The organism is Mycobacterium palustre (assembly GCF_002101785.1).
GTDB lineage: Bacteria > Actinomycetota > Actinomycetes > Mycobacteriales > Mycobacteriaceae > Mycobacterium > Mycobacterium palustre.
In genome coordinates, this window is the sequence record NZ_LQPJ01000153.1 from 1 (window position 1) to 54,687 (window position 54,687).

At 67.0% G+C, this 54,687-nt stretch carries 52 protein-coding genes, 1 tRNA gene, 3 rRNA genes and 3 pseudogenes; 18 read left to right on the forward strand and 41 right to left on the reverse strand.

Features of this window, described 5'->3' with window-relative positions; genetic code table 11:
• Window positions 1-166 precede the first annotated feature (166 nt).
• Together AWC19_RS27380 and AWC19_RS27385 are read right to left on the reverse strand one after the other, a co-directional pair.
• Window positions 167-1,072: a tetratricopeptide repeat protein gene (locus tag AWC19_RS27380; RefSeq protein ID WP_085081213.1), complete on the reverse strand. Its 906-nt coding sequence runs from the start codon at window positions 1,070-1,072 to the stop codon at window positions 167-169.
• Between the two features lie 133 nt (window positions 1,073-1,205).
• Entirely contained in the window at window positions 1,206-2,387 is a 1,182-nt protein-coding gene (locus tag AWC19_RS27385; protein ID WP_085081214.1) for an acetyl-CoA C-acetyltransferase, read from the reverse strand.
• 81 nt (window positions 2,388-2,468) lie between these two features.
• Here AWC19_RS27385 and mce point away from each other — a divergent pair, with 81 nt between their 5' ends.
• Window positions 2,469-2,948, forward strand: a complete 480-nt coding sequence (mce, locus tag AWC19_RS27390) for a methylmalonyl-CoA epimerase (RefSeq protein WP_085081215.1) — start codon at window positions 2,469-2,471, stop codon at window positions 2,946-2,948.
• A 73-nt stretch (window positions 2,949-3,021) separates the two neighbouring features.
• On the opposite strand, the gene AWC19_RS27395 is transcribed toward mce, so the two are convergent.
• Both AWC19_RS27395 and nucS read right to left on the reverse strand, forming a co-directional pair.
• Complete coding sequence (locus tag AWC19_RS27395; RefSeq protein ID WP_085081216.1) at window positions 3,022-3,318, reverse strand: hypothetical protein; 297 nt, start codon at window positions 3,316-3,318, stop codon at window positions 3,022-3,024.
• A 22-nt stretch (window positions 3,319-3,340) separates the two neighbouring features.
• A complete protein-coding gene (nucS, locus tag AWC19_RS27400) occupies window positions 3,341-4,012 on the reverse strand; it encodes an endonuclease NucS (RefSeq protein ID WP_085081217.1) in 672 nt (223 codons plus the stop codon).
• 45 nt (window positions 4,013-4,057) lie between these two features.
• Between nucS and AWC19_RS27405 the strand changes: the two genes are divergently transcribed.
• The 3 genes from AWC19_RS27405 (at window position 4,058) to AWC19_RS31340 (ending at window position 7,364) form a co-directional block, all read left to right on the forward strand.
• Window positions 4,058-5,683: an adenylate/guanylate cyclase domain-containing protein gene (locus AWC19_RS27405; RefSeq protein ID WP_085081218.1), complete on the forward strand. Its 1,626-nt coding sequence runs from the start codon at window positions 4,058-4,060 to the stop codon at window positions 5,681-5,683.
• Between the two features lie 170 nt (window positions 5,684-5,853).
• Window positions 5,854-7,233 (forward strand): L-lactate MFS transporter, encoded by a 1,380-nt coding sequence (locus tag AWC19_RS27410; protein WP_483869938.1) that lies wholly within the window; start codon window positions 5,854-5,856, stop codon window positions 7,231-7,233.
• Window positions 7,230-7,364 carry an MFS transporter small subunit gene (locus AWC19_RS31340; protein WP_264072746.1) on the forward strand — a complete coding sequence of 45 codons (135 nt, stop codon included), beginning with the start codon at window positions 7,230-7,232 and terminating at the stop codon, window positions 7,362-7,364. Before AWC19_RS27410 ends, AWC19_RS31340 begins: the two co-directional genes overlap by 4 nt.
• 22 nt (window positions 7,365-7,386) lie before the next feature.
• Here AWC19_RS31340 and AWC19_RS31705 read toward each other — a convergent pair whose 3' ends face one another.
• On the reverse strand, window positions 7,387-7,740 hold the full coding sequence (locus AWC19_RS31705) for an acyl-CoA-like ligand-binding transcription factor (RefSeq protein ID WP_372508674.1): 354 nt from the start codon (window positions 7,738-7,740) through the stop codon (window positions 7,387-7,389).
• The gene (locus AWC19_RS31710; protein WP_372508675.1) at window positions 7,709-8,044 is read right to left on the reverse strand and encodes a TetR/AcrR family transcriptional regulator; all 336 of its coding nucleotides are present in this window, start codon (window positions 8,042-8,044) and stop codon (window positions 7,709-7,711) included. The genes AWC19_RS31705 and AWC19_RS31710 overlap by 32 nt, the downstream gene beginning before the upstream one ends.
• A gap of 116 nt (window positions 8,045-8,160) precedes the next feature.
• On the opposite strand from AWC19_RS31710, the gene AWC19_RS27420 reads away from it, so the two are divergent.
• Window positions 8,161-9,648, forward strand: a complete 1,488-nt coding sequence (locus tag AWC19_RS27420; protein ID WP_085081219.1) for a DNA-3-methyladenine glycosylase 2 family protein — start codon at window positions 8,161-8,163, stop codon at window positions 9,646-9,648.
• Entirely contained in the window at window positions 9,645-10,142 is a 498-nt protein-coding gene (locus AWC19_RS27425) for a methylated-DNA--[protein]-cysteine S-methyltransferase (protein WP_085081220.1), read from the forward strand. Before AWC19_RS27420 ends, AWC19_RS27425 begins: the two co-directional genes overlap by 4 nt.
• 51 nt (window positions 10,143-10,193) lie before the next feature.
• Here AWC19_RS27425 and rrf read toward each other — a convergent pair.
• The 4 genes from rrf to murA form a co-directional block, all read right to left on the reverse strand.
• Window positions 10,194-10,306 (reverse strand): 5S ribosomal RNA (rrf, locus tag AWC19_RS27430).
• 90 nt (window positions 10,307-10,396) lie between these two features.
• A 23S ribosomal RNA gene (locus AWC19_RS27435) occupies window positions 10,397-13,484 on the reverse strand.
• A gap of 274 nt (window positions 13,485-13,758) precedes the next feature.
• Window positions 13,759-15,278 (reverse strand): 16S ribosomal RNA (locus AWC19_RS27440).
• Together the 16S, 23S and 5S rRNA genes form the textbook arrangement of a ribosomal RNA operon.
• Before the next feature lie 368 nt (window positions 15,279-15,646).
• Window positions 15,647-16,900, reverse strand: a complete 1,254-nt coding sequence (gene murA / locus AWC19_RS27445; RefSeq protein WP_085081221.1) for a UDP-N-acetylglucosamine 1-carboxyvinyltransferase — start codon at window positions 16,898-16,900, stop codon at window positions 15,647-15,649.
• Window positions 16,901-16,995: 95 nt separating this feature from the next.
• Between murA and AWC19_RS27450 the strand changes: the two genes are divergently transcribed.
• The gene (locus tag AWC19_RS27450) at window positions 16,996-17,592 is read left to right on the forward strand and encodes a cob(I)yrinic acid a,c-diamide adenosyltransferase (protein ID WP_085081222.1); all 597 of its coding nucleotides are present in this window, start codon (window positions 16,996-16,998) and stop codon (window positions 17,590-17,592) included.
• A 36-nt stretch (window positions 17,593-17,628) separates the two neighbouring features.
• Here AWC19_RS27450 and AWC19_RS27455 read toward each other — a convergent pair whose 3' ends face one another.
• The 21 genes from AWC19_RS27455 to argS form a co-directional block, all read right to left on the reverse strand.
• On the reverse strand, window positions 17,629-18,072 hold the full coding sequence (locus tag AWC19_RS27455; protein ID WP_085081223.1) for a DUF2550 domain-containing protein: 444 nt from the start codon (window positions 18,070-18,072) through the stop codon (window positions 17,629-17,631).
• A gap of 6 nt (window positions 18,073-18,078) precedes the next feature.
• Window positions 18,079-18,444, reverse strand: coding sequence for a F0F1 ATP synthase subunit epsilon (locus AWC19_RS27460; RefSeq protein ID WP_085081224.1), 366 nt, complete (start codon window positions 18,442-18,444; stop codon window positions 18,079-18,081).
• A gap of 45 nt (window positions 18,445-18,489) precedes the next feature.
• Window positions 18,490-19,965 (reverse strand): F0F1 ATP synthase subunit beta, encoded by a 1,476-nt coding sequence (gene atpD, locus AWC19_RS27465; protein WP_085081225.1) that lies wholly within the window; start codon window positions 19,963-19,965, stop codon window positions 18,490-18,492.
• 21 nt (window positions 19,966-19,986) lie between these two features.
• Entirely contained in the window at window positions 19,987-20,904 is a 918-nt protein-coding gene (locus tag AWC19_RS27470; protein WP_085081226.1) for a F0F1 ATP synthase subunit gamma, read from the reverse strand.
• A 6-nt stretch (window positions 20,905-20,910) separates the two neighbouring features.
• Window positions 20,911-22,614 (reverse strand): F0F1 ATP synthase subunit alpha, encoded by a 1,704-nt coding sequence (atpA, locus tag AWC19_RS27475; protein WP_085081227.1) that lies wholly within the window; start codon window positions 22,612-22,614, stop codon window positions 20,911-20,913.
• Between the two features lie 62 nt (window positions 22,615-22,676).
• Window positions 22,677-24,017 carry a F0F1 ATP synthase subunit B/delta gene (locus AWC19_RS27480; RefSeq protein WP_085081228.1) on the reverse strand — a complete coding sequence of 447 codons (1,341 nt, stop codon included), beginning with the start codon at window positions 24,015-24,017 and terminating at the stop codon, window positions 22,677-22,679.
• A 6-nt stretch (window positions 24,018-24,023) separates the two neighbouring features.
• A complete protein-coding gene (locus tag AWC19_RS27485) occupies window positions 24,024-24,569 on the reverse strand; it encodes a F0F1 ATP synthase subunit B (RefSeq protein ID WP_085081229.1) in 546 nt (181 codons plus the stop codon).
• Window positions 24,570-24,578: 9 nt separating this feature from the next.
• Complete coding sequence (locus AWC19_RS27490) at window positions 24,579-24,824, reverse strand: F0F1 ATP synthase subunit C (RefSeq protein ID WP_067113102.1); 246 nt, start codon at window positions 24,822-24,824, stop codon at window positions 24,579-24,581.
• 58 nt (window positions 24,825-24,882) lie between these two features.
• Window positions 24,883-25,638: a F0F1 ATP synthase subunit A gene (gene atpB / locus AWC19_RS27495; protein ID WP_085081230.1), complete on the reverse strand. Its 756-nt coding sequence runs from the start codon at window positions 25,636-25,638 to the stop codon at window positions 24,883-24,885.
• Window positions 25,631-26,107 carry an ATP synthase subunit I gene (locus tag AWC19_RS27500; RefSeq protein WP_085081231.1) on the reverse strand — a complete coding sequence of 159 codons (477 nt, stop codon included), beginning with the start codon at window positions 26,105-26,107 and terminating at the stop codon, window positions 25,631-25,633. The genes atpB and AWC19_RS27500 overlap by 8 nt, the downstream gene beginning before the upstream one ends.
• Window positions 26,108-26,354: 247 nt before the next feature.
• Window positions 26,355-27,563 carry a UDP-N-acetylglucosamine--decaprenyl-phosphate N-acetylglucosaminephosphotransferase gene (gene rfe / locus AWC19_RS27505; protein ID WP_085081257.1) on the reverse strand — a complete coding sequence of 403 codons (1,209 nt, stop codon included), beginning with the start codon at window positions 27,561-27,563 and terminating at the stop codon, window positions 26,355-26,357.
• Between the two features lie 31 nt (window positions 27,564-27,594).
• Entirely contained in the window at window positions 27,595-28,248 is a 654-nt protein-coding gene (locus AWC19_RS27510) for an L-threonylcarbamoyladenylate synthase (protein ID WP_085081232.1), read from the reverse strand.
• Window positions 28,241-29,086: a peptide chain release factor N(5)-glutamine methyltransferase gene (gene prmC, locus AWC19_RS27515; protein WP_372508677.1), complete on the reverse strand. Its 846-nt coding sequence runs from the start codon at window positions 29,084-29,086 to the stop codon at window positions 28,241-28,243. Before prmC ends, AWC19_RS27510 begins: the two co-directional genes overlap by 8 nt.
• Window positions 29,087-29,136: 50 nt before the next feature.
• Window positions 29,137-30,210 (reverse strand): peptide chain release factor 1, encoded by a 1,074-nt coding sequence (prfA, locus tag AWC19_RS27520; RefSeq protein WP_085081234.1) that lies wholly within the window; start codon window positions 30,208-30,210, stop codon window positions 29,137-29,139.
• A 77-nt stretch (window positions 30,211-30,287) separates the two neighbouring features.
• Entirely contained in the window at window positions 30,288-30,530 is a 243-nt protein-coding gene (gene rpmE, locus AWC19_RS27525; RefSeq protein WP_085081235.1) for a 50S ribosomal protein L31, read from the reverse strand.
• 117 nt (window positions 30,531-30,647) lie between these two features.
• The gene (rho, locus tag AWC19_RS27530) at window positions 30,648-32,498 is read right to left on the reverse strand and encodes a transcription termination factor Rho (RefSeq protein ID WP_085081236.1); all 1,851 of its coding nucleotides are present in this window, start codon (window positions 32,496-32,498) and stop codon (window positions 30,648-30,650) included.
• A 266-nt stretch (window positions 32,499-32,764) separates the two neighbouring features.
• Window positions 32,765-33,700, reverse strand: coding sequence for a homoserine kinase (thrB, locus tag AWC19_RS27540; protein ID WP_085081237.1), 936 nt, complete (start codon window positions 33,698-33,700; stop codon window positions 32,765-32,767).
• A gap of 5 nt (window positions 33,701-33,705) precedes the next feature.
• The gene (gene thrC, locus AWC19_RS27545; protein WP_085081258.1) at window positions 33,706-34,782 is read right to left on the reverse strand and encodes a threonine synthase; all 1,077 of its coding nucleotides are present in this window, start codon (window positions 34,780-34,782) and stop codon (window positions 33,706-33,708) included.
• Window positions 34,783-34,793: 11 nt separating this feature from the next.
• Window positions 34,794-36,119: a homoserine dehydrogenase gene (locus AWC19_RS27550; protein WP_085081238.1), complete on the reverse strand. Its 1,326-nt coding sequence runs from the start codon at window positions 36,117-36,119 to the stop codon at window positions 34,794-34,796.
• A 3-nt stretch (window positions 36,120-36,122) separates the two neighbouring features.
• Entirely contained in the window at window positions 36,123-37,481 is a 1,359-nt protein-coding gene (lysA, locus tag AWC19_RS27555; RefSeq protein WP_245849373.1) for a diaminopimelate decarboxylase, read from the reverse strand.
• Window positions 37,482-37,537: 56 nt separating this feature from the next.
• A complete protein-coding gene (gene argS, locus AWC19_RS27560; protein ID WP_085081240.1) occupies window positions 37,538-39,190 on the reverse strand; it encodes an arginine--tRNA ligase in 1,653 nt (550 codons plus the stop codon).
• Between the two features lie 114 nt (window positions 39,191-39,304).
• On the opposite strand from argS, the gene AWC19_RS27565 reads away from it, so the two are divergent.
• From AWC19_RS27565 to AWC19_RS27580, 4 genes are all read left to right on the forward strand, one after another.
• Window positions 39,305-39,380 (forward strand) — tRNA-Arg (locus AWC19_RS27565).
• Between the two features lie 439 nt (window positions 39,381-39,819).
• Entirely contained in the window at window positions 39,820-40,383 is a 564-nt protein-coding gene (locus tag AWC19_RS27570) for a type IV toxin-antitoxin system AbiEi family antitoxin domain-containing protein (protein ID WP_158090944.1), read from the forward strand.
• 73 nt (window positions 40,384-40,456) lie between these two features.
• Window positions 40,457-41,386, forward strand: a complete 930-nt coding sequence (locus AWC19_RS27575; RefSeq protein ID WP_142281451.1) for a nucleotidyl transferase AbiEii/AbiGii toxin family protein — start codon at window positions 40,457-40,459, stop codon at window positions 41,384-41,386.
• Window positions 41,387-41,470: 84 nt separating this feature from the next.
• Window positions 41,471-41,677, forward strand: a complete 207-nt coding sequence (locus AWC19_RS27580) for a hypothetical protein (protein ID WP_211285016.1) — start codon at window positions 41,471-41,473, stop codon at window positions 41,675-41,677.
• A 163-nt stretch (window positions 41,678-41,840) separates the two neighbouring features.
• On the opposite strand, the pseudogene AWC19_RS31020 reads toward AWC19_RS27580, so the two are convergent.
• Window positions 41,841-41,966, reverse strand: a pseudogene (locus AWC19_RS31020) (NUDIX hydrolase); the annotation flags it as partial.
• 133 nt (window positions 41,967-42,099) lie between these two features.
• Here AWC19_RS31020 and AWC19_RS27585 point away from each other — a divergent pair.
• A pseudogene (locus AWC19_RS27585) lies at window positions 42,100-42,605 on the forward strand (cutinase family protein); the annotation flags it as partial.
• Between the two features lie 83 nt (window positions 42,606-42,688).
• On the opposite strand, the gene AWC19_RS27590 reads toward AWC19_RS27585, so the two are convergent.
• Window positions 42,689-43,042, reverse strand: a complete 354-nt coding sequence (locus AWC19_RS27590) for a DUF732 domain-containing protein (protein WP_276043314.1) — start codon at window positions 43,040-43,042, stop codon at window positions 42,689-42,691.
• Between the two features lie 183 nt (window positions 43,043-43,225).
• On the opposite strand from AWC19_RS27590, the gene AWC19_RS27595 reads away from it, so the two are divergent.
• Window positions 43,226-43,726: a hypothetical protein gene (locus AWC19_RS27595; protein WP_085081244.1), complete on the forward strand. Its 501-nt coding sequence runs from the start codon at window positions 43,226-43,228 to the stop codon at window positions 43,724-43,726.
• On the opposite strand, the gene AWC19_RS27600 is transcribed toward AWC19_RS27595, so the two are convergent.
• A complete protein-coding gene (locus tag AWC19_RS27600; RefSeq protein ID WP_085081245.1) occupies window positions 43,723-44,226 on the reverse strand; it encodes a nitroreductase family deazaflavin-dependent oxidoreductase in 504 nt (167 codons plus the stop codon). The genes AWC19_RS27595 and AWC19_RS27600 overlap by 4 nt on opposite strands.
• A 242-nt stretch (window positions 44,227-44,468) precedes the next feature.
• Window positions 44,469-45,005 carry an NUDIX domain-containing protein gene (locus AWC19_RS27605; protein ID WP_085081246.1) on the reverse strand — a complete coding sequence of 179 codons (537 nt, stop codon included), beginning with the start codon at window positions 45,003-45,005 and terminating at the stop codon, window positions 44,469-44,471.
• Window positions 45,006-45,050: 45 nt separating this feature from the next.
• Here AWC19_RS27605 and AWC19_RS27610 point away from each other — a divergent pair, with 45 nt between their 5' ends.
• On the forward strand, window positions 45,051-45,422 hold the full coding sequence (locus tag AWC19_RS27610) for a nuclear transport factor 2 family protein (RefSeq protein WP_085081247.1): 372 nt from the start codon (window positions 45,051-45,053) through the stop codon (window positions 45,420-45,422).
• A 61-nt stretch (window positions 45,423-45,483) separates the two neighbouring features.
• Window positions 45,484-47,205, forward strand: a complete 1,722-nt coding sequence (locus AWC19_RS27615) for an NAD-binding protein (RefSeq protein ID WP_085081259.1) — start codon at window positions 45,484-45,486, stop codon at window positions 47,203-47,205.
• Here the strand turns inward: AWC19_RS27615 and AWC19_RS27620 are convergent.
• Window positions 47,202-48,080 (reverse strand): LLM class flavin-dependent oxidoreductase, encoded by an 879-nt coding sequence (locus tag AWC19_RS27620; RefSeq protein WP_085081248.1) that lies wholly within the window; start codon window positions 48,078-48,080, stop codon window positions 47,202-47,204. The two genes, AWC19_RS27615 and AWC19_RS27620, sit on opposite strands and share 4 nt — an antisense overlap.
• Window positions 48,081-48,150: 70 nt before the next feature.
• Between AWC19_RS27620 and AWC19_RS27625 the strand changes: the two genes are divergently transcribed.
• A complete protein-coding gene (locus AWC19_RS27625; RefSeq protein WP_085081260.1) occupies window positions 48,151-48,564 on the forward strand; it encodes a VOC family protein in 414 nt (137 codons plus the stop codon).
• Between the two features lie 49 nt (window positions 48,565-48,613).
• Window positions 48,614-49,003, forward strand: coding sequence for a VOC family protein (locus AWC19_RS27630; RefSeq protein ID WP_085081249.1), 390 nt, complete (start codon window positions 48,614-48,616; stop codon window positions 49,001-49,003).
• A 10-nt stretch (window positions 49,004-49,013) separates the two neighbouring features.
• Here AWC19_RS27630 and AWC19_RS27635 read toward each other — a convergent pair whose 3' ends face one another.
• From AWC19_RS27635 to cysD, 4 genes and pseudogenes are all read right to left on the reverse strand, one after another.
• Window positions 49,014-49,673: a GntR family transcriptional regulator gene (locus AWC19_RS27635; RefSeq protein ID WP_085081250.1), complete on the reverse strand. Its 660-nt coding sequence runs from the start codon at window positions 49,671-49,673 to the stop codon at window positions 49,014-49,016.
• Window positions 49,674-50,181: 508 nt separating this feature from the next.
• Window positions 50,182-50,667: an Rrf2 family transcriptional regulator gene (locus AWC19_RS27645; RefSeq protein WP_085081251.1), complete on the reverse strand. Its 486-nt coding sequence runs from the start codon at window positions 50,665-50,667 to the stop codon at window positions 50,182-50,184.
• Window positions 50,668-50,710: 43 nt separating this feature from the next.
• A complete protein-coding gene (gene cysC / locus AWC19_RS27650) occupies window positions 50,711-52,564 on the reverse strand; it encodes an adenylyl-sulfate kinase (RefSeq protein WP_085081252.1) in 1,854 nt (617 codons plus the stop codon).
• Window positions 52,564-53,561, reverse strand: a pseudogene (cysD, locus tag AWC19_RS27655) (sulfate adenylyltransferase subunit CysD). Before cysD ends, cysC begins: the two are co-directional and overlap by 1 nt.
• A 118-nt stretch (window positions 53,562-53,679) precedes the next feature.
• On the opposite strand from cysD, the gene AWC19_RS27660 reads away from it, so the two are divergent.
• Window positions 53,680-54,099, forward strand: a complete 420-nt coding sequence (locus tag AWC19_RS27660; RefSeq protein WP_085081254.1) for a PaaI family thioesterase — start codon at window positions 53,680-53,682, stop codon at window positions 54,097-54,099.
• 15 nt (window positions 54,100-54,114) lie between these two features.
• Here the strand turns inward: AWC19_RS27660 and AWC19_RS27665 are convergent, their stop codons facing one another.
• Complete coding sequence (locus AWC19_RS27665; protein ID WP_085081255.1) at window positions 54,115-54,606, reverse strand: beta-class carbonic anhydrase; 492 nt, start codon at window positions 54,604-54,606, stop codon at window positions 54,115-54,117.
• Between the last annotated feature and the right edge of the window lie 81 nt (window positions 54,607-54,687).

Sequence of the window (54,687 nt, forward strand, 5' to 3'; positions counted from 1 at the left end):
GGCGGCAACGGCGGCAACGCCGTCCTGCTGGGCAACGGCGGCAACGGCGGCAACGGCGGTGTGTTCGGGCTGCCCGGCGCGGGCGGTGCCGGCGGCAATGCCGGGCTTTTCGGCCTGCCGGGGAGCGACGGGATACCGAGCACCTAGCGGACGGCCGCGCCCGCTGTCAGTACAGCGCGTTGGCCAGGTTGCGCCGGCCGGCGACGACCTCGGGGTCGGCGGGATCGAAGAGCTCGAACAGCTCGATCAGTCGGGTGCGCACCCGGGTGCGGTCGTCACCAGACGTCTTGCGCACCAAGGCGATCAGGCGCTCGAACGCCGCACCGACGTCTTGGTTGAGGATCTGCACGTCGGCTGCGGCGAGGGCGGCGTCGATGTCGGCGGGCGCGGCGTCGGAGGCGGCGACCGCGTCGGGGCGTTGCGCGGTGGCGCGCGAGAGGAAGTCGATCTGGCGTATCGCGCCCTTGGCCTCGGCGCTGGCCGGGTTGGCATCCAGTATCGCCTGATACGACTGCTTGGCGGCGGCCAAGTCGCCGGCCTCGAGCTGTTGGCGCGCCTGGGCCAGCTTCGGGTCGACCTCGGCGGCTTGCCCGGGATCGCTTGGGCCCCTTAGCTTTCCGGCGGTCGCCGAAACCAGCGAATCCACCCAGCGGCGCAGCTGATCGGGCGGCTGCAGCCCCTGGAAGCTGGTCAGCGGCTGCCCGGCGGCCAAGGCCACGACCGTCGGGACCGCGTCCACCCCGAAGATCTGAGCCACCCGGGGCGTCGCGTCGACGTTGACCGACGCCAGCGACCACTTGCCGTTGTCCTCGGCGGCCAGGGCCGACAGCGTCTCCAACAGCTGCACGCAGGCGTCGCTGCGGGGCGACCACAACACGACGACGACGGGTACTTCGTCGGACCGGGCCAGCACTTCCTGTTCGAAATTGGCCTCGGTGACCTCCGTCGTGCCCGGGGTCCCCTGCGCCGCGGGGCCGGCGGTCGAAGCGTTCTGCTGGGCGCGCTGCTTAAGGCCGGACAGATCCACCGCACCGGCCAGCGCGGGCCCGATAGAGGATCGCGGACGCGTCACGCCGTCAAGTTTGTCATGCGCGGCGGCGGCCGCTCCACCCGGTCACGCGGGGCCTCAGCGGCGTCTATGACGAATGTCACAACGGGCGCGGCCAGCTAACCACGAGCGACGCCGGCGGACCGCCCGAACCGGGCTAGCCGGCGCGCAGTATCAAGGCGTCGCCCTGGCCGCCGGCACCACACAGCGCCGCGACGGCGTAGCCGGAGCCGCGGCGGGCCAATTCCAGGGCCGCGTGCAGCGTGATCCTGGCTCCCGACATGCCGATCGGGTGGCCGACCGCGATCGCGCCGCCGTTGACGTTGACGATCGCGGGATCGACGCCGAGCTCACGGGTCGAGGCCAGCGCCACCGCGGCGAACGCCTCGTTGATCTCCACCACGTCGAGCTGGTCCACGGAGATGCCCTCGCGGGTGAGCGCCTTCTTGATCGCGTTCGCCGGCTGCGACTGCAACGTCGAATCCGGGCCCGCCACAACGCCGTGCGCGCCGATCTCCACCAGCCACGAAAGACCCAGTTCCTGCGCCTTGGCCTTGTTCATCACCACCACGGCGGCGGCGCCGTCGGAAATTTGCGACGCCGAACCGGCGGTGATGGTGCCGTCGCGGCGAAACGCCGGTTTCAGGCCGGCCAGCGACTCCACCGTGGTGTTGGCCCGGATGCCCTCGTCCTCGGTGAACTGCAGCGGATCACCCTTGCGCTGAGGGATGTTGACGGGCACGACCTCGTCGGTGAAGACGCCGTCCTTCCACGCCGCGGCCGCCTTCTGGTGCGACCGCGCAGCAAACTCGTCCTGCTCGAGGCGGGTGAACTGGTCCACGTCGTTGCGCTGCTCGGTCAACGCGCCCATCGGCTGGTCGGTGAACACGTCGTGCAGGCCGTCGTAGGCCATGTGGTCCAACACCTTGACGTCGCCGTATTTGTAGCCCGCACGACTGTCCATCAGCAGGTGCGGCGCCTTCGTCATCGACTCCTGGCCGCCGGCCACCACCACGTCGAACTCCCCGGCGCGAATCAGCTGATCAGCCAGCGCTATTGCGTCGATCCCGGACAGACACATCTTGTTGATGGTCAGCGCCGGGACGTCCCAGCCGATGCCAGCCGCCACCGCCGCCTGCCGCGCGGGCATTTGGCCGGCCCCGGCCGTCAGCACCTGCCCCATGATCACGTACTCAACCGCGGAGGCAGGGACGTTCGCCTTTTCGAGCGCGCCGGCGATCGCGATGGCACCCAGGTCGCTGCCCGAAAAATCCTTCAGCGAACCCATCAGCTTGCCGATGGGCGTCCGCGCTCCAGCAACTATCACCGACGTCGTCATGAGTTCCTCCTAGGTGTGCGCAACCGGCCGATTCCGCCACCTGGAGAAGCGGAATCTTTGCTGCCACGTTACCGTGGTGAGATGACGACCGATCAAGTTGACGCCCGTCAGCTGCTGGCCACCGCGTTGGTGACGGCGATCGATCACGTCGGCATCGCAGTCGCCGACCTCGACGCTGCTATCACCTGGTACCACGACCACCTCGGCATGATCCTTGTGCACGAGGAAGTCAACGAGGACCAGGGAATCCGCGAGGCCATGCTGGCGGTGCGCGGCGCTCCGAAGGGCACCGCACAGATCCAGCTGATGGCCCCGATCGACGAGTCCTCGACGATCGCGAAGTTCCTCGACAAGCGCGGGCCAGGGATCCAACAGATGGCCGTCCGCGTCAGCGACCTGGACAGTCTCTCCGAGCAGCTCCGCTCCCAGGATGTCCGGTTGGTCTACGAGGCGCCCCGGCGCGGTACAGCTAACTCGCGGATCAACTTCATCCATCCCAAGGACGCCGGCGGGGTGTTGATCGAGTTGGTCGAGCCGGCCTCGGACACCGCGCGCAACTAGCGGCGATCGCTTTCGCGGCGTAGCCGACGCCGAGCGTGCGGCCAGCCTCACATTCGTGACGGCCGCGACCTCCTCACGACCACTTCCGGGTCGGGCCGCGGTTGGCCCGGTTGGCCCAGCACGGGCTGTGCCAATGCCGCCGCTCTTCTGCGCCCGACAGCAGCGAGTCCGCCGGCCAGACCACGACATGGGCTGTGCCGGGACGGATTTCGTGGTCGCACCCGGGGCAGCGATAAGTTTTGACCGCGCGAGCGGCGGCGACCGGGTGCACTTCGTAGTCGTGGCCATCGGGCCCGGTCTCCACCCTGCGCAGCGCCGGCGCCAGCGACATCGGCCGCTGGCGGCGTGGCGGGGGACGGCGCCGAGCCATGCCGCCAGTGTAGTGAGGCGGGTCAGAACAGCCGGTATTCGTCGCTGTCCATGCCCCGCATCTTGTCGTAATCCAGTGTCACACAACGGATCCCGCGGTCGGTGGCCAACGTGCGCGCCTGCGGTTTGATCTGCTGGGCGGCGAAGATCCCGCGCACCGGCGCGAGCGCGCTGTCGCGGTTGAGCAACTCGAGATAGCGGGTGAGCTGCTCGACGCCGTCGATCTCGCCGCGCCGCTTGATCTCCACGGCGACCGACCCACCCCGTTCGTCGCGGCAGAGCAGGTCGACGGGCCCGATCGCGGTCATGTACTCGCGGCGGACCAACGTGTAGCCCTCGCCCAGCAGTTGGACGTGTTCGGCGAGCAGCGCCTGCAGGTGCGCCTCGACCCCGTCCTTGACCAGGCCCGGGTCGACACCCAGGTCGTGGCTCGAGTCGTGCTCGATCTTTTCGACGGTGATCCGCAACTGCTCGCCGGCCTTGTTCTCGACCACCCATACCGGCACGTCGCCGCCGGCGTCCTCGGTCAGCCAGCACGGCGGGCTCATCCAGTTCAGTGGCTTGTAGGCGCGGTCGTCGGCATGCACGCTGACCGACCCGTCGGCCTTGAACAACAGCAGCCGCCGCGCCGACGGCAGGTGTGCGGTGAGCCGGCCGACGTAGTCGACGGTGCACTGGGCTATCACTAGGCGCACCCGACTCACCTTAGAGCGTGGCCGACAAACTAGGCTGACGCCACCATGTTGGCCAACCAGAGCGTGGCCCAGCGCCTGGGTAGGGTGCTCGAAAAGGTGACCCGCCAAAGCGGCCACCTGCCGGAAACCCCTGCCTACGGCTCCCTGCTGCTGGGCCGGGTGACGGAAAGCCAACGGCGCCGGCGCATCCGCATCCAGATCATCATGACCGTGCTGGTGCTGGGCGCCAACCTGATCGGAATCGCCGTCGCGCTGCTCTTGGTGATCGTCGCCATTCCCGAGCCGAGCGTCTTCCACGACGCGCCGGCGTGGCTCACCTTCGGAGTCTCACCGGCCTACATCGCGCTGGCCCTGGCGGTCGGCACCTACGGGATCACGCGCCGGACCGTGCTGGCGTTGCGCTGGGCCATCGAGGAGCGCTCGCCGACCGCGGAAGACGAGCGCAACACCTTCGTGGCGCCGTGGCGCCTCGCCATCTATGACCTCATTCTGTGGGGCATCGGGACGGTGGTGTATGCGACGCTGTACGGCCTGGTCAACACGCTGTTCATCCCGCGGTTCGTGCTCGTGGTCAGCTTCTGCGGGGTGCTGGTGGCCACCGGGAGCTACCTGCTGGCCGAGTTCGCGCTGCGCCCGGTGGCCGCTCAGGCGCTCGAGGCGGGACCGCCGCCGCGACGGTTGGCCTCAGGCCTGATGGGGCGGACCATGATGGTCTGGTTCGTCGGGTCGGGCATGCCGGTGATCGGCATCGCCTTCCTGGCGTCCTTCCAGATCATCATGCGCAACCTGACCGAGACCGAGTTCGCGGTCGGCGTGCTGATCATCTCGTTCGCGACGCTGATCTTCGGGTGTGTGTTGATGTGGATTCTGGCCTGGCTCACCGCGACACCGGTGCGCGTTGTGCGCGCGGCGCTGCGGCGCGTCGAGCGCGGCGACCTGCGCGGCGACCTGGTGGTGTTCGACGGCACCGAGCTCGGCGAGCTGCAGCGAGGCTTCAACGCGATGGTCGACGGGCTGCGCGAACGCGAACGCGTGCGCGACCTGTTCGGCCGGCACGTCGGACGCGAAGTCGCCCTGGCGGCCGAACGCGAGCGGCCGAAACTGGGCGGCGAAGAGCGCCACGTCGCGGTCGTCTTCATCGACATCGTCGGCTCCACGCAGCTCGTCACCCGCCAGCGCCCGGCCGAGGTCGTCGCGCTGCTGAACCGATTTTTCGCGATCGTCGTCGACGAGGTGGACCGTAACTGCGGCCTGGTCAACAAGTTCGAGGGCGACGCGGCGCTGGCCATCTTCGGGGCGCCCAACCGCCTGGAGTCCCCGGAAGACGCCGCCCTGGCGGCGGCACGCCGGATGGCCGACCGGCTGTGCGACGAAATCCCCGAATGCCAGGCGGGCATCGGCGTCGCGGCCGGTCAGGTCGTCGCCGGCAACGTCGGCGCCAAGGAGCGGTTCGAATACACCGTGATCGGTGAACCGGTCAACGAGGCCGCGCGGCTGTGTGAGCTGGCCAAGTCGCAACCCGGCAACCTGCTTGCGACGGCCGACGCCCTCGAGGGCGCGAGCGAAGACGAAAGCGCCCATTGGACTTTGGGCGAGACCGTGACCCTGCGCGGCCACGACCGCCCCACCCAGCTCGCCTGCCTGGCGGACGCCGCCGGCTCCCGTCGGTAATCCGCGCTGACAACGCCAGTGGTCAACGTCGAAGCGCTGCGACGATAGAAATCCGTTATCGCGCAATAGAAAACGTGTTTTGACCCCACGGTTGGGCCGCCTCGATAGTGTCGACGGGCCGAAGCTCCGGCCCGTCGACCTCCGGAAGGGTGTCCGCGACAACCGTTGGCTTGCTGGACCGTTCGAAAATCGTCGCAAGACCCGGGTGGAGCCGCTGGCTCGTTCCTCCGGCGGCGCTGTCCATCCATCTCGCCATCGGATCGGCCTACGCCTGGAGCGTCTTTAAGGTCCCGCTGGAAAAGTCGCTGCACGTCTCCGGCACGGCCAGTGCGATGCCGTTCACCATCGGCATTGTGATGCTGGGCCTTTCGGCCGCGGTGTTCGGCACGCGCGTCGACCACTACGGGCCGCGGTGGGCGATGTTCATCGCCACCGTCTGCTTTTGCAGTGGCCTGCTGATTGCGGGCTTCGGAGTTTCGGTATGCCAATACTGGCTGGTCGTCTTCGGCTACGGGGTGATCGGCGGCGCCGGCCTGGGAATCGGCTACATCTCGCCGGTGTCCACGCTGATGAAGTGGTTTCCGGACCGCCCCGGCATGGCGACCGGCTTGGCGATCATGGGCTTCGGCGGTGGCGCGCTGATCGCCTCACCGTGGTCGAACGGGCTGCTCGCCGCGTTCGGTCGGACCAGCAGCGCCGGCATCGCCAAGACCTTTGTCGTGATGGGCTGCACCTACGCGGTATTCATGTCGGTGGGGTGGCTGTTGGTCCGGGTGCCGGCGCCGGGATGGGCCCCCGGAGGCTGGGAGCCCAAGCCACACCGGGTCGGGGGGTGGGGCACCACCGCCGGCGTTTCGGCGGCCACCGCGATGAAGACCCCGCAGTTCTGGTTGCTGTGGGTGGTGCTCTGCTTCAACGTGACCGCCGGGATCGGCATCCTGGAGAAAGCCGCACCGATCTACCAGGACTTCTTCCCGGCCGCCCCGCGAGCGGCCATGCTGGCCTCGGCGGCCGCCGGCTACGTCGCCCTGCTGTCGTTGGCCAACATGCTCGGCCGGATCGGCTGGTCGTCGCTGTCGGATGCGTTGGGGCGCAAGAACATGTACCGGCTCTACCTAGGCGGCGGCGCGCTGCTGTATTTGACGCTGGCGCTGACGACCAACTCCAACAAGCTCACCTTCCTGTTGTGCACCGTGCTGATCCTGTCGTTCTACGGCGCGGGGTTCTCGACGATCCCGGCGTACCTGCGGGACCTGTTCGGCACCTACGAGGTGGGAGCCATCCACGGCCGGCTGCTGACGGCGTGGTCGGTCGCGGGCGTGCTCGGACCGCTCATCGTCAACGCCATCGCCGACTCGCAGAAGGCGGCCGCAAAGCACGGCCCGGACCTTTACCTTGCCTCGTTCGAGGTGATGATCGCCCTGCTGGTCGTCGGGATGGTGTGCAACGAGCTGATCAGGCCGGTGCGCCCCCGGCATCACCAGACCGCACTTTCGGACGCCGCGCCGGCGCCCGAAACGCTTTCCTACCAACCGGAGACGCAACCATGACCGACCCGACGACCACTGCGGCACCCGTCCGGCCCGGCGTCATCGCGCTGGCCTGGCTGTGGGTGGCCGTGCCGTTCGCCTACGGCGTCTGGGAGCTGCTGTCAAAGGTCACCCAATTGTTCGGCGCCTGACCGGGCTTCGCGCCGAAGCCGACTAGGCAGCTCTTCGCTGGGGACGTCGTATCGGTCTTGGTGGGCCCGGACGCGCTCGCGGTACTCGGCGGCGTCGAGGCCGGTGTCGGTCCGCCGATACCGTTGACCGCCGCCATCTGCGGTCCGTCAGCGAACCGCCGTCGCGCAGCCAGTCGTCCAAGGCGATCCGAACGGCGGCCATCGCCAACGCGCCGATCAGTCTCGGACGCGGGTCGTCTACCGTGAGGTCCGCCAATCGGGGCGCAATCGTTTCGGCGCTGGCCGCCTCGAATCGCAAGTAGGACAACAACGTCCAAGCGCGCAGCGCCGACGACTCGCGAGTGTCACGCTCCATCTCCTCGACGTGATCGGCCATCTCGTCGAAGCCCGATCCCAGCTCTCGAAAGGCCGCCGCCACCGCGTCGACGGCCGACAGCTCCGCGGGCTGGCGCTGCACCGCGCCGGTGATCGCCGACCCAGGCGGCGCAGAAGCCCTCGGCGACCGCGTATTCCTTGGAGTCGAAGTAGCGGAAGAACGTGGCGCGACCGCCGTCCGCGTTTCGCGCGATCCGGTCGATCGGCGTGGCCGCCAGCCCGTCGCTCATCACAAGGCGGGCCGCGGTCACCGCGAGGCGCTCCCTGGTGCGCTGCCGCTTGTCGAGCCTCAGACTCTGAGACATGGTCTCACTGCAGATTTAGTCTCGTCCGTTGGCCAGGCCTGTGTGTGCCGGCCGGTCCCGACGACGATGTCGCATTTCCGCCAGTGTTGTCGGTGGGCGGGTGTAACTGTGGAGGCGTGCACGAAGACTTCGAACGCTGTTACCGCGCGGTGCAGGCGAAGGACGCCCGGTTCGACGGCTGGTTCGTCACGGCGGTGCTGACCACCCGGGTTTACTGCCGCCCCAGCTGCCCGGTCCGGCCGCCGTTCGCCCGCAACGTGCGCTTCTATCCGACGGCCGCGGCCGCGCAGCGAGCGGGGTTCCGAGCATGCAAGCGATGCCGCCCCGACGCGAGCCCGGGGTCCCCGGAGTGGAACTTCCGCGGTGACGTCGTGGCGCGGGCGATGCGCCTGATCGCCGACGGGACGGTGGACCGCGAGGGTGTCGGCGGCCTCGCCGCCCACCTCGGGTACACGACGCGCCAGCTGGAGCGGCTGCTGCAGGCCGAGGTGGGCGCCGGGCCGCTCGCGCTGGCCCGCGCGCAACGCGCACAGACCGCCCGGGTGCTCATCGAGACCACGGACCTGCCGTTCGGCGACGTCGCCTTCGCCGCCGGCTTCTCCAGCATCCGCCAGTTCAACGACACCGTGCGCCTGGTGTTCGAGACCACCCCGACCGCGCTGCGCAGCCGCGCAGCGATCCGGTCCGGGCCCGCCGCCAGCTGCCGAGGAGCGCTGAGCCTTCGGCTTCCGGTGCGCACGCCGTTCGCCTACGAGGGGGTCTTCGGTCATTTGGCGGCCGGCACCGCGCCCGGTTGTGAGGAGGTCCGTGACGGCGCGTACCGGCGCAGCCTGCGGCTGCCCCGCGGGAGCGCCGTGGTCAGCCTGACCCCGGCCGTCGATCACGTCCGCTGCCAGCTCGTGCTCGACGACTTCCGCGACCTCACCACCGCGATCGCGCGCTGCCGCCGGCTGCTGGACCTCGATGCCGATCCGGAGGCGGTGGTCGACGCGCTGGGCGCCGACCCGCGGCTCGGTCCCGTGGTGAAAAAGTCGCCGGGGCAACGGATCCCACGCACCGTCGACGAGGCGGAGCTCGCCGTGCGGGCGGTGCTTGGCCAGCAGGTCTCCACCAGGGCCGCGAGCACGCATGCCGGTCGGCTGGTCGCGGCCTACGGGCGCCCGATCGACGATCCCGGGGGCGGCCTGACCCACACCTTCCCGTCCGTCGAGCAGCTCGCGGAGATCGACCCGGTCCACCTTGCGGTGCCCCGGGCGCGGCAACGGACGCTGAGCGCCCTGGTTGCCGCGCTCGCGGACGGCAGCGTGGTCCTGGACGCCGGCTGCGACTGGGACGGTGCGCGCGCACAATTGCTGGCCCTGCCCGGCGTAGGGCCGTGGACGGCCGAGGTCATCGCGATGCGCGGCCTCGGCGACCCGGATGCGTTCCCCGCCAGCGACCTGGGGCTTCGGCTGGCCGCCGAGCACCTCGGCTTGCCGACGCACGAGCCGGCACTCGTCGAGCACAGCGTCCGGTGGCGGCCCTGGCGCTCGTATGCCACCCAGCATCTGTGGACCACCCTCGAGCATCCCGTAAACCGTTGGCCGCCAAAGGAGGTCGCATGATCCGCTACCGCACCATCGACAGCCCGATCGGGCCGCTGACCCTGGCCGGGCGCGGTTCGGTCCTGACGAACCTGCGGATGGTCGACCAGACCTACGAACCGAGCCGCGCCGGCTGGTCACCCGACCCGGACGCGTTCGCCGACGCCGTCGACCAGCTGCGCGCCTACTTCGCCGGCGAACTCACCGATTTCGACATCGAGCTCGATTTCGCCGGGACCGGGTTCCAGCGGCGGGTATGGGAGGCGCTGCTGACCATCCCGTACGGGGAAACCCGGTCCTACGGGGAGATCGCCCGACAGATCGGCGCGCCGGGTTCGGCGCGAGCGGTGGGCTTGGCCAACGGACACAACCCCATCGCTATCGTCGTGCCCTGCCATCGGGTGATCGGCGCCGGCGGGAGTCTGACCGGATACGGTGGCGGCCTCGACCGGAAACGCGCGCTGCTCGATTTGGAGAAAAGGCGCGCGTCGGCGACTTTGACGTTATTCGACTGAGCGACATGCGAATGCAAAAACACCCCCGTCGCCGGGGGTGTTTTTGTATATGTTCGGCGGTGTCCTACTTTTCCACCCGAATGGGCAGTATCATCGGCGCTGACAAGCTTAGCTTCCGGGTTCGGGATGGGACCGGGCGTTTCCCTGTCGCTGTGGCCGCCGTAACTCTATTTATTTCTCATTCACGTGTTCTGGTGGGGGGTGCGGTGCGCCGCGGCATTGCTGCCAGGCGCTGGATCGTGGTTGCGATTTGTGTTGGTAAGTTTTCGGCCGGTTAGTGCCAGTTCCCTACACCCATTGCTGAGCTTCTAGGTCTGGCCTATCGAACCCATGTTCTGTGGGGGGCCTTATCCCTCTAAAAGGGTGAGAAACCTGATCTTGGAGAAGGTTTCCCGCTTAGATGCTTTCAGCGGTTATCCTGTCCGAACGTGGCTATCCAGCGGTGCCCCTGGTGGGACAACTGGTAGACCAGAGGTTCGTCCGTCCCGGTCCTCTCGTACTAGGGACAGGTTTCCTCAAGTTTCTGACGCGCGCGACGGATAGAGACCGAACTGTCTCACGACGTTCTAAACCCAGCTCGCGTGCCGCTTTAATGGGCGAACAGCCCAACCCTTGGGACCTGCTCCAGCCCCAGGATGCGACGAGCCGACATCGAGGTGCCAAACCATCCCGTCGATATGGACTCTTGGGGAAGATCAGCCTGTTATCCCCGGGGTACCTTTTATCCGTTGAGCGACACCCCTTCCACTCGGGGGTGCCGGATCACTAATCCCGACTTTCGTCCCTGCTTGACTTGTAAGTCTCGCAGTCAAGCTCCCTTGTGCATTTACACTCAACACCTGATTGCCGTCCAGGTTGAGGGAACCTTTGGGCGCCTCCGTTACATTTTAGGAGGCAACCGCCCCAGTTAAACTACCCGCCAGGCACTGTCCGTGAACCGGATAAACGGTTCGACGTTAGGTGTCCAATACGATCAGAGTGGTATTTCAACAACGACTCCGCCCCAACTGGCGTTGGGGTTTCACAGTCTCCCACCTATCCTACACAAACCGTACCGAACACCAATACCAAGTTGTAGTGAAGGTCCCGGGGTCTTTTCGTCCTGCCGCGCGTAACGAGCATCTTTACTCGTAGTGCAATTTCGCCGAGTCTATGGTTGAGACAGTCGAGAAGTCGTTACGCCATTCGTGCAGGTCGGAACTTACCCGACAAGGAATTTCGCTACCTTAGGATGGTTATAGTTACCACCGCCGTTTACTGGGGCTTAAATTCTCCGCTTCACCTTACGGTTAACGGGTCCTCTTAACCTTCCAGCACCGGGCAGGCGTCAGTCCGTATACATCGTCTTGCGACTTCGCACGGACCTGTGTTTTTAGTAAACAGTCGCTTCTCGCTGGTTTCTGCGACCGGTTCCCGCTCCCAGCGCAAGGCTGTTCACGGTGTGCCGGTCCCCCTTCTCCCGAAGTTACGGGGGCATTTTGCCGAGTTCCTTAACCATAGTTATCTCGTACGCCTCGGTATTCTCTACCTGACCACCTGTGTCGGTTTGGGGTACGGGCCGTGTGTGTGCTCGCTAGAGGCTTTTCTTGGCAGCAGAGGATCACCGAATTCGCCTCAATCGGCTATGCATCACCTCTCAGGAATATGAGCGACGGATTTGCCTATCGCTCTCCCTACGGGCTTACCCCAGTATTACCACTGACTGGTACGGCTACCTTCCTGCGTCACCCCATTGCTTGACTACTACCAGCGAAGGTCCCACGCAGCCCCGAACCTCCACGCCCCCGAAGGGGCATGATCGATCCGGTTTTGGGTGGTTAGTACCGCTGATTCATCACGGGCGCCCACACACGGGTACGGGAATATCAACCCGTTGTCCATCGACTACGCCTGTCGGCCTCGCCTTAGGTCCCGACTCACCCTGGGCGGACTGGCCTGGCCCAGGAACCCTTGGTCTTTCGGCGGGCAAGGTTCTCACTTGCCTTATCGCTACTCATGCCTGCATTCTCACTCCCCCACCCTCCACCACCGGTCACCCGGCGGCTTCCCTGAATGGGGGACGCTCCCCTACCCAACCTTGCGGTTGTCGCGGCTTCGGCGGTGTGCTTGAGCCCCGCTACATTATCGGCGCACAATCACTTGACCAGTGAGCTATTACGCACTCTTTCAAGGGTGGCTGCTTCTAAGCCAACCTCCTGGTTGTCTCTGCGACTGCACATCCTTTTCCACTTAGCACACGCTTTGGGGCCTTAGCCGGCGATCTGGGCTGTTTCCCTTTCGACGTACGGAGCTTATCCCCCGCCGTCTCACTGCCACGCTATACACCACGGCATTCGGAGTTTGGCTGACGTCAGTAACCTAGTAGGGCCCATCGGCCATCCAGTAGCTCTACCTCCGTGGTGAAACACGCGACGCTGCACCTAAATGCATTTCGGGGAGAACCAGCTATCACGGAGTTTGATTGGCCTTTCACCCCTACCCACAGCTCATCCCCTCAGTCTTCAACCTAAGTGGGTTCGGGCCTCCACGCGGTCTTACCCGCGCTTCACCCTGGCCATGGGTAGATCACTCCGCTTCGGGTCCAGAACACGCCACTCAGACGCCCTATTCAGACTCGCTTTCGCTGCGGCTACCCCACACGGGTTAACCTTGCGACGTGTCCCTGACTCGCAGGCTCATTCTTCAAAAGGCACGCCATCACCCCATAAAGAGGCTCTGACGGATTGTAGGCGCACGGTTTCAGGTACTCTTTCACTCCCCTCCCGGGGTACTTTTCACCATTCCCTCACGGTACTAATCCGCTATCGGTCATCGAGAAGTATTTAGGCTTACCGGGTGGTCCCGGCAGATTCACAGCGGATTCCACGGGCCCGCTGCTACTCGGGAGTTGATACAAGGTAGGTGCCGGGTTTTCGCGTACCGGGCTCTCACCGTCTGCGGCGGACCGTCCCAGGCCACTTCCGCTAACCACGACACTTTTTGACTACCCCTCAGCCAGGTAGAGCTGAGACATATCAATCCCACAACCCCGCACACACAACCCCTACCCGGTTACACATGCGTGCGGTTTAGCCATGTTCCGCGTTCGCTCGCCACTACTGACGGAATCACAATTGTTTTCTCTTCCTGCGGGTACTGAGATGTTTCACTTCCCCGCGTTCCCTCCCGCACCCTATATATTCAGATGCGGGTAACACGACATCACTCGTGCTGGGTTTCCCCATTCGGAAATCCTCGGATCAACGCTCGGTTGACAGCTCCCCGAGGCATATCGCAGCCTCCCACGTCCTTCATCGGCTCTCGATGCCAAGGCATCCACCATGCGCCCTTAAGCACTTACAAACACAAAAACCAAAGAAAATTACACAAAACGAACACGCCACCACGTGGGCAGCGCATCCATTTAGATGCTCGCAACCACTATCCAGTTCTCAAACACCACACCCCACCACCAAGATGGGGAGACACCCACTCATGCCGATCCGAGTGTTGCCTCAGGGCCCAATAGTGTGTCTGGCTTCGTTTGCTGTTGCGCACCCGGCCCCCGCCCACTACAGGCGGGAACCCCTCACGGCCTGCACCCCACCAGTTGGGGTGCTTTCGTGGTGCTCCTTAGAAAGGAGGTGATCCAGCCGCACCTTCCGGTACGGCTACCTTGTTACGACTTCGTCCCAATCGCCGATCCCACCTTCGACAGCTCCCTCCCAAAGGGTTAGGCCACTGGCTTCGGGTGTTACCGACTTTCATGACGTGACGGGCGGTGTGTACAAGGCCCGGGAACGTATTCACCGCAGCGTTGCTGATCTGCGATTACTAGCGACTCCGACTTCACGGGGTCGAGTTGCAGACCCCGATCCGAACTGAGACCGGCTTTAAAGGATTCGCTTAACCTTGCGGCATCGCAGCCCTTTGTACCGGCCATTGTAGCATGTGTGAAGCCCTGGACATAAGGGGCATGATGACTTGACGTCATCCCCACCTTCCTCCGAGTTGACCCCGGCAGTCTCTCACGAGTCCCCGGCATTACCCGCTGGCAACATGAGACAAGGGTTGCGCTCGTTGCGGGACTTAACCCAACATCTCACGACACGAGCTGACGACAGCCATGCACCACCTGCACACAGGCCACAAGGGAACGCCTATCTCTAGACGCGTCCTGTGCATGTCAAACCCAGGTAAGGTTCTTCGCGTTGCATCGAATTAATCCACATGCTCCGCCGCTTGTGCGGGCCCCCGTCAATTCCTTTGAGTTTTAGCCTTGCGGCCGTACTCCCCAGGCGGGGTACTTAATGCGTTAGCTACGGCACGGATCCCAAGGAAGGAAACCCACACCTAGTACCCACCGTTTACGGCGTGGACTACCAGGGTATCTAATCCTGTTCGCTCCCCACGCTTTCGCTCCTCAGCGTCAGTTACTGCCCAGAGACCCGCCTTCGCCACCGGTGTTCCTCCTGATATCTGCGCATTCCACCGCTACACCAGGAATTCCAGTCTCCCCTGCAGTACTCCAGTCTGCCCGTATCGCCCGCACGCCGAGGGTTAAGCCCCCCGGTTTTCACGAACAACGCGACAAACCACCTACGAGCTCTTTACGCCCAGTAATTCCGGACAACGCTCGCACCCTACGTATTACCGCGGCTGCTGGCACGTAGTTGGCCGGTGCTTCTTCTGCAGGTACCGTCACTTGCGCTTCGTCCCTGCTGAAAGAGGTTTACAACCCGAAGGCCGTCATCCCCCACGCGGCGTCGCTGCATCAGGCTTGCGCCCATTGTGCAATATTCCCCACTGCTGCCTCCCGTAGGAGTCTGGGCCGTATCTCAGTCCCAGTGTGGCCGGACACCCTCTCAGGCCGGCTACCCGTCGTCGCCTTGGTAGGCCGTCACCCCACCAACAAGCTGATAGGCCGCGGGCCCATCCCACACCGCAAAAGCTTTCCACCAAAAGGCATGCGCCTAAAGGTCCTATCCGGTATTAGACCCAGTTTCCCAGGCTTATCCCGAAGTGCAGGGCAGATTACCCACGTGTTACTCACCCGTTCGCCACTCGAGTACCCCCGAAGGGGCCTTTCCGTTCGACTTGCATGTGTTAAGCACGCCGCCAGCGTTCGTCCTGAGCCAGGATCAAACTCTCCAAACAAAATCCCCTCGCTAACGAGGTGAATTCACAATCAGAGATACCTGACAAGACGCCAAAATCTGGCGTCAAAAAAGAGCCATACCCACACACGGGGAGTGCAGAGTATGGCCAAAAAACAACAACAAACTTAAAGACCAAACACACTATTGAGTTCTCAAACAACACTCATGCTTGTTTTCGCCCGCTTCCGGGCAACCCTGCCAGCTTAATACCGATCTGGCGGGGGCGTCAAGCCCCAGTTTCGGTCATCTTGTGTGAGGACCGCTGCGGGGCAGCCGTGCCAGGTTAGTACCACTCCGGCGAGGGAGTCAAGCGCCCCGGTTCGGTCCCCTTCAGCGGCGACCGGCCTTGTGGGGCACTGACTTTGACTACTCTACCCGCTCGATCTCGGCTCCCAAAATCGCCAGGTTTTCCACGAACAACGGGTAGCCGCGGTCGATGTGGAAGACGTCGTGGACCTCCGTGTCGCCGTCAGCGACGAGCCCGGCGAGCACCAGGCCGGCGCCGGCCCGGATGTCCGAGCACCACACCGGCGCGCTCGACAGCTGCGGGAGGCCCCGCACGACGGCGTGGTGCCCGTCGGTGCGGGCGTCGGCGCCGAGCCGGATCATTTCCTCGACGAACCGGAACCGCGCCTCGAACACGTTCTCCGTGATCATCGACGTGCCGTCGGCGATCGAGGCCAGCGCAATGGCCATCGGCTGCAGATCGGTCGGAAATCCCGGAAAGGGCAAGGTCGCGACGTTGACGGCCTTGGGGCGCTCGTACTGGCTGACCCGGAAGCTGTCGTCCGTCTGGGTGACGGTGGCGCCCGCGTCGTGCAGTTTGTGCAGCACGACTTGCAGGTGCGCCGGGTCTACGCCGGTCACCTTGATGTCGCCCCGGGTCATCGCCGCGGCGATGCCCCAGGTTGCGGCCACGATGCGGTCGCCGATCACCCGGTGCTCGGTCGGGTGCAGCCGCGGCACGCCGGTGATGGTCATCGTCGGAGAGCCCGCGCCCTCGATCTGCGCGCCCATCTGGTTCAGCATCGTGCACAAGTCGACGACGTCGGGCTCGCGCGCCGCGTTGTGAATCGTGGTGACGCCCTCGGCCACGACGGCCGCCATCAGAATGTTCTCGGTGGCCCCCACGGAGGGGAACTCGAGCTGAATCTCGGCCCCGCGCAACGTGTCCGCCTGCGCGACGACGCATCCGTGCTCGATGTTGCATTGCGCGCCCAGCTGTCGCAGACCCGCCTGATGCATGTCCAGGGGACGCGACCCGATCGCGTCGCCACCGGGCAGCGCGACTCGGGCTCGCTTGCACCGGCCGACGAGCGGTCCGAGCACGCACACCGACGCCCGGAACTGCCGCACCGCGGCGAAGTCGGCGTCGTACTTCGGCTCGTCGGGCGAGGTGATGCGTGCGACGTCGCCGTCGAGTTCGACGGTGGCGCCCAGACCGCGCAGCACCTCCGCCATCAGCGGCACGTCGAGGATGTCGGGGCAGTTGGTGATGGTGCTGGTGCCCTCGGCCAGCAGCGTCGCGGCCATCAGCTTGAGCACGCTGTTCTTGGCGCCCCCGACGGCGACTTCGCCGGACAACCGGTTGCCGCCGGTCACCACGAATCGCTCAGCCACCCGCGTCAGTCTAGTGAAGCGTTTTCGGGTTGTCAGTCAGCCTCGCGAGGGAGTCAACCGATCGATCCGGGCGGCCCGCCGAGTACCGTTTTCTCATGGCGATCCACCTGACCCGCATATACACGCGCACCGGCGACGACGGGACGACGGGCCTGAGCGATTTCTCACGGGTTTCGAAGAACGACCCCCGCCTGGTGGCGTACGCGGATTGTGACGAGGCCAACTCGGCGATCGGAGTCGCGGTGGCGCTGGGCCGGCCCAACGAGGAAATCGGCGGTGTGCTGCGCCAAATTCAGAACGACCTGTTCGACGCCGGCGCCGACCTGTCCACGCCGGTCGTGGCAAACCCCGAATACCCGCCCCTGCGGGTCACCCAGGCCTACGTCGACCGGCTGGAAGGGTGGTGTGACAAGTACAACGAACCCTTGCCGTCGCTGACTTCCTTTGTGCTGCCGGGAGGTTCGCCGCTCTCCGCGCTGTTGCACGTGGCCCGCACCGTGGTGCGGCGCGCCGAGCGGTCGGCCTGGGCGGCGGTCGAGTCACAGCCCGACGGCGTCAACGTCCTACCCGCCAAGTATCTGAACCGGCTGTCGGACCTGCTGTTCATCCTGGCGCGGGCGGCCAACCCCGGCGGGGATGTCCTGTGGCAGCCGGGCGCACAGCCGGGTGGCGGCGCGTCGAGCGCCGGCTAGCGAAGGTCGAAGTGCCGCAAGCCGTTCGGCCTGCCGTCACACGCTGCGACGGCGCGCCCGCGGCGACGGGCGCGATTCCAGCCAGGACAGGAACGCGGTCAACGCGCCCTTGTCCAGCGCGATCTCGTAACCGGACCTGCGGTCCTGCGTGGTATCGCGCAGCTCCAGCACCACTATCTCGTCGGTCATGATGTCGAACTCGTCGCCGCGCGGGGCGCGCCGGGCCACGATCTCCACCCCCCGGCGGCTCAGCCGCCGATCGGGCCACAGCCGCAGGCTGGACAGCCGGTAGAACGCGGCTTCGCCACCGCGGTAACGGATCACGCCATGCCTCCAGCCGTGGCCGCCGACGGCCGGGATGTCGCGCATGATCCCTGCCGTTCCGCCCTGACGCAGCTTCCACAGCCGGTAGCTGAGGGCCACCACGGCCGCCGCCAGCAGGACGACGAGCACGACCATGCCAACCATGGGCGCGCTCATCGGCAGTTAGTCGATCGCGCCGACGGCGCGCAGTCTGGCGCGTCCACGAGCGGCGATCCGGGGATCGTCGGACTCCGAGTCCTCTCTGGCGGAGGCCTCGTCGATCTCCGACTCGAACTCGGCCGACTCGGCGAGGACGGTGACCGTCTCCTCGGTCACCGACAGGAAACCGCCGTCGACCGCGATCCGCAGGTCGTCTTCGCCCTCCCGCTCGATGCGGACCATGGCGTCGTCGACCAGCTGGGCCACCAGCGGGATGTGGCGCGGCAGGATGCCGATCTCCCCGACCGTGGTGCGGGTGAACAAAAAGGTCGCCTCACCCGACCAGATCTTGCGGTCGACGGCGACTATCTCGACGTTCAATTCCGCCATGCCACAAAACCTTTCAGAGCCTTCTCACAACCTCTAACTCGGTCCTCAGGAATCCAGCTTGGCGCCAAAGCTTTCGGCTTTCTTCGCAAGGTCGTCGAGTCCGCCGATCAGGAAGAAGGCCTGCTCGGGAATGTGGTCGAAGTCGCCCTTGGTCAGGCGGTCGAACGCCTCGATGGTCTCCTTGACCGGCACCGTCGAACCCGGCTGGCCGGTGAACTGTTCTGCCGCCATCATGTTCTGCGACAGGAACCGCTCGATGCGGCGTGCCCGGTTGACCAATTGCTTGTCCTCTTCGGACAGCTCGTCGATGCCGAGGATGGCGATGATGTCCTGAAGGTCCTTGTAGCGCTGCAGGATCCGGATGACTTCCTGGGCCACGCGGTAGTGCTCGTCGCCGACGACGCTGGGGTCGAGGATGGTCGAGCTCGAGGCCAGCGGGTCCACCGCCGGGAAGATGCCCTTGGAGAACACCGAACGCGACAGCTCGGTGGTGGCGTCCAGGTGCGCGAACGTCGTCGCCGGCGCGGGGTCGGTGTAGTCGTCGGCGGGCACATAGACCGCCTGCATGGAGGTGATCGAGCGGCCCCGCGTAGAGGTGATGCGCTCCTGCAGCTCGCCCATCTCGTCGGCCAGGGTGGGCTGGTAACCCACCGCGGACGGCATGCGGCCGAGCAGCGTCGACACCTCCGAACCGGCCTGCGTGAACCGGAAGATGTTGTCGATGAACAGCAGCACATCCTGGCCCGCCTCATCGCGGAACCACTCGGCCATCGTCAGCGCGGACAGGGCGACCCGCATGCGGGTGCCGGGCGGTTCGTCCATCTGGCCGAAGACCAGCGCGGTGTCCTTGAGCACGTCGGCCTCTTTGAGCTCGACCCACAGGTCGTTGCCCTCACGGGTGCGCTCCCCCACGCCGGCGAAAACGGAGGTGCCACCGAAGTTTCGCGCAATGCGGTTGATCATCTCTTGGATCAGCACCGTCTTGCCCACGCCGGCGCCGCCGAACAGCGCGATCTTGCCGCCGCGCACGTACGGGGTGAGGAGGTCCACGACCTTCAGGCCGGTCTCGAGCATCTCGGTTTGCGGCTCGAGGTCTTCGAACGCCGGCGGCTTGCGGTGGATCGACCAGTGGTCGAAGTCCTTGCCGTACCCCGGCTCGTCCAGGCAGTCGCCCAGGGCGTTGAACACGTGGCCCTTGACTTTCTCACCGACCGGGACCGAAATCGAGTGGCCGCTGTCGATGACCTCGACGCCACGCACCAGTCCGTCGGTGGGCTGCAACGAGATGGTGCGCACCAGGCTGTCACCGAGGTGCTGGGCGACCTCCAGCGTCAGGGTCTTCTTGAGCTCCTCGAAGGTGACCTCCGCGTTGAGCGCGTTGAAAAGCTCAGGCACGGAGCCGCGCGGGAACTCGACGTCGACGACGGGCCCGGTGACGCGTACCACGCGGCCGCTGGTCTCGCCGTTGCGCGACTTCCCGTTCTTTTCGGTCTTTTCGGTCGTTTCGGTAGCAGCAGCCATAATTGTCTTCTTCCTCGTGTGCTACTGGGCGTCGGCGAGGGCGTTTGCGCCACCGACGATTTCGCTGATCTCCTGGGTGATTTGGGCCTGCCGCTCGCGGTTCGCCATCAGCGTCAGCTCCTTGATCAAGTCGTCCGCGTTGTCGGTCGCCGACTTCATCGCTCGCTGGCGCGAGGCCAGCTCGGACGCCGCCGATTCGAGCAACGCCGCGTACACGCGGGTGGTTATGTAGCGGGGCAGCAACGCCTCGAAAAGAGTTGTCGCACTGGGCTCGAACGAGTACAACGTGTGGAGGTCGTGGGTGTCTTCGACATATTCCACCACCAGCGGGGCGATGCGGTGGGCCACCGCGGCCTGCGACATCATCGATTTGAACTCCGAATACACGATGTGCAGCTCGTCGACGCCCTGGTCCTCGTCGGACTGCTGAGCCTCCTCGTCGCCCGCGCCCTTCATGAACGTCTCGACCAGTGTCGAAGCGATCTCCGCGGCGTTTTCATACTTGGGTTGCTCGGAGAACCCCGTCCACGATTCGGTGATGTCCCAGTTGCGGAACCTGAAGTAGTTCAGCGCCTTCCGGCCCACCGTGTACACCACCGGCGTCTTGCCTTCCTCCCTCAGCAGGGAGAACAGCTCCTCGGCGCGACGGAAGATGTTGGAGTTGTACGCCCCGCACAAACCGCGGTCGGAGGACACCACCAACACGCCGGCCTGCTTGGGCTCTTCCCGCTCGACCAGCAGCGGGTGATCCAGGGCGGCCTCGGCGGACAGGGTGGTCAGCATCGCGGTGATCTGGAAGGCATAGGGCCGCGCGGCTTCCAGCCGCGCCTGGGCCCTGCCGATGCGCGAGGTCGCGATCATCTCCTGGGCCTTGGTGATCTTCTTGATCGACCCCGCCGAACGGATCCGGCCCCGCAATTCGCGAAGTGTGGCAGCCATCGTTAGCTACTTCTTGTCCTTGCCGGAGTCCTTCTTGGCGTCGCCGGAGTCTCGCTTGGACTCCTTCTTGTCCTTCGGCTTCTCCTTTTTGACCTGCACCGACTCCTTTTCCAGCTCCTCCTCGTTCATCGCCTCGACGTGCTCGTCGGGCACCACCGACCCGCCGTCGCTGGCGGCAAAACCCTTCTTGAAGTTGTTGATGATCTCGGTGAGCTGGTTTTCACCCTCCTCGGAGAGCTTCCCGCTGTCGCGGATGCCGGCCAGGAATTTCTCCTCGGAGGCTCGCATGTGGTCCAGCAGTTCGGCTTCGAAGCGCCTGACGTCCTCGACGGGCACCGAGTCCAGGTGGCCGCCGGTGCCCAGGAAGATGGACACCACCTGTTCCTCGACGGGCATGGGATGATACTGCGGTTGCTTGAGCAGCTCGACCAGCCGCTCGCCGCGCTCCAGCTGCGCCTTGGACGTGGCGTCGAGGTCCGAGGCGAACGCGGCGAAGGATTCCAGTTCGCGGTACTGCGACAGGTCCAGCCGCAACGATCCGGCCACGTCCTTCATCGCCTTGATCTGCGCGGCACCACCGACGCGGGACACCGAGACGCCGACGTTGATGGCCGGCCGGACGCCCTGGTTGAACAGGTCGGACTCCAAAAAGCACTGGCCGTCGGTGATCGAGATGACGTTGGTGGGGATGTACGCCGAGATGTCGTTGGCCTTGGTTTCGATGACCGGCAGGCCGGTGAGCGAGCCGCCCCCGAGGTCGTCGGAAAGCTTGGCGCAGCGCTCCAGCAGCCGCGAGTGCAGGTAGAAGACGTCGCCCGGGTAGGCCTCGCGGCCCGGCGGGCGGCGCAGCAGCAGCGAGATGGCACGGTAGGCCTCGGCCTGCTTGCTCAGGTCGTCGAAGACGATCAGCACGTGCTTGCCGTCATACATCCAGTGCTGGGCGATCGCCGAACCGGTGTACGGCGCAAGCCATTTGAAGCCGGCCGAGTCGGAGGCCGGCGCCGCGACGATCGTCGTGTAGTCCATCGCCCCGCCCTCGTCGAGCGCGCGGCGCACGGCGGCGATCGTGGTGCCCTTCTGCCCGATGGCCACGTACACGCACCGCACCTGCTTGCGCTCGTCGCCGGACTCCCAGTTTTGCCGCTGGTTGAGGATGGTGTCCACGCAGACCGCGGTCTTCCCGGTCTTGCGGTCGCCGATGATCAGCTGGCGCTGGCCGCGGCCGATCGGGGTCATGGCGTCGATGGCCTTGATTCCGGTCTGCAGCGGCTCTTTCACGCCCTGCCGCTGCACCACCGACGGCGCCTGGATCTCCAGTGCGCGGCGGATGTCGGTGTCGATGTCGCCCCGGCCGTCGATCGGCTGGCCGAGCGGGTTGACGACGCGACCCAAAAACGCGTCGCCGACGGGGACCGACAACACCTCGCCGGTGCGCTTAACCTGTTGGCCCTCTTCGATTTTCTCGAAGTCACCGAGGATGACGGCGCCGATGCTGTGCTCGTCGAGGTTCAGAGCGACGCCGAGCACGCCACCCGGGAACTCGAGCAGCTCCTGCGTCATGACCGAGGGCAGGCCTTCGACGTGCGCGATGCCGTCACCGGCCTCGATGACGGTGCCGACCTCCTCGCGGGCCGTGTCCGCGGTGAAAGAGCCTACGTACTCCTCGATCGCGCTCTGGATGTCGTCAGCCGAGATTGTCAACTCTGCCATGGCTTTTCGTTCTTCCTACTTGATCTTCGTCTTGGCGTGAATCTGTGATGACTCGTCGGTGTTCAGTCGGGCAACTGAGCCTCGGCCGCGGCCAGGCGAGAGGACAACGTCCCGTCGATCACCTCGTCGGCCACGGCGATCAACAGCCCACCCAGCAATTCGGGGTCGACCTGCTGCTGCAGGGTGACCGGGTGGCCGTAGATGCGGCTGAGAACATCGACGAGGCGGGCGCGCTGGGCATCGCTGAGTTCGGCTGCCGCGCTGACCTTCGCGACGATCTCGCCCCGGCGCGCCACGGCGACCTCGGCGAGAAACTTCATGGCTTCCTCGGCCGGCCCACCCCTGAGCAGCTCAACGGTCTGGGTGAGCAGCGCCCGCGCGATCGGGTTTACCCTGCCGCCCGCGTTGTCGAGCACCTTGCGCAGCAACGCCACCCGCCCCTCGGCCGGAGCGGCGTAGTCGCCCAACATGATCCCGAGCCGCGGCTCCGTCTCGAGGATGCGGGAGAACCGGAACAATTGGTCCTCAACCTCATCCACGCGGCCGTCCCGCTCGGCGACCTCCAGCAGCGCCTGGCGCGAAAGGTGTTCGACGGCATCGACCAGATCGGAATTGGCCGACCAACGCTCCGACACCGCCGCGCGCAGCACGTCGAGCGTCGCGTCGCCGACTTTGCCGGACACCAGTCGTTCGATCAGCCGCACCCGGGGACCCGCGTCTTCGGCGGGCACGGTCAGATACCGGGTGACGACGATCTCACGGTCCAGCGTCTGGGCCACCGAGACCAGCTCGCTGGAGACGGCGGTAAGCGCTTTGTTGTCAAGGTTTTTGGCGATCGCGGCGAATCGGTCCGACAGGTTTGCCAGCGCTTCACGGCTAGCCGACCGCATCTTCTTCATCAGGGGGTACTCGACGTTCGCGGCGGCCGGGGCCATCGCATCGAGCTCGTCGAGGAACCGGTCCACGGTGGACGACTGCTGCGCGGGGTCGGCAACGTAGTTACGCACCAATTCCCTTGCCTGGCGCACGGACTCGTGGCCCAGTTCCAGGCGGAGCTGGCGGGTCAGCTGCGACCGCATCAGCTCGGACTGGCGCGCGCCCTGGACCGTGATGCGCTCGGCCTCGATCTCGGCCTGGGCCCGGAATTGCTCGGCGATCCGTCGCGAATCTTCCTCGGCCTCTTCGACTACCCGCTTGGCTTCCCTCTTGGCGTCTTCGACCGCCCTGCTGTGCGCCGTGGTCGACTCGGTGAGCCGCTCGGCGGCCGCGGCCGAATCGGCCAACTGCTGGCGCACCGCGTCCTGCCGGTCCTTCATCAACTTGCGCACGGGCGGCACGACATACCGCCATACGAGGGCCACGATGACGGCGAACCCGAACAGTTGTCCGAAAAAAGTCGACATCGGTGATTACCGCCCGGACGACCCTGTTGCGGAGGTTGCCGCGGCGGTCGGCGCGACCTCAACGCCCAGGATCCGGCTCGCCAGGGTCGCCGACATCTCTTTCACGTTGGCCCGCAGATCCAGTTCCACGGTGTCCCTCTCCCGCTTCAATTGCTCGGCGGCCAGCTGCAACGTCGACATCACCTCTTGCTCGGCGCGGGCGCGCGCGTCCTCGACGACCTTCCGGCCTTCCGCGCGGGCGTTGTCCCGCAAGGACGACGCCTGCACGCGCGCGTCCTTCATGGCTGCTTCGTAGTCGGCTTGGGCGGCCTCGAACTGCTCCGTCGACTTCTTGTTGTCGGCCGCGGTCTTGGCGACCATGGCGTCGCGCTCCCGCACCACCCGCATGACCGACGGCACCACGAAGGTGCCGATGACGGCGAGCACGATGAGGAAGATGGCCAGCACGAAGAAGAAGGTGCCGTTGGGGACGAGGAAGTTGCTGCCGCCGCCCTTGCCGCCACCCTCTGCTAACTGGCGAGACGCCAGCACGACGAGGTTCGAGTCACCCATCGCAGCGAACTAGGTGACCGGGGTGGCGAAGACGAACAACGCCATGAACGCCAGGTTGATGAAGTAGGCCGCCTCGACCAGACCGACCGTGATGAAGAACGGCGTAAACAACCGGCCCTGCGCCTCCGGCTGCCGGGCGATCCCCGCAACCAGCGCGTTACCCGCGACACCGTCGCCGATACCGGCACCGATCGCGCCGCCACCCATGATCAGTCCACCACCGATGAGAGCACCGGCAGCGATAGTGGGGTCCATTCTCTTCTCCTTTATCTAGCGTTATCGGTCGGCTTGTCTGGTAGCGGTCTACCAGGTTTCACTCGTGTTCCTCTTCCAGCTCCATGGCCTGGCTGAAGTACAGGATGGTCAGGATCGAGAAGATGAAGGCCTGGATCGCCCCGACGAACAGGTCGAACGATTTCCAGATGGCGTTGGGCGCCCACATGATGTAGGGCGGGAACAGCGCGATCAACGCCACCAGGATGCCGCCGGCGAAGATGTTGCCAAAAAGTCGGAGCGACAACGAGATCGGCTTGGCCAACTCCTCGACGACGTTGATCGGCGCCAGGAAAGCCACGTGCCCCTTGAGCACTTTGACCGGGTGCCCCACGAGGCCACGTCGCCAGATCCCGGCCGCGTGGTAGCAGACGAACACGAAAAGGGCTAGCGCCAGCACGTAATTGATGTCCGCCGCCGCCGACTTGAGCAGCTCGGTGGTGTGACCGGATTTGTCGGTGTATTGCAGCGGGAGCACCGACAACCAGTTGGAGATCAGGATGAACACGAAGATGGTGACGGCCAGCGGCAGCACGAACGGCGCGATCCGCATCCCGATGGCGCTCTCGATCTGGTTGCGCATCTGGATGGTGATGGCTTCCCAGAACAATTGGACGCCGCTGGGCACGTCCGTCGACGTGACCTTGGAGCGCAGGAAGAACGCCAGCCCGATGACGATCACCGCGGCGATGGCCGTCGACAGCACGGTGTCGGTGTTGACGGTCAGCCCGAGCCACTTGGCGGTGTTGTGCTCGCCGACCTCGATCTGCGAGCCGGCCAAAATCGTCTCAATCATCGCTGGTGCTCCTAAGTTCCGTCCCCGCCTGGCCCTCCGGTCCCGCGGACGGGCCCGGGTCCCCGGCGCGCAGCTTCTTGTAGACCGGAATCGCGGTCGACGCGACCAGTAACGGCTGGAAGATTGCCAGGCCGAACAGCACGCCCAACCCGGAGGGCTTGAAAACGTAGGCGATGATCAGCCCGAGCACGGTGATGATCGCCAGCCGCGTCGCCGAGTTGAGCGCCATCGACCTTTTCAGCGGATGTTCGCGGGCGGTGATGGCGTAAACGGAGCGACGCACCATGAGCGCGTTGAGCAAACCCATCAGCAACCCGACGCCGAAGAACACGCCGACCATCAGGTGGCCCAGCAGCCCGGCCGCGAGCATCGCCAGCGCGGTGAGCCCGACGCTGATCAACAACAGCCGAACCGGTCGGAAGGCAACAGCGGGAAACACCAACGGCGCGTCCTGCGCTGGTGTCGTCACTGCAGCACCTCAATCCAGTAGCTAGGGGCGAAACCCACCCGACCGACCGACCGGTGGCCCGCCGAGCGTATCGCACGTCACACCGGGGTGCCCCAAGGGGTAGCTCCCCCCGCCGCTGGTGAATTGGCGCGATCCGGACGAGCGTCCGAACGGCCGGTTGGCCGTCAACCCGCGAGGCTTCTTTCGGGGTTCTACCAGCACCGTACCATATGTGAACGGCGCTACTACCACGTGTCGTAGGCCGGTGCTAGTCCAAGTCTTGGTAGTCGTCGCGGCGGCGCAGCAGCGGGATCGCCGTAGCCACGCCGGCGACGACGATGGCGCCCAACATCACCTCCGCGGTGCGGCGGGGGTTGAAAAAGATCGTGCTCGCCGCGCCGAACGCCACGATGCCCACCCACAGGTAGATCAGCAGCACCACTCGGCGATGCGAATGGCCGATCTGCAGCAACCGGTGGTGCAGGTGCATCTTGTCCGGACTGAAGGCGCTGCGGCCCGCGCGGGTGCGGCGCACGATCGCCAGCAGCAGGTCGAGCATCGGCACGAACATGACCGCGACGACCAGTAGGAACGGCGACAGCAGAGCAAACACATCGCGGGCGCCGTAGGCGTTCTGCGACACCGGCCCGGCGGCGGTCGTGGAGGCCGCGGCGAGCATCAGGCCGATCAGCATCGAGCCGGAATCGCCCATGAAGATCTTGGCGCGGTGGAAGTTGTGCGGCAAAAAGCCCAGGCACGCCCCCGCCAGCACCACGGAAATCACGGCCGGCGGGTAGAACAGCACGTCACCGCCGTGGTCGCGGAGCAGCCCCACCGAGAACATGCAGATGGCCATCGCGGTGATCAGCCCCAGCCCGGCGGCCAGGCCGTCGAGCCCGTCGACGAAGTTCATCGCGTTGACGATCGACACGGTCAGCGCCAAGGTGAGCAGGATCGACGAGGCCTGGTCCAGCACGATGGTGCCGACGCCGCCCAGCGGGATGTACAGGACGCTCCAGGCGACACCCATGGTGACCAGCACGCTGGCCGCCGTGATCTGGCCGGCGAACTTGGTCAAAGCATCCAGGCCCCAGCGGTCGTCGATGAGGCCGATGCCGACGATCACCGCGCCCGCCACCAGGACCGCGGGCATGCCGGTGGAGTAGACGAAGCCGCGGGTGAGCGCGGGCAGCTGCCAGGCCAGAAAGACCGCCCCGAGAACGCCGAGAAACATTGCCAGCCCGCCCATGCGTGGGGTGGGCGTGACGTGCACGTCGCGTTCCCGCGGGTACGCCACGGCCCCCAGGCGGGTGGCCAGCACGCGCACCGGCCCGGTCGCGAAGTACGTGATGATCGCCGCCGTCAGCCCGACCAGGGCGAGCTCGCGCAAGGGGACACCGGCGCCGCGGTCGGACAGTGCGAGCAAGCCACCGGCGAGGCTGGCTGGGTCGCTGGACACCACGAGACCGTACTGCACCAACCTGAGACGGGGGCACCCGCGCCGGGCGCTACGCGATCAGCGTCCCCGGGTCCACGCCGAGCACCTCGGCGATCCGTTCGGCGTTCACAGGACCGGCCCGCAGGATGCGCGGGGTGGCCCCGGTCAGGTCGACGATCGTCGAGGCGGCCTGCTGCTGCGCCGGGCCCGCATCGAGGTAGACGTCGACCAGGTCGCCGAGCTGGTCGCGCGCCTCGGCGGCGTCCACCGCGGGCGGGCGGCCCGAGACGTTGGCGCTGGACACCGCCATCGGCCCGACCGCGCGCAGCAGCTCGATGGCGACCGGGTGCAACGGCATCCGCAGCATCACGGTGCCGCGGGCGTCGCCGAGGTCCCACTGCAGCGACGGCGCCTGCGTGACCACCAGGCTCAGCGCGCCCGGCCAGAAGGCGCGGATGAGGTCGCGGGCGCCGTCCGGCATCGTGTAGACCAGGCCCTCGATCGTGTGCCACGAGCCGACCAGCACGCCGACCGGCATGTCGCGGCCGCGCCCCTTGGCCGCGAGCAGCGCGGCCACCGCGGCGCTGTCAAATGCGTCGGCGCCGATGCCGTACACGGTGTCGGTCGGCATCACGACCAGCCGGCCGCTCTTGAGCGCAGCGACCGCCGAGGTGATGCCGAGCGCACGCCGGTCGGGGGCGGCGCAGTCGAAGACCTCAGCCATCTGCGCTCCGGCGCGCCGTTACGAACCGGGGCCGGCCGGCGAGGTCGCGGTGTGCCGTGATGTCTTCGAAAAGCCCTGTGGCCTCGACCATTTCGGCCGTGCGCGCCGACGTGGTCTCGTCGTGCTCGACGGCGAATCGACCGCCGGGGCGCAGCCAGCGCCCGGCGAGGCCGATCACGGCGGTGATGACCGCCATTCCGTCGGCGCCGCCGAATACCGCGTGCGGCGGATCGTGTTGGGCGACTTCGGGTTCCAGGTCGATGTCGTCGGGGACGTAGGGCGGGTTGGCCACCACCAGGTCGGCGCGCCCATCGAGTTCGGCCAGCAGACCCGGCTCGGTGACGTCGGCGCGCACCAGTTCCACGGCCGTGCCGGCGGTGTTGCGGCGCGCGTAGTTGAGGGCTGCGTCGGAGTCGTCGACGGCGATCACGCGGGCCGCCGGCCTGTGGTGGGCCAGCGCGACCGCCAGCGCGCCCGATCCGGTGCACACGTCGACGATGACGGGCCGGGCCGCGAGGCGTTGCGCGGTGGCCCATTCCAGCATCGCCTCGGTCTCCGGGCGCGGGATGAACACGCCGGGGCCGACGTGCAGCATCACCGGCCCGAACGCCGCGGTGCCGGTCAGGTGCTGCAACGGCACCCGCCGGGAGCGCGCGGCCACGATCTCTCGGTAGCGGCTCAGGAAGTCTTGGTCGGGCGGGTCGAGCAACGTCAGCCGGCCGCGCTCGGTGCCGGCGAGGTAAGCGGCGAGCTCCTCGGCGTCGTAACGGGCGGAATCGATCCCGGCTTCGGCGAGTTGCGCCGCCGCCGTGTCGATCTCGCGCCGCATCGAAGACATTGCGCCGCTCCTCCACATCGCTCGACTCCGCATCGTCGCCGGCGCGACCGTCATGCCTGCTGTAACCGCGCTTGCTTGTCGGCGGCGCTCAGCGCGTCGAACAGCGCGTCGAGGTCGCCGTCGAGCACCTGATCGAGGTTGTGCGCCTTGAAACCGATGCGGTGGTCGGTGATCCGGTTCTCCGGAAAGTTGTAGGTGCGAATCCGTTCGCTGCGGTCCACCGTGCGGATCTGGCTGGCGCGATCGGCCGACGCGTCGGCCTGCGCCTGCTCCTCGGCCAGCGCCTGCAGGCGGGCCGCCAGCACCTGCAACGCACGGGCCTTGTTCTGCAACTGCGATCGTTCGTTCTGACAGGTGACGACGATGCCGGTGGGCAGGTGGGTGATCCGCACGGCCGAGTCGGTGGTGTTGACGCCCTGACCGCCCTTGCCCGACGAGCGGTACACGTCGATGCGCAGGTCGGACTCGTCGATCTGGACCTCGCCGACCTCCTCCGGCTCGGGGTAGACGAGCACGCCGGCCGCCGAAGTGTGCACGCGTCCTTGGGATTCCGTCACCGGAACTCGTTGCACCCGGTGCACGCCGCCCTCGAATTTCATCCGCGACCAGACGCCGTCGGCCGAGTCGCCCTTGCTGGTGATGCTCAGGGTGGCGTCCTTGTAACCGCCCAGGTCCGAGGTGGTTTCGTCCAGCACCGTGACGTTCCAGCCGTGCCGCTCGGCGTAGCGGATGTACATCCGGGCCAAGTCGGCGGCGAACAGCGCCGATTCCTCGCCGCCCTCACCGGATTTGACCTCGAGCACGATGTCGTCGGCGTCGTGCGGGTCACGGGGGGCCAGCATGTCGGTGAGCTGGGTGTCCAGCTCGGCGACCTTGGACTCGAGTTCGGTGACCTCGTCGGCGAAAGACTGGTCGTCGGCGGCCAGTTCGCGCGCGGTCTCCAGGTCGTCGCGTGCGGCCACCAGCTTGCGGTAGGTGCCGACGATGGGGGCCAGCCGGGCGAACCGTCGCCCGGCTTTGCGGGCCTCGTCGGGCTTGCTGTGCAGTTCGGGATCGGCTAGCTGCCGCTCGAGCTGGGCGTGTTCGGCCAGCAGCACGTCAATGGTCTGCACGGGCTGCGTCACGTCTCACCTCCTGCCCCGAACGCGAACCGACGCCCGGCCCGTGCGATTGGCGCACAGTTCGGGCGTCGGTAAGCCAGCTATTTGTGGGTCGACCCGGCCTGCTCGGCCCCGGCCTTGCGCTTGCCGTAGCGCTTCTCGAAGCGGGCCACCCGGCCGCCGCTGTCGAGGATCTTCTGCTTGCCGGTGTAGAACGGGTGGCACTGCGAGCAAACCTCGACGACGATGTTGCCGCCGGGCTTGGTGCTGCGGGTCTGGAACGTGTTGCCGCACCCGCAGTGCACGGTGGTCTCCGCGTAGGCGGGGTGGATGTCAGCCTTCATGATGTCCTTTTCGGGTAGTCGACCGTCGATTATGCCAGGTCAGGTGCTGTCTTCCCAAACAGCGGGAAGCGCCGCGGCATTCCCGGTGTCCGGGCCGGGCCGCGGCGTGGTGACGCGTCAGTCGTTGTCCATCGAGCCCGGCGTCGTCTTGGACACCTGCACCAGGAACTCGTAGTTGTTCTTCGTCTTGCGCAGCTGGCTCATCAGCAGGTCGATGGCCTGGTGCGGGTCCAGACCCGACAGCACCCGCCGCAGCTTGTGCACGATGGCGAACTCGTCGGGGGATAGCAGCAGCTCGTCCTTGCGGGTGCCCGAGGGGTTGACGTCGACCGCGGGGAACACGCGCCGCTCGGCGATCTTGCGGTCCAGCTTGAGCTCGGCGTTACCGGTGCCCTTGAACTCCTCGAAAATGACCGTGTCGCCGGTGGATCCGGTCTCGACCATCGCGGTGGCGATGATCGTCAGCGAGCCGCCCTCCTCGATGTTGCGCGCGGCGCCGAGGAAGCGCTTGGGCGGGTACAGCGCGGTGGAGTCGACGCCACCGGACAGGATCCGGCCCGACGCGGGCGACGCGTTGTTGTACGCGCGGCCCAGGCGGGTGATCGAGTCGAGCAGCACCACGACGTCCTTGCCCTGCTCGACGAGCCGCTTGGCCCGTTCGATCGCCAGCTCGGCGACCGAGGTGTGGTCCGACGGGGGCCGGTCGAACGTAGAGGCGATGACCTCGCCCTTGACCGAGCGCTGCATGTCGGTGACCTCCTCGGGCCGCTCGTCGACGAGGACGACCATGAGGTGGCATTCAGGGTTGTTCTTGGTGATCGCGTTGGCGATGTCCTGCAGAATCGTGGTCTTACCGGCCTTGGGCGGCGACACGATCAGCGCGCGCTGCCCCTTGCCGATCGGCATGATCAGGTCGATGACCCGGGTGGTCAGCCGCTCGGTGGTGGTTTCCAGGCGCAGCCGCTGGTTGGGGTACAGCGGGGTGAGCTTGCCGAATTCGGGCCGCTTCTTGGCGTCTTCGACCGAGCCGCCGTTGACGCTGTCCAGGCGCACCAGCGGGTTGAACTTCTGGCGCTGGTTGGGCTGCTCGCCGTCGCGGGGCACGCGCACCGCTCCGGTCACCGCGTCGCCGCGGCGCAAACCGTTCTTGCGCACCATGTTCATGGAAACGTAGACGTCGTGCGGGCCGGCCAGGTAGCCGGAGGTGCGCACGAACGCGTAATTGTCGAGCACGTCAAGGATTCCGGCGACGGGCTGGACGACGTCGTCCTCGCGCAGTTCGGTGTCGGTGCCGTCGCCCGACCGCTCGCCCCGGCGCCTGCGGTCGCGGAACCGGCGTCCGCGGCGGCCCTGACGGCCCTCGCCGTCGTCGTCCTGCTGATTTGAGGCCCGTGGCTGCTGCCCGCCGGAGCCCTGCTGATCACCGCTCTGGTCGCCGCCAACGTCTTGCCCGCGCTCGTCGGTCTTGGTGGCCTGCTGGCCCTGCTGGCGGTTGTTGGCGCCGGCGCCGTCTGCGCCCTCCCGGGCGTCGGGCCGCTTCGTCTCATCGGCTGTGCGCGTGGGTGATCCGGAGTCGCGGGAGGCACCGCGCCGTTCCCGGCGTGGCGCTTCGGTGCCGGCGCCGTTTTGTTGCCCGTCGGCCGCCGACGCGTCGGCGGGGGCTTCGGTCGGTGCTTCGGTGGTGGCCGCGTCGGCTTTCCCGCTCTCCGCGGGGGCGGCCGGCGCCGGAGTCCCGTTGGCCAGTCCCCTGATTTCCTTGATCGCGGCGATCAGTTCGCTCTTGCGCATGCCCGACGTCCCCTTGACGCCGACTTGGTTGGCCAGCGCGCGCAGTTCGGGCAGCACCATCGTGGACAGGGAGCCGACCGAGGCATCGGTTTTCAGGTCGGGTGTGTCTTGGGTCACGGCGTTCGGCTGCGCGGTGCTGTCGGTGCTTTCGCCGGCCGTGAACAGGTCCGTATCAGTCACGGATTTCCTTTCTTCCCCCGCTGATCGGGTCATCCGGGGGTTAGTTGCATTCAGCCAAATTTGCCGAGTGCGCCCAATCATCGACTCTGCAACGGTGATCGCCAGGATCGGCGGAGAGTTCGGCGAACCTCGTTCACGAGAAGAATTGGTGTTGTCCTAGCGGCAAGGCAGTATGTGTGCAGATGCAGATGCTGCGATTGCTGGACGAATCCGAGGATAACCTGCATCTCAGCGGGAAGCAAGCAACCCTCCGCCCGCGTGGTGGATCAACCGCCGACCTTGACTCCCGGGCTCCAGCGAACTCCTTCGCCGGCGGTCATCGCGGAGATGGTGAATCCGTTCGCAGCGCCATAGTCTAGCGCTTCCTGCGGCAACTCCGGTTCAGTGCTCAATGCGATGAGCGAGGGGCCGGCCCCAGAAAGCGTGACCGCAACGTTGTAACGACGCAGCAGCCGCAGATATTCCGCCGAGGCGGGCATGGCCGGGGCCCGCTGCGGTTGATGAAGAAGGTCTTCGGTGGCCGCCATCAGCAGGTCCGGTCGTTCGGTGAGGGCGACCACCAGCAACGCGGCGCGGCTGACGTTGAACCGGGCGTCGTCGTGGCTGACCTGGGCCGGTAACAGCACCCGCGTCTCGGCGGTCAGCGAGCGCTCCTCGGGAATCGCGCAGAACAGCCGGATATCCGGGTGCAGCCGCAGCGGTACGGCGCGGTAGTCGGGCCCGTCGCCGGTGCGTTCGATCCAGGACACCACCGCCCCGCCCAGCACCGCGGCGGCGGCGTTGTCGGGATGCCCCTCGAACTCCGAGGCCAGCTGGATCAGCCGGTCGACGCTCAGCGGCAACGAATCCGTCTGCGCCACAAGGCCGTTCACCGCGGCCAGGCCACCGACGACCGCCGCCGCCGAGGACCCGAGACCGCGGCCGTGTGGGATGGCGTTGCGGCAGCGCACCACCATCCCGGGCACGCCGACGCCGAGCGCCCGCAGCCCGCGTTCGACGGCGCGCACCACCAGGTGTTCGGCGTCCAGCGGCACCTGGCCGGCGCCCTCGCCCTCGACCTCGACGACCAGGCCGGAATCCGTTGTCTCGATGACGACTTCGTCGCACAGGCTCAGCGCCAGGCCGAGGCTGTCGAAACCCGGCCCGAGGTTGGCGCTGGACGCCGAGACCACGGCGCTCGCCGCCAGCCCGGCGGGCAGCATCTGGGTCAACTGAGGCCCAACTTCTCCACCACCAGCACCGGGTCCACCGGCAGGGGCGCGACGGTCGGCATGTCCTTCAGCGCGGTGTCGGGGTCCTTGAGGCCGTTGCCGGTCACCGTGCACACCACCGTGGACCCGCGCGGCACCCAACCGTCGTCGACGGCCTTGAGCAGGCCCGCGATGCTGGCCGCGGACGCCGGCTCGACGAAGACGCCCTCGCACGCGGCCACCAGGTGGTAGGCCGCCAGGATCTCCTCGTCGGTCGCGGCCAGGAAGCGCCCGTTGGACTGCTGCTGGGCGTTGACGGCGGCCGCCCACGACGCCGGCGCGCCGATGCGGATCGCGGTCGCGATGGTCTCGGGGTTGGCGACCGGCTCGCCGCGCACCAGGGGGGCGGCGCCGGCGGCCTGGGTGCCCAGCATCCGGGGCAGCTTGTCGATGACGCCCTCGTGGTGGTATTCGGTGTAGCCCTTCCAGTACGCGGTGATGTTGCCGGCGTTGCCGACCGGCAGGGCGTGCACGTCGGGGGCGGCGCCCAGGGCGTCGACGATCTCGAAGGCCGCGGTCTTCTGCCCCTCGATGCGGACCGGGTTGACGGAGTTGACAAGCGAGATGGTCGGAAAGTCGGCGGCCATCTTGCGCGCGAGTTCGAGGCAGTCGTCGAAGTTGCCGTCGATCTGGATGATCTTGGCGCCGTGCATGACCGCCTGCGCCAGCTTGCCCATCGCGATCTTGCCCTGCGGGATCAGCACGGCGCAGGTGATGCCGGCACGGGCGGCGTAGGCCGCCGCCGAGGCCGACGTGTTTCCGGTCGAGGCGCACAGCACGGCCCGCTGGCCGCGGGCCACGGCGTCGGTGACCGCCATCGTCATGCCGCGGTCTTTGAACGAGCCGGTCGGGTTGAGGCCTTCCACCTTGAGGTGGATTGTGCAGCCGGTCTTTTCCGAGAGCCGGGGCGCCGGGATCAGCGGGGTGCCACCCTCGAGCAGGGTGACCGGGGTCCAGTCGTCGGCGACGGGCAGCCGGTCGCGGTACGCCGCGATCACCCCCGGCCAGGGTCGGGGCGTGGTCGTGCCTGTAATTCGGGGGGCGATCACAGGGCGTTTCCTTCCAGTCGCAGCACGCTTGTCACGTTCTGCACCACATCCAAATCGGCGAGGGCATCGACGGTTTCGGACAGCGCGGCATCGGTGGCGGTGTGGGTGACCACCACGATGCGGGCCCCCACCCGTCGCCCGCCCTCGTCCACCACGCCTTCCTGGCGGACCTCGGCGATGCTGACCTCGCGCTTGCCGAATTCCGCCGCCACCGCGGACAGCACGCCCGGCTTGTCGGCGACGTTCATGCTGACGTAGTAGCGGGTGGAGATCAATCCCATCGGGGCGATGGGCAGTTGGGCGTAGCGGGACTCCCGCGGGCCCCGGCTGCCCAGCACCCGGTTGCGGGCGGCCATCACCAGGTCGCCTGCCACCGCGGACGCGGTCGGCGCGCCGCCGGCGCCCTGGCCGTAGAACATCAGCCGTCCGGAGGCCGCGGCCTCGACCACCACCGCGTTGAACGCCCCGCTGACGGTGGCCAGCGGATGCGTCAGGGGCACCAGCGCCGGATAGACGCGGGCCGAAACCCGTTGCTGCCCGTCGTCTCCGGTGATGCGCTCGCAGATGGACAGCAGCTTGATGGTGCAGCCAAGTGCGCGCGCCGAGGCGAAGTCGGCGGGGGTGATCTTGGTGATGCCCTCGCGGTAGACGTCGTCGGCGTGCACCCGGGTGTGGAAGGCGATGGACGCCAGGATCGCGGCCTTGGCGGCGGCGTCGTAGCCCTCGACGTCGGCGGTGGGGTCGGCCTCGGCGTAGCCCAGGACGCTGGCGTCGGCCAGGGCGCTGTCGTAGTCGGCGCCGGTGCTGTCCATCGCGGACAGGATGTAGTTGGTGGTGCCGTTGACGATGCCGGCCACCCGCAGCACCGTGTCGCCGGCCAGCGACTGGGTCAGCGGGCGGATCACCGGGATGGCGCCCGCGACCGCCGCCTCGAAATACAGGTCCACGTGGGCGTTTTCGGCCGCCTGGGCCAGCTCCCCGGTGGAGGTGGACAGCAGCGCCTTGTTGGCCGTGACGACGGACTTGCCGCGCTCGAGCGCGGACAGGATCGCCTTGCGGGCGGGCTCGACCGGCCCCATCAGCTCGACGACGATGTCGACGTCCTCGCGCGAGACGAGCTCCTCGATGTCGTCGGTGAGCAGCTCGATGGGGACGCCGCGGTCGTCGGCGACGCGGCGCACACCGATGCCGCGCAGCACCAGCGGGGCGCCGATGCGGGCCGCCAGGTCGTCGGCGCTGTCCTCGATGATGCGGACGACTTCGCTGCCGACGTTGCCGAACCCGAGTACTGCTACGCCGACGGATTTTTCGTCACCGGACACGGGTCACCTCACTTCCAGACTCAGCAGATCGTCGACCGTCTCCCGCCGCAGGATCAGCCGGGCGCGCCCGGCGCGCACGGCGACCACGGCGGGGCGGCCGATCATGTTGTAGCGGCTCGACAGCGAATAGCAGTAGGCGCCGGTGGCGGCGACCCCGAGCAGGTCGCCCGGCTGCAGGTCGCCGGGCACCCAGGTGTCGCGGACGACGATATCGCCCGTCTCGCAATGCTTTCCGACGATGCGGGCCAGCTGGGCGGGTGCGTCGCTGGTCCGCGACACCAGGCGGGCGTCGTACTGCGCGTCGTACAGCGCGGTGCGGATGTTGTCGCTCATGCCGCCGTCGACGCTGACGTAGCGCCGGTGCGCGGTGGTGCTGACGTCGACGTCCTTGACGGTGCCGACCTCGTACAGCGTGATGGTGCCCGGCCCGGCGATCGCGCGGCCGGGCTCGACGACCAGGGTGGGGGTGGGCAGCCCGACCGCGGCCGACTCGTTGCGCACGATAACGCTCAGCTTCTCGGCCAGCTCCGAGACCGGCGGCGGGTCGTCGGCCGCCAGGTACGAGATGCCCAGGCCGCCACCGAGATCGACGGTGGAGAGCTGGGCCGTCTTCTCGGCGCCGAACTCGGCGACGATGTCGCGCAGCAGGCCGATGACGCGGTGCGCGGCGATCTCGAAGCCGGCGACGTCGAAGATCTGCGAGCCGATGTGGCTGTGCAGCCCGACCAGCCGCAGGTGGTCGGTGTCGAAGACGCGGCGGACCGCCGCCATCGCCGCGCCGCTGGCCACCGACAGGCCGAACTTCTGGTCCTCGTGCGCGGTGGAGATGAACTCGTGGGTGTGCGCCTCGACGCCGACGGTCAGGCGCACCAGCACGTCCTGGACGACGCCGGCCTCGCCGGCGACGGCGTCGAGGCGCTCGATTTCGGTCATCGAGTCCAGCACGACGTGGCCCACGCCCGCCTTGACGGCGGCGGTCAGCTCCGCGACGGATTTGTTGTTGCCGTGGAAGGTGATCCGCTCGGGCGGGAAGTCGGCGTGCAGCGCGACGGCCAGCTCCCCGCCGGTGCACACGTCGAGGGACAGGCCCTCCTCGTTGATCCAGCGCGCGATCTCGGTGCACAGGAACGCCTTGGCGGCGTAGTGCACGTGGTGGCCGCCGCCGAAGGCCGCGGCCATGTCTTGGCAACGGGAGCGGAAGTCGTCCTCGTCGATGACGAACAACGGCGTCCCGTATTCCTGGGCGAGCTCGTTTACCGACACTCCCCCGATCACCGCCGCGCCCGCTTCGTCACGGATCGTGTTGCGCGGCCAGACGTTTGGCGCCAGCCGCAGCAGTTCTTCGGGGGATTGCGGGCGCAGCGGGCTTTCGGCGTGCCGGGTCTCGTCGGCGTGCCGGGGACCGGCGGGATGCACGTTCACATTCGCTCCGGGGCGGTGACGCCGAGGATGGTCAGACCGTTGGCGACGACCTGGCGGGTGGCCTGGCACAGCGCCAGGCGCGCGGTGTGCAGGTCGGTGGGCTGCTCGTCGCCCTGCGGCAACACCCGGCACGAGTCGTAGAACCGGTGGTAGTCGCCGGCGAGGTCCTCCAGGTAACGGCACACCCGGTGCGGCTCCCGAAGGGACGCGGCGGTTTTGAGCACCCGGGGGAATTCGCCGATGGTGCGCAGCAGCGTGCCCTCTTTGTCGTGGGTGAGCAATTCCAGGTGCCCGGTGTCGGCGAGCAGGCCGAGCTCGGCGGCGTTGCGGGCCAGTGCCGACAGCCTGGCGTGCGCGTATTGCACGTAGTAGACCGGGTTTTCGTTGGACGCCGACGACCACAGCGCCAGGTCGATGTCGATGGCGGTGTCCACCGACGAGCGGATCAGGCTGTAACGCGCCGCGTCGACGCCGATCGCGTCGACCAGGTCGTCCAGCGTCAGCACCGTGCCGGCGCGCTTGCTCATCCGGACCGGCTGGCCGTCGCGGACCAGGTTGACCATTTGCCCGATGAGCACCTCGACCGTGGCCGGGTCCTCGCCGAAGGCGGCCGCCACCGCCTTGAGCCGGGCGATGTAGCCGTGGTGGTCGGCGCCGAGCATGTAGATGCACAGGTCGAAGCCGCGTTGCCGCTTGTCCAGGTAGTAGGCGATGTCGGCGGCGATGTAGGCCGGCTTGCCGTCGCTCTTGATCACGACGCGGTCCTTGTCGTCACCAAAAGCGCTGGTGCGCAACCACGTTGCGCCGTCCTTCTCGTAGATGTTGCCGGTCGTGCGGAGCCGGGCCAGGGCCTGGTCGACCCGTCCGCTGGTGTGCATGGAGTCTTCGTGGGTGTAGACGTCGAAGTCGGTGCCGAACTCGTGCAGCGACTGCTTGATGTGGGTGAACATCAGGTCGACGCCGATCGCGCGGAACGTCTCGTGCATCTCGTCGTCGGGCAGGCTCAGCGCGTCGGGCGCCTTCTGCAACACCTGCGCCGCGATGTCGTGGATGTAGGCGCCGGCGTAGCCGTCTTCCGGGGTGGGCTCGCCCTTGGCCGCGGCGATCAGCGAGCTGGCGAACCGGTCGATTTGGGCGCCGTGGTCGTTGAAATAGTATTCGCGCACCACGTCGGCGCCCTGGGTGGACAGCAGCCGGCCGAGCGCGTCGCCGACGGCGGCCCAGCGGGTGCCGCCGATGTGGATCGGGCCGGTGGGGTTGGCCGAGACGAACTCCAGGTTGATCTTGTGGCCTTGTAGCGCGTCGGACTGGCCGAACTCGTCGCCGGCGTCGAGGACGTTGCTGACGATGACGGCCTGTGCCGACGCCTCGAGGCGCATGTTGATGAAGCCGGGGCCGGCCACTTCGGCCGAGGCGATGCCGGCGGCGTCGGTCAGCTTCTCGGCGAGCCATCCGGCCAGCTCGCGCGGGTTGGCGCCGACCTTCTTGCCCAGCTGTAACGCCAGGTTGCTGGCGTAGTCGCCGTGATCGGGATTACGCGGGCGTTCCACCGTGACCGTCGCCGGCAAGGCGGCAGCGTCCAGTCCGCGCTCGGCAAGCACCGCGGCAGCGGTGGCTTTGAGCAGCTCAGCCAGGTCAGCGGGGGTCACGAGCGTCCATCCTATTGGCTCGGGTGCTCTCCCCCCGAATCGTCGCGATGACGAAGCCGCCACCGGGATGCGCTAATCTAGCGGGGCCCAGTTGGCGCAACATCTCTATCGTGCGCCCCCGTAGCTCAGGGGATAGAGCGTCTGCCTCCGGAGCAGAAGGCCGCAGGTTCGAATCCTGCCGGGGGCACCAAGGTTTAAGCAGCTAGAGCCACTTTTAACCTCCTCTGGAGATATCAAATGCCTCCGGGGTGCCCCTCGAAATTCGTCCGTCTGGCGTCAGCAAACGAGGCGATCCATTGCCCACCCGTGGCATAGACGATCCCGCGTCCTCGCCAAGCTTGCCAACGCGCCAACCATCAGATAGCGCCCCGTCGACATACCTCGGCGGGTGCTTGTCGTTCCGCCGTCGCCAATAGGACGCCGGCCCGGGCGCTGGCAATTATTAAAAGACTTGGCCCGGTTCCAAGGTTGCTGTGTTGCGGAATCGCCAACCTTGCGTCCCGAACAACGCGACCAGTATTTTGCGCAGAATCGTACCACTTTCGGTACTTTTTTTCCTGCGCGGACGGCAGAACCGTACTGAATATGGTACGGTTTTGTCAGAAATAGTCTGACGGAAGGAGGCGATGATGACGTACCGCCAGGATCTATGGGAGATTGCTGCGGAGAATCACGGCATCTTCACCACGCAACAGGCTGAAGATGCGGGCGTCCCGGGTGTCGAGGTGCGCAAGCTGGCCGCACGCGGAGCGCTCACCCGGGTGGGGCACGGCGTCTACCGCCATGTCGGTGTGCCAGCTGATAAGTGGACCGAGCTGGCAGCAACGCTGGCCCGTGTCGGTGAGGACGCCTTCCTGGAAGGCGACACCGTCTTAGCGATGTTCAATCTCGCTCTGGTCAACCCGCCGAAGATCTTCATCGGTACGCCGCACCGTCGGCGTACAGCGCCACCGCCGCACACCGTTGTCACCTTTCGGCCCCGAACGACAGAGGACGATTTGACCACCTACGAGGGCTTGCGCTGTGTCACGGTTCGACGTGCACTCCTCGACGGGGTTCCCCATCTCCTTGGCGAACGCGTCTTACAAGCGGTCGCCGAAGCTCAGCGTCGCGAACTCATCGACGAGCGGGATGCCGCCGAGATCCGTGGCGCTATCGCGGCCCAGGACCGGCTCCTAACGCAAGCCGGCTGACGAAAACAAGCTCGGCCGAACCTTCAGCGCCTAAGGACAACTCATCACTACCCACGACTCCGCAATTGCAGCCTTGGACGCACTTGAGTATCCCGATCCTCCGGTGTCCCTGGTCCAATTCAACGATCGAGTCGAAGCTATTGCCGGCGCGCTCGACATCCCGATCGAACGTGCTCGCACGCTAATCGGCAGCGTCATCGTCGCGCAGATGCTTCCCGACGAGGCCGTTGTGAAGGGTGGCATCGGCGTGAAATTCAGGCTCGGGGAAGTCGGCACGCGAGCAACCGCAGACATGGACGTAGCCACCCGAAACCGCTCCACTTTCCTCGACGAGTTGAACCACCGGCTTGAAATCGGTTGGGGGACGGTGCCCGCGAGCCGGGGCGCCCTGAAGAGAAACCCGGACGCACCTCCCAGGCTTGCATTCAGTGGAAGGGCTCGAGCGGCCAAACAGGCGCGGCCCGACGGCGTGTTGGCTGAGTACCTCATGGAGCCTTACGACGTCACGTTGCACTTCGTGGGCAAGCCATGGAAAAAGGTGCACGTTGAGGTGGGCCATGACGAGATCGGCGGGCTTGAAGACGCTTACCATCCGACCGAGATCGCCAACCAGATCGCAGCTATCGGCAGGGTCCTAGATTTCGGGGAACTGGCGCCGGTCCCCCTCATATCGCTGGAGCAGCAGATCGCTCAGAAGATTCACGCCGCGACCGAACAAGGCTCGACACGAGCTCATGACTTAGTAGACCTGCAGCTGTTATGGCATGCGGGCACGTTGGGAGGACAGGGGCTCGATCTGCCGAAGCTCGCCGATCGGTGCCGACGGACATTCGCCTACCGTCAGGCCCACACGTGGCCGCCAATCTCGGCGATGTCCAACGCCTTAGAGACGCGGTACCAGGTGGCCAAAAATGAAGCGAACCAAGCTGACCTGCTGGTCGCGACGTTGCCCGAGGCATGCGCCTGGCTGAACGCGCGGATCGAAGAGATCGACACCCACTGATACTTTCGCCACCCGCCCGCCGCCGCCCAGCGCGCCCGCGCAGCGCTGCGGCAGATGCGGCCGGACGGCAAGAATTAAAACGACGTGATCACCGCGCGGTCCGACTCGGCGGTGTGGAAGGTCGCCGATTTGTTGACCCGGCGCCCGGTCGTCAACGCTGCGCTACTCGCGCAGGAACTCGGTATCGAGTCCACCAACGCTCACCGCTACCGCAATCCACTCGCCGAGGCGGGAATCCTCGTCGAGACGACAAGCGGGCCCCGCAACCGCGGGTGGCGTTCTCCTAAGTGATCGCCGCGCTCGACGCGTTTGCCGAGCCGGCCGGGCGGCGAGGTTAACCCTCCTAGCGAGCTATTACCCTGTGCGACAACACCATCCATTGTCATGAGGCGAACTGGTGAAAACAAATGAGCCTCGTTCAACACCGCGGAAACGAGGGCCGAACCGACTCAGACCGCAGCAGGATTGCCGGTTCACCACCGGGCTGGTGCGCACGCAGCAGCAGGCCGGCGGCGCCGTACCTACCCCAGTAGCGAATTCCGTTGGCAGACAACACCCATCCGTCACCATCGCCAAGCACGAGACCACGGTATGACCACATGCCGCTCGCGTCCGACAGGCGCGCGGGGCACGCTGGGCCGGCTAGCGGAAATTCACGCGCCCGTCTGTGGGAATTCACGTGCGATGGCTCGAAAAGCCTTGTCACGAGCGCGGGCGAGGGCGGCATCACCGACGCGGGCGCGCATGTCGTTTCGATGGCTCACGACCGCCCCAACACCCAGATGGTGCTCGGCGGCTACTCGCAGGGCGCGGCGGTGATGGGCTTCGTCACCTCCGCGGTGGTACCGGATGGCAGCGATCGGCGACCGTGCCCATACCGATGGACCCCGAGGTGGCCAACCACGTCTCCCCGATCGTGCTCTATGCATTGCCAAGCGACAAGGCAACGAGTTTCTTCGGTGCGCCGCCGGTCGTCATCGGTCGGCTGTATCAGGCCAAAACCATCAAGGTGTGCGCGGCCGAGGACCCGATCTGCGCCGATGGGATGAATTTCGGTGTTCATATGTCGTACCCGAGCAACGTCGCGGTGATCGACCAGGGCGCGGCGTTTGCGGCCGCTCGTCTGGGCGGAGGTCCCGGCGCGCCCACCGGTGCGGGCCCTGGCGCGCCGGCGACCATCGCCGGGTCTGCGTCGCTCAGCGGAGCCGTTGCCGGTTGATCCCTGGCAATGTCTTCCGAACTATCGGGCGAATTGCGTTGGGCCACCGGGCCTAACGGCCGAGCGCTCGCCGGTTCGTCCAATCAGGTGCAGAGCGACGGGGCGTCGCACACATTGCCGGGGCAATAGGTCGAGTGTGCGGCGTTGACCATGGTCCCGACGTCTAACAACGTCACGCCGCGCGCGTCCAAATGCGCGTGAATGTCGTCGGCAATCTGTTGTGGCGTCCAACCCCAGGTCAGGTCGTAGCAGATCAGGTGCGCCTCCCCGATCAGCGCCTCTTCGGTTTTGGGCGGCCACGTGAGGCCGACGGCGCGCAGCTGAGCGAGGTAGGCGTCGTCAGCCGGGGTGGCCGTCGCGATCGCCGCGCTGCCAAGCAGCGCGGCGCCGGCCACCGTGGGAACGGCAAGTGTGGCGAGCCAGCGAGGTGAGGGCATTGTCTTCCCTTCCGTTTTCTCGGTGTCGGCGAGGCCGCCGCAGCGTGCGGCCGAAACGGCGCGGATATTGACACTAGCGAAAGCTCCGATCGACGGCTTGTTTTAATTCGGGCGTCGAACACCGGCCGGGCAAGTCCGTCGATTTGCACTGGTTGTGCCCCTGACAGGCCCTAGCCTTCTACCATGACCGGCGACCGATCCGACGCTCAGTTGGAGGCGCACATCCGCGCATTGCTGGGCGCGCTGAACGAGCGGGTCAACCGGGACGAGATCATTCGGCAACGCATCGCCGCACTCGAGCAGCCGGCCGAGAACGACGCGCCCGCCCTACAGCGTTACGTCGACGACCTCACGGCGATCTACACCGAAAGCCTGGGCGGCCTGTACGACCGGATCGCGTCCTACGGTCGAACCATCTGCAGCCTGACCGACGAAACGGAGATCACCGAGCGAGTCAGCAAGATGATGGCGCTCGCGGCCGTGGAGAGCCGTGACATCGTCAAATTACTCAAAAGTGTTGTCAACGCGACGAATCGGAAGAACCTTCGGACCGTCGCGGCCGTGTTCGTCGCGGGGTTCACCACCGGGCTCAAGAGCGTGCCCCGCCAAACCCAGCTCGACCAGTTGACGCTTGACCTTTCCGCGTACTGCCTGACTCGCTTCCCCCCACCGGATTTCTGCTAGCGGCCCCGCCTCAGGATGAACGCCTCGATGTGGCGGTCGCCGGCCCGCGTTTCGTACTTGCGCCAGCCGGGATAGATCTCCAGGCCCTTGTTCCAGATTTCGTCGCGCTCGCCGGGCGTGGCGAGCCGGGCGGTGGCGTGCCAGGTGTCGCCGCCGACGCTGACCTCGGCGTCCGGGTGCGCCCTCAGGTTGTGATACCACCCCGGGTGCCTCGGGCCGCCGAAGTTGGACGCGATCAGGGCCAGGCCCTCGGGATGCGGGATCCCGTACACCGCGACGGTGCGGGGTTGCCCCGATTTGGCGCCCGTGGTCGTCAGCATGACCGTGGGCACGCCGGACACGATCTCGGCGAAGGTCTTTCTGCCGCCGGTGACCTTGCTGGCGAATCGGTCGAGGTGGTGCGCCGTCGGGCGGAGCAGCGCTACGCCCACTTTGGTGGCAGCGAGCGTGCGCATCGCGCGATGGAACGCGTTCGCATTGCCGAAAGATTCACCGGACACCCGTCCATTTTGCCGTAGCCCGACTCCCACGTCCGGATTTCGGGGCAAGCCTCCCAATCCGGCGCGCGAAAATCCTGTACCCGGCCGTGAACGCGTCGCCGGCCACCTCACAAGGCCAGCCACAAGCGAAAGTGGCGGCGACGGAACGCAATTCGTCGCAGCGGTGACCCGCGACCCGCCGCTGCCGGAAGATTGCGGTGCGTGATCGCCATGCAGGGGCCGACCGATGCCGACCCGGGAATTCATCGCTCGCGCAGCAGGAACAGACCGTAGGCGGCGATCGACTGCGCGTCGGCGATAACGCCCGAGCGCATCATCTGCTCGACGTCTTCGCGCGAGAACCACTCGCTGCGCATGTCCTGCTCCTCGTGCTCGCGGTCCGCCTCGCCCTCGATGATTCCGGTGGCCAGGAAAACCCAGCCGCGCTGACTGCTCATGCCCGCGGCGACGTCGAGCTGCCCGAGCGCCTCGAACGACGTGGCGCGCAACCCGGTTTCCTCACGCAGCTCGCGCGCGGCCAGCTCGGACGGTTCGGCCTCCCTCAGATCCGGTGCGCTGCCCTGCGGGAACTCCCAGCGGCGCGCGCCGAGGGGATAACGGAACTGCTCGACCAACCGGAACCGACGCCCGTCGTAGGGCATCACCAGGGCGTACGTCGGCTTGTCCACCACGGCATAGATGCCGGGACTGCCGTCGGGGCGGCGGATGTCGTCCTCCCGCAGCACCAGCCACTGGTTGCGATAGATCTCGCGGGATGCCACGCGTTCGATGGAATGCACACCGCAAGTATCGCCGTCGGTCGAACCGCTGTAGCGTCCGAAGGCATGCCATCCCCGGAAGCCATCTCGCAGACCGTCAATCGCTACCTGGACCTGGTGGCCAAGGGCGCCACCGACGACATCGTGGCGCTGTACGCCCCCGACGCCACCCTCGAGGATCCGATCGGATCGGACCTGCGGCGCGGCCATGATTCCATCCGCGAGTTCTACGCCGGGTTCCAGGACCTCAAGAAGGACACCGAACTCGCCGAAATCCGGCCCGCCGGCGCCGAGCCCGCGTTCTTGTGGCACCTCACGCTCGACGCCGGCGACACCCGCACCCGCATCTCCCCCATCTCGGTGATGACGTTCGACGAGGACGCGAAAATCACTTCGATGCGCGCGTTCTGGTCGCCTTCGGACGTCAAGGTCGGCTAACCAGCGAACGCCAAACGTCACCGGAGGTGGGCCACATGCCGGACGACTCGAAGCGTGGATGATGCGCGGCCACATCATCGTCAGCGGTGACGACGCGCTGGCGAGGACGATCGTCGAGGAGCTCAACAACGCCGGCGTGCACATCGTCAAGCTCGCCACCGCCGCCGAGCTCGCCACCGCCGGGGTCGCCCACGCCCAGGCGGTGATCTGCGTCGGCGACGACGACGCGACCAACCTCGAAATCGCGCTGCTGGCAAGGAAAGCCAACCCCGAGGTGCGGGTGGTGGCCCGGCTGGCCAACGATGTGCTGCGGACGGCGATGACGGCCGACCGGCGTCCCGGCGCGATCCTGGACGTCGCGGACCTGGCGGCGCCGTCGGTCGTCGAGGCGTGCCTGGCCTACACCGCGCACCCGTTCGAGGCCGCGGGCATCGAATTCGTCGTCTCGGGCGTCGAGGCACCGCGCGACGCGACCCTGCGCGAGATCTTCGGTGATCTGGCGCCGGTGGCGGTGATTCACGGCGAGAACTGCGCGACGCCGGGCGCCGTGGAGACCTGCCCGGGCCGCGACCTGACGGTGCACGCCGGTGACTGGACCGCCATGATCGGCACCACCGGCGAGCTCGCCGCCCGTGGGATCGAGGTCCCCCGCCCGGCCAGCCTGCGGTCGCGCCGCACGCGGATGCGCCGCGCGCTCGATGTGGTGCGCGGGCTGCGCGACGACGTCAACCCGATGTTCCCGCGGGCGTTGCTGGCCGCGGCGTGCCTGCTGATCGGCTCGACGGTCATCCTGCGCTTCAGCTACCAGGGCTACCAGCCGCACCCGAGAATGGCGTGGCTCGACGCGCTGTATTTCAGCGCCGAGACGATCACCACGGTGGGCTACGGCGACTTCAGCTTCTCCCACCAGCCGACCTGGCTGCGGCTGTTCGGTGTCGCGCTGATGTTCGCCGGCGTGATCACCACCGCTCTTCTGGTTGCGTTCATCGCCGACCTGCTCTTGTCGCAGCGCTTCGCGCACTCGGCCGGCCGGCGGCGGGTGCACCGCCTGCGCAACCACATCATCGTCGTCGGTCTGGGTTCGTTCGGCAGCCGCGTCGTCGCCGACCTGGTCGCCGCCGGATACGACGTCGCGGTCATCGAACGCGACGAGAACAACCGGTTTTTGTCCTCGGCGGCCGACCTCGACGTGCCGGTGATCTTCGGCGACGCGACGCTGCGCAAGACGCTGGAATCGGCCGGCGTGGCCCGGGCCCGGGCGGTGGCCGTGCTGACGCAGGACGACATGGTGAACATCGAGACCGGCATCGTGCTGCGCGAGATGCTGGGGCCGCGGGTGACGCCCGAAGCGAATCGGCCGAATGTCCCCCTGGTGCTGCGCGTGTACGACCGTGTGCTGGGCGCCGCCGTGGCGCAGCGGTTCGGATTCGAAAACGTGCGATCCACAGTCGAATTGGCCGCGCCGTGGTTCATCGGCGCCGCGATGGGCCTGCAGGTGCTGGGGACGTTCTCGGTGGGGCAGCGCTCCTTCATGGTCGGCGGGATGCACGTGGCACCGGGCAGCGAACTCGACGGGTTGAAGATGTTCGAACTGTCCACCCAAACCCGCGTCATCGCGATCACCCGCCAGGACGCCCCCGTCGCGTTGCACCCGCGCCGCGACGCGTGGCTACGGGGCGGCGACACCGTCTACCTCGTCGGCCCCTACCGCGAGCTGATGGCGACCCTGCGCAAGGGGCAGCCTCCCCAGGAACCGGCCGACGAGGAGCGTGCGTCGGCCTAAATTTCTTTCGCCACGTCGGCCGCGCGGCGCAGCTGGGCGAGGTCCGAGCTGGTCGGGATCAGCTGCACCTCGTCGGCGCCGATCCCCTCGAACTTGCGCAGCACCGCAAGCAGCTCGTCCTCGCTGCCGGCCCACCCGGTCATCGGCGCCATGGCGTCGACGTATTCGGCCGGTATCCAGTTCATGTAGCGCCGCAGATGACGATGCACCTGGGCGCGGGCCCGCTCCGGCGGCCCGAACGCGAACCAGAACGACGTCACCAGGTGCGGTTTCGGCTTGCCGGCCCGCGCCCACGCCTCGCGCGCCACGTCGAACAGCTCGTTCTGCTTGGCGACGTCGAGGTCCAGCGTGGTGCCGGCCAGCCCGTCGGCCCAGGCGGCGGCGCTGCGCACCGTCTTGGGACCGATGCTGCCGACGAGCAGCGGCGGACCTCCGGGCTGCACCGGCGGCGGCCCGACAGGCACCGTCGACTCCGTGATCTTCTCGCCGGCCCACACCCGCTTCATCACCGCCACGCGTTCGGCCATGCCGCGGATCGTCTGCGTCGCCGGGTCGGCGCCCACCGCGCGGTAGTCCTCGTGCCGACCGCCGACGCCGACGCCGACGGTCAGCCGGCCACCACACAGCATGTCGCCGGTGGCCAGCGCTTTCGCCAACATCACCGGGTCGTGTAGCTGCGGCACGATCACCGTCGTCACCAGCCGCACCCGCCGGGTCCAGGCGGCCAGCGCGCCGAGCAACGTCAGGTTGTCCGGGTTGTCGAAAGCGATGCGCTCGCCCCAACACAGCGAAGAGAACGGACCCTCGTCGACGGCGCGGGCCCAGTTCTCCAGCACCGTCGCGTCCAGGTCCGGCTCCATTACCGGCATGGTCATCGCTATCCGCACAGCGGCGATTGTGGCACGGGAGTCAACATCCGCTGGCTGGAGTGGCAGCATGGGCGAGGTGGGTTTCACCAGCACCTCCATCGCGCACGTGCGGTTGACCGTGACCGACATCGAGCGATCGCGGCACTTCTACGAGACCGTGTTCGGTTGGCCGGTGTTGCTGGAAGTCCCCGAGAACGCCGACGAAGCCACCCGCAGCCAGTTCGGCTTCCTGTTCGGCGGGGTCGTCTACGACCTCGGCGGCACGCTGCTCGGTTTGCGGCCGGTCGCCAAGGACCGCTTCGACGAGGACCGCGTCGGTCTGGACCACATCGCGTTCCGGCTCGGCAACAAGGCCGAATTGGACGCGGCGGCAACCCATCTCGACGAAGTGGGGGTGCGGCACGAGCCGGTCAAAGACATTGGGCCGTCCTACATCCTGGAGTTCCGCGACCCCGACAACATCGCCCTGGAGCTCACCGCCCCGAAGTGAGCGTCGCTCGTTGTCGCGGCGTGCCCGGAGTGGTTGACTGGAAAGAGCTATGACCATCTGTTTCAACCACACGATCGTCGCCGCCCGCGACAAGCGCGAGTCCGCGGAATTCCTCACCGAACTGTTCGGCCTGCCCGGCCCGAGACCGGTCGGCCCCTTCATGGCCGTGACGCTCGAGCACGGCGTCGACCTCGACTACGCCGACGCGCCCGAAGGCGAGGAAATCCGCCGCCAGCACTACGCATTTCAGGTTTCCGACGAGGACTTCGACGCGATCTACGCCAAGATCACCTCACGCGGCCTGCAGCACTGGGCGGACCCCCGCCAGCAACGCCCCGGCGAGATCAACCACAACCACGGCGGGCGCGGCGTGTACTTCCTCGACCCCTCCGGGCACGCCATGGAGATCCTGACCCGACCCTATGGCCCTCACAGCTGAGCGGGCCGGCCTAAATCGGCTCGGCAAGCCCCAGCGCGCGGACGGTGCCCGCCAGGTGGGTCCGCACGCTTTCGAGGGCCCTGTCCAGATCGCAGTCCCGCAGCGCCTCGGCGATCGCAAGATGCTCGTCCATGATCGTCGTGACGCGGGCCGGCTCGCGGAGCATCGACTCGCCGGTCATCCGCATCTGGCGGTCGCGCAGCGACGAGTAGAAATTCGCCAGGATCGCATTGCCCGACTCGTCGACCGTGATGCGGTGAAACGCGCGGTCGGCGGCCACGAACTCCTTCCAGTCCGACACGGCGGCGGCGTCGCGCTGCCGCTGCAGCTCGCGGGAGAGCCGGTCGAACACCGCCGCGCAGACGGCGGGCCCGCGGCGCACCACCTTGCCGATCGCGAACTGCTCGAGGACCAGCCGGGCCTCCATGACGGCACGGACCTCGTCGGCCGATACCGGGACCACGAAGGCCCCGCGCTGCGGGTACAGCCGCAGCAGCCCCTCGGCCTCGAGCCGCAGAAAGGCCTCCCGCACCGGCGTCCGCGACATGCCCAGGGCCGCGGCGACGTCGCCCTCGCTGATCAGCTCACCACCGGCAAACGCCCCGCTCAGGACCTGGTTCTTCACGTACTCCAGCGCGCGATCCTTGGCCGTCGGCGCCTTCGCCGCCACGACGCCTCCTCGGAGGTAGCTCGTATCCAAATTGTGTGCACACCGTACCCGGGCGCCGGGTGCATCACAGGCAATACTCAGATACAAGTGGAATATTACTTGGGCACAGGCAACGGAACGCTGAAAGAAGCCGGAATGTCGAACGCAAACTCGGGACAGTCAGCCCTCGAATCGCCGGATGCGGACCCGCCGTCTCCCGCGTCGACGACCCGTAAGCGCCGCCGGGCCCTCACGCTGCTGATCGGCACCGCCGCCTCGTTGGGCCTTTCAGTGCTGGTCGGGGCGACGGCCAGCGCCGACCCCCACGGTACCGGCAGCCCAAGCCCCTTCGGCACCCTCAGCTGCACCTGCCCCGGCGCAGCTCCAGCCGGCAGCCCGGCCAGAACGCAGGCGATAACCCGCGGCATCCGGGACGGTCTCGCCGCCGCGCCACCCGCCCCGGCCCTGTCCAGCACAGTTTTGCCGTAGCGACCAATTCGGTTGCCGTGCAACGGCTTAACTTGGATCGCTAGTCCGCGCGCCGCCGCGCGCCGTGCCGCTCGCTTTCCTGCTCGCGGTAATCGTCGGCCAGCCGCGCGACGTGCTTGGGCAGCGTACCGCTCGCGACGTCGGCCAGCGTCGTCTCCTCCAGCACCGAACGCATGCTGGCGCGCAACGCCCGCCACACGTCGGCCAGGGGCGCGGTCGGCCCGGAATACGGGAGGTCACCCAGCCCGATGTCGCGGACGCTTGCCAGCGGTCCGTCGATGCAGCGCAGCACGTCGGCGATGCTGATCTCGTTTCCCGGACGGGCCAGTTCGTAGCCGCCCTCGCGACCGCGATGGCTGCGCACCAGGCGGTCGGTGCGCAGGTTGGTCAGGATGTCGACGAGGAATTGCGGCGGGATGCCCTGCGCCTGGGCCAGGTCTTCGGTCTTGACCAGCGTGCCGCTGTCCACGGTGGCGAGCTGGACCATCGCCCGCACCGCGTACTCCGCCTTGGCTGACATCCGCACGCTGTGGATTGTGCCACCCGGCGCGGCGACTCGAACGGGCGCGCTACTGCCGCCACTCCAGCAGCTCGATGATGCTCTGCGCCTGCTCCTCCAGCGTGCGCTCCGGGGTGAGCCGCAAATCCGGATTCTTCGGCCGTTGATACGGGCTGTCGATGCCGGTGAAGTGCGTGATCTCACCGGCGCGGGCTTTGGCGTACAGCCCCTTGGGATCACGCTTTTCGCAATCGGCAAGTGGGGTGTCGCAGAACACCTCGATGAAGTCGAACCCGGCGTCGGTGTGCACCTTGCGCGCCATCTCGCGATGTTCGGCCAGCGGGCTGATCGCCGGCACCAGCACGGTTTGGCCGGAGTCGGCCAGCAGCGTGGCGACGTGCGCCAGCCGGCGCAAATTCTCCGCGCGGTCGGCCATGGAAAAGCCGAGGTCGGCGTTCAGGCCGTGACGCAGGTTGTCGCCGTCGAGAACGTAAGCGGGAACGCCCTTTTCGAGCAGCTTCTGCTCGACCAGCATGGCCACCGACGACTTACCGGCCCCCGACAAGCCGGTGAGCCACACCGTCCTGCCCCGGGCGGCCCTGTCGGCCGCGGTGACGAGCGACTTGTGCCGCACGGTATTCGGGCTCGCGGATTGCGCGGAGACGTCACGCAACACCATGCCCGCGGCCACGGTGCCGTTGGTGTCGGGATCGATCAGGATGAACGATCCCGTGCTGGCGTTGCGGGTGTACTCGTCGAGCAGCAGGGGCACCACGGTGCGCAGCGAGATGCGGCCAAGTTCGTTCAGCTTCAACGCCGTTACGGTCTTGTCACGGTGCAGCGTGTTGACGTCGAGCCGGTAGTCCAGCCCGGTGACCCGCGCGCGCGTGGTCCGGGTGGTGTGTTTGATGACGTAGTCGCGGCCCGGCTCGAGCGCCGAGTTGTCGGCCATCCAGCACACGGTGGCGTCGAAATTCTGCGTGACCCTGGGCTGGTTGTTGGTGCGGGCGATCATGTCGCCGCGGGAGATGTCGATGTCGTCGTCCAGGCTGACCGACACGGCCATCGGCGGAAACGCCTCGTCCACTGGGCCATTGGGGCCGTCGATGGCGGTGATGCGGGTGGTCTTGCCGACCGGCAGCACCACCACCTCGTCACCCGGGCGCATCACCCCGCTGGCCACGGTGCCGGCGTAGCTGCGGTGGTCCTGGTGCTCGAGGGTCTGCGGGCGGATGACGTATTGGACCGGGAACCGCACGTCGACCAGGTTGCGGTCGCCGGCGATGTAGACCTCCTCGAGGTGCGACAGCAGCGCCGGCCCCTCGTACCACGGGGCCTTCTCGGACTTGGTCACCACGTTGTCGCCGTGCAGCGCCGACAGCGGAATGGTGGCGACGTCCTGCACGTCCAACCGCGCGGCGAAGGAGTGAAACTCGTCGCGAATCGCCTCGAATTTGCCTCTGTCCCAATCGATCAGGTCCATCTTGTTGACCGCGAGCACGATGTGCTGGATGCCCAGCAGCGAGGCCAGAAACGCGTGCCGGCGCGACTGCTCGAGCAGCCCGTGCCGGGCGTCGACGAGCACGATCACCAGCTGCGCGGTCGACGCACCCGTCACCATGTTGCGGGTGTACTGGATGTGGCCGGGGGTGTCGGCGATGATGAATTTCCGCTTGGGCGTGGCGAAGTAGCGGTAGGCGACGTCGATGGTGATGCCCTGCTCGCGCTCGGCGCGCAGGCCGTCGGTGACCAGCGCCAGGTCGGTGTAGTCGTGGCCGCGCTCCTTGGAGGTGCGCTCGACCGACGCCCACTGGTCTTCCATCACCGCCTTGGAGTCGTAGAGCAAGCGCCCGATCAGGGTGGACTTGCCGTCGTCGACGGAACCCGCTGTGGCGAGCCGCAACAACGTCGTCGGGGCGGCCATCAGAAGTACCCCTGTCGCTTGCGGTCTTCCATCCCGGCCTCCGAGATCCGGTCGTCGGCCCTGGTCGCGCCGCGCTCGGTCAGCCGCGCCACCGCGGTCTCGGCGATCACCTCCGACACCGTGGCGGCCTCGGATTCCACGCATCCGGTGCAGGTGACGTCGCCGACGGTGCGGAAGCGCACCGCCGCCTCGAACACCGGCTCGTCGGCGCGCGGCTGCATGTGCCGGTGCACGGCGAGCAGCATGCCGTCGCGGCGAAACACCTTGCGGCGGTGGGCGAAATAGATCGACGGCAGCTTGATCTTCTCCGCGCCGATGTAGGACCAGATGTCGAACTCGGTCCAGTTCGACAGCGGGAAGACGCGGATGTGCTCGCCCTTGTGATGCCGGCCGTTGTAGAGGTTCCACAGCTCGGGCCGCTGCGCCTTGGGGTCCCACTGGCCGAACTCGTCGCGGAAGCTGAACACCCGCTCCTTGGCCCGCGCCTTCTCCTCGTCGCGGCGCGCCCCGCCGAAGGCGGCGTCGAACTTGTTCTCCCGGATGGCGCGCAGCAGCGTCACGGTCTGGATCGGGTTGCGTGACGGGATCGTCTCGACGACCCGGCCGGCGTCGATGTCGTCTTGCACCGACGCGACGACCAGGCGCACCCCGGCCTCGGCGACCAGTTCGTCGCGGGTGGCGAGCACCTCGTCGAAGTTGTGGCCGGTGTCGACGTGCATGACCGGAAACGGCAGCCGCCCGGGCCGGAACGCCTTCAAGGCCAGGTGCAGCATGACAATGGAGTCCTTGCCGCCGGAGAACAGCAGCACCGGCCGCTCGAACTCCGCGGCCACCTCCCGGATGATGTGGATGGCCTCGGCCTCCAGCGAGCGCAGATGGCTCAACTCGTACTGTCCGGCTGCGGGGCCGGCCTTCACAGCGCTGGTCATCGCTCCCTCGTCGGACCCGAATTATGGATAAATTTGATCGGATTGACCATATTTATGGTTATAACCACTTATGGAACCAGCCGGGAGAGTCGCTGTCAATCCTGTGTCAGGACGAACAGCGGACGCTTTACGCCACGGCCGGTAGTTACCCTTTGCCGCGCCGGCCCGATGCGAAAGCATGGACGCATGACTACTGGAACTCAGAGCGGCCGCGACGTCATCGCGCAGTTCCTCCCCCAGTCGCCGTTCGTGGCGAAGCTGGGAATCGTGGCCGATCAGCTCACCGACGACGAGGTCCGGCTGCGGCTGCCGTGGGACCCGTCCAACGTCACCGTCGGCGACATGGTCCACGGCGGCGCGATCGCCACGCTGGCCGACCTGACCGTGATGGCCGCGGCGTGGTGCGGCGCCGAAGCGCCGCCGGAGCTGCGCGGCGTGACCGTGTCGATGACGCTGGACTTCATGGCGCCCGCCCGGGCCACCGACGTGATCGGCGTGGGCCGGGTGCTGCGGCGCGGGCGGTCGCTGACCAACTGCGAGGCAGAGATCGTCGACCCGGAGGGCCGGCTGCTGGCCAAGGCCCTCGCCACGTACAAGGTGGGCTAGCTTCGGCGGGCCGAGCTAGAGCGTTACTTCCTCGAGCCTGCCGGTGGCGACGTCGAAGACGAAGCCCCGCAACGACACCTGCTTGGTCACGAACGGGCTGTTGTCGATCCGGCGCAGCGACTGCCGGACGTCCTCGGCGACGTCCGGAAACGCCTCGGCCGCCCACGGCGGTTTGACCCCGGTCTCGTCCTGGATCGCGCGCTTGAAGTCGTCGTCGGTGAAGGTGAGCATCCCGCAGTCGGTGTGGTGGATCAGGATGATCTCGCGCGTCCCGAGCAGGCGTTGGCTGATGGCCAGCGAGCGGATCACGTCGTCGGTGATCACCCCGCCGGCGTTGCGGATGACGTGCGCCTCCCCCTCGTTGAGGCCGAGGATGCGGTAGACGTCGAGCCGGGCGTCCATGCACGCGACAACCGCGACGTGCTTGCTCGGCGGCATCGGCAGCGGTCCCTCGAAGCCGCCCGCGTACCGCGCGTTGTTGGCCACATAGTCGTCGGTAACCGTCACGCCAGCCCTACCTTTCGGACTGTCGGTTGATGGTTCGGGCCAGGAGTGCGGGATGATCAGCCGGTGCTGGTGAGGCAGGTA

What these genes read in the sequence shown, in the direction of transcription:
- atpD (WP_085081225.1), bottom strand. Translation starts at nt 19,965, where the DNA reads ATGGCTGCTGCTACCGAAACGACCGAAAAGACCGAAAAGAACGGGAAG.
- atpA (WP_085081227.1), bottom strand. Translation starts at nt 22,614, where the DNA reads ATGGCAGAGTTGACAATCTCGGCTGACGACATCCAGAGCGCGATCGAG.
- AWC19_RS27590 (WP_276043314.1), bottom strand. Translation starts at nt 43,042, where the DNA reads ATGCCCTCACCTCGCTGGCTCGCCACACTTGCCGTTCCCACGGTGGCC.
- AWC19_RS31340 (WP_264072746.1), top strand. Translation starts at nt 7,230, where the DNA reads ATGACCGACCCGACGACCACTGCGGCACCCGTCCGGCCCGGCGTCATC.
- cysC (WP_085081252.1), bottom strand. Translation starts at nt 52,564, where the DNA reads ATGGCCGCCCCGACGACGTTGTTGCGGCTCGCCACAGCGGGTTCCGTC.
- AWC19_RS27470 (WP_085081226.1), bottom strand. Translation starts at nt 20,904, where the DNA reads ATGGCTGCCACACTTCGCGAATTGCGGGGCCGGATCCGTTCGGCGGGG.
- AWC19_RS27455 (WP_085081223.1), bottom strand. Translation starts at nt 18,072, where the DNA reads ATGAGCGCGCCCATGGTTGGCATGGTCGTGCTCGTCGTCCTGCTGGCG.
- mce (WP_085081215.1), top strand. Translation starts at nt 2,469, where the DNA reads ATGACGACCGATCAAGTTGACGCCCGTCAGCTGCTGGCCACCGCGTTG.
- thrB (WP_085081237.1), bottom strand. Translation starts at nt 33,700, where the DNA reads ATGCTGCCCGCCGGGCTGGCGGCGAGCGCCGTGGTCTCGGCGTCCAGC.
- AWC19_RS31705 (WP_372508674.1), bottom strand. Translation starts at nt 7,740, where the DNA reads ATGGCCGATCACGTCGAGGAGATGGAGCGTGACACTCGCGAGTCGTCG.
- AWC19_RS27450 (WP_085081222.1), top strand. Translation starts at nt 16,996, where the DNA reads ATGGCGATCCACCTGACCCGCATATACACGCGCACCGGCGACGACGGG.
- AWC19_RS27660 (WP_085081254.1), top strand. Translation starts at nt 53,680, where the DNA reads ATGACTACTGGAACTCAGAGCGGCCGCGACGTCATCGCGCAGTTCCTC.
- AWC19_RS27595 (WP_085081244.1), top strand. Translation starts at nt 43,226, where the DNA reads ATGACCGGCGACCGATCCGACGCTCAGTTGGAGGCGCACATCCGCGCA.
- AWC19_RS31710 (WP_372508675.1), bottom strand. Translation starts at nt 8,044, where the DNA reads ATGTCTCAGAGTCTGAGGCTCGACAAGCGGCAGCGCACCAGGGAGCGC.
- AWC19_RS27570 (WP_158090944.1), top strand. Translation starts at nt 39,820, where the DNA reads ATGACGTACCGCCAGGATCTATGGGAGATTGCTGCGGAGAATCACGGC.
- AWC19_RS27485 (WP_085081229.1), bottom strand. Translation starts at nt 24,569, where the DNA reads ATGGGTGACTCGAACCTCGTCGTGCTGGCGTCTCGCCAGTTAGCAGAG.
- AWC19_RS27395 (WP_085081216.1), bottom strand. Translation starts at nt 3,318, where the DNA reads ATGGCTCGGCGCCGTCCCCCGCCACGCCGCCAGCGGCCGATGTCGCTG.
- AWC19_RS27510 (WP_085081232.1), bottom strand. Translation starts at nt 28,248, where the DNA reads ATGGCTGAGGTCTTCGACTGCGCCGCCCCCGACCGGCGTGCGCTCGGC.
- AWC19_RS27405 (WP_085081218.1), top strand. Translation starts at nt 4,058, where the DNA reads ATGTTGGCCAACCAGAGCGTGGCCCAGCGCCTGGGTAGGGTGCTCGAA.
- AWC19_RS27620 (WP_085081248.1), bottom strand. Translation starts at nt 48,080, where the DNA reads ATGACCATGCCGGTAATGGAGCCGGACCTGGACGCGACGGTGCTGGAG.
- AWC19_RS27460 (WP_085081224.1), bottom strand. Translation starts at nt 18,444, where the DNA reads ATGGCGGAATTGAACGTCGAGATAGTCGCCGTCGACCGCAAGATCTGG.
- rpmE (WP_085081235.1), bottom strand. Translation starts at nt 30,530, where the DNA reads ATGAAGGCTGACATCCACCCCGCCTACGCGGAGACCACCGTGCACTGC.
- AWC19_RS27480 (WP_085081228.1), bottom strand. Translation starts at nt 24,017, where the DNA reads ATGTCGACTTTTTTCGGACAACTGTTCGGGTTCGCCGTCATCGTGGCC.
- AWC19_RS27425 (WP_085081220.1), top strand. Translation starts at nt 9,645, where the DNA reads ATGATCCGCTACCGCACCATCGACAGCCCGATCGGGCCGCTGACCCTG.
- AWC19_RS27615 (WP_085081259.1), top strand. Translation starts at nt 45,484, where the DNA reads ATGCGCGGCCACATCATCGTCAGCGGTGACGACGCGCTGGCGAGGACG.
- AWC19_RS27490 (WP_067113102.1), bottom strand. Translation starts at nt 24,824, where the DNA reads ATGGACCCCACTATCGCTGCCGGTGCTCTCATCGGTGGTGGACTGATC.
- AWC19_RS27385 (WP_085081214.1), bottom strand. Translation starts at nt 2,387, where the DNA reads ATGACGACGTCGGTGATAGTTGCTGGAGCGCGGACGCCCATCGGCAAG.
- prmC (WP_372508677.1), bottom strand. Translation starts at nt 29,086, where the DNA reads ATGTCTTCGATGCGGCGCGAGATCGACACGGCGGCGGCGCAACTCGCC.
- AWC19_RS27610 (WP_085081247.1), top strand. Translation starts at nt 45,051, where the DNA reads ATGCCATCCCCGGAAGCCATCTCGCAGACCGTCAATCGCTACCTGGAC.
- atpB (WP_085081230.1), bottom strand. Translation starts at nt 25,638, where the DNA reads ATGATTGAGACGATTTTGGCCGGCTCGCAGATCGAGGTCGGCGAGCAC.
- AWC19_RS27630 (WP_085081249.1), top strand. Translation starts at nt 48,614, where the DNA reads ATGACCATCTGTTTCAACCACACGATCGTCGCCGCCCGCGACAAGCGC.